The organism is Sellimonas catena, assembly GCF_027924685.1.
Lineage (GTDB): Bacteria > Bacillota > Clostridia > Lachnospirales > Lachnospiraceae > Sellimonas > Sellimonas catena.
Window position 1 is genome coordinate 112797 of record NZ_BSBO01000001.1, and the last position, 57671, is coordinate 170467.

Below are 57671 nucleotides of genomic sequence, written 5' to 3' on the forward strand. Positions count from 1 at the left end.
AAGCATTCATAGTGCTATATTAGCTCCACAGGAATACGGCAGAGTTCCTTTCCAAGACGGAAAGCTCTGCCGCATAACCTCTATAGCCAATTTGATTATTAAACAGTGCTCGCTCGATTCTATTTATCCTCGATACCCCGAATCGTTACTCCCGCATATGCAGGAAGGGAATAATAACCTGCCCGGATGCATACTCCGGACCACAACCCGGAAACTCTCGTTTCCAGGCTCCAGCGGTTCATAGGTTTACCAGTTACAGACTTCTCAGGATCTGCAAGTGTATCGCATCTCATACATATCATCGCATCACCAGCCTGCCAGCTGGCTTCGGTCAGTGCTTTTTCGCAGCATTACGGACTGAACTAAAAATCTTTGTTTTGTCTTATAATCCTATAGCGGCATCTTCCTCGTGCTCTTTGCATGAAATGTCACGTCAGTTATTATTGGATATTCAGTTATCATGGTTCATTTTAGGAAGTCCTTTAACTTCCTCTAATTACTAAAGTCAAATGACTTTGGCAGATGCAAAAGATTTTGAAAAATTTTTTAAAAAAATTTATTCATATACATTTCACGCATCTTATTAAGAGTGGATTTCAGCTTGTATGACAGCATCTGTCTGGAAATCCCCATAATCTCCGCCATCTGTGTCTGTGTCTTGTTTTCAAAGAAAATACCATAAATAATCATGGTTTCCTCTGAGTTCAGTTGATTGATCACTGTGTGAATATCCTGCTGTTCCATTTTTGTCAGTACACAGTGCTCCACATCACAGTTCAGATCTGGAAAATCCTCAATCATGAAGCCTTCTCCATCAATGGACTGACCGCTGTAAGGTACTTCTCTCAGCATCTTATCCACAACCTCACCCAGTTCATTCTTAATCTCAACTTTTTTTGCCTTGCTGCTTCTGTAAAAATTATTCATCGCATACGCAACTTCTTTTGTAATCTCGATCATTTCTCCATCAATATTTGCGTAATACTTTCCTTCGTAAAAATATGGGTGTTCAATATACATATCCGTTCCTCCTGAATTTGAAATCTTGTTGCTCGTTTCAAATTCGGAAGGAGGACCTTTGTTTAGGATCATGCCTGCTCCGCCTTCATCCTGCCGGGACACATCCGCAGTTATTGGCTGATAAATTCAGGCACGAAAAAAAGCCCCAGTAGTTTTTCTTAACTACTGAGGCTTCTGTCTCTTTCTTGTATTCAGTTATCTATGCCCTCTTTCATCAGCATAATCATTGTATCAGGATAAAGTTCACAAAGTATCCGCAATACGTTCCCATAAGTTCATGTCATAACAGAAATCGTACATATTTCGGTGTTAAAAGTTCACCCTGCTATTCTTTTACTTCTTTTCCATCTATATAGAGTTCAAATATATCAGGATTATTGACAACATCATAATCCTTTCCATATTCTACAGGTCTGTATTCGACTGTCATCACCGACGCTCCGTCTTCAATATCCTCTTTCCATAGATATATATTCATACCAAGGCTCGTCGCATATCCTCTGTCCGTAGAAAACTTTATCGAATAAAAGAACTTTTCTTTAATACTAATCCTATCCGATACCAGTCTTTTCCCTTTCTTGCAAGCAGTAATCCCAGCCCAAACTTCTGGTACATAATCTGCACAATCAGAGATACTTCATAAATTCGTTACTATTTTTCAATTATAATACTCTGATAAAAATATCGAGGACCTCATTTTCAGAGGCCCTCTTAATACAAACTTTCCATGAACATCTCGAGCTTAAATCCAGAAGCAGTTATCCTGATATGTACATTAACAGATCCTGTGTATAATATTGTTAACTTCCTGATGAATTAACTCTCGACTGTACGAGAACCTTATAATAATGGATTTGTGACTGTTTTATAAGTTAACTCTCGAGAGTTAATTAATTCTCGTGTCGTTAACGATATAACACGCACAAACCGCATAAATAAGCCATTTATTTGGAACGAGAGTTAATTTTACAGGAAGTTAAGAAATATACTATAAATGAGCAAATTTGAAAAATTGCACAAAATTATCCTGCTAACTTCATAAATGCCTTAAAATCATTACTTCCTTTTGCAAGTTGGAAGAGATACTGATACTTTTCTGTCTGAATAATGCTTCCAATCCGGTGGTAGCCTTTTTCAAAAGAACAGAATTCACCAGTCCCTGTCACACACATAAAATGTGCCATTGACATAAGAAGCCAGTATCTTCGGACTCCCTGTGCAGAACGTATCTGATAGCTGTCCAGTGCCAGTTTATTCTTACACTGGCGAAAAAATACCTCTATCGGTCACCGGCAGACATAATAAGACAGTGTTTCGTCCAATGATAATGAAACGTCTGTACTGAGAAAAGCACGCAGTGCTTTTGGATTTCCAAATGCTTTTTCCGGATAACTTAAAAGAACTACGGCATTTTCAATACCGTTGAGTTTTCCCTCATAACAATACACGTAATATTTTTGTTTTTTCACTGTCACAAGGCGAAAATTGGAACGTGTGGACGTTAAAAAAGCAGCAAACTCATTAAGTTTCTTTTTGAATCCAAATGGATAAAGCATCCGGTTTGTTTTCAGTGCACCTATGGTATGAAATCCTCCGGCTGCGAAAGTGTTGATTATTTTTTCAGAAGTATACCAGCAGGAAAGCATAACAGCAACTGCCTGGTGTCCGTAATCCTGTTTCCCCTTTAAATGGGATTGGTGAAAGTACGCGTCTTCAATTGGATGCAGAGCCTGTGACGAAGGCTTTGTTTTTGAAGCTGTCGTATCATCTACAATACAGAAAAAAGGCTTTCCGGTGCGAGCTGCTTCTGAATAAATAATCTCTATAACAGAACGTTTTAACGTATCTGAAAGTGAGGAATCATCCCATTTTCCTGAATTAAGGAAATGTGCGATCGTAGTCCTGTGACAGGAACTGTTTTTAGCAAAGTCCGTGGTTTTCCCATGGTATCCTAAAAGAAATATGCTGATCAGAATGCTCATAAGATGATTTATCACTCGATTGGAATAAAATTTGTATAAGTTTAATTTCTTAAGCTGGTTGTATATGAATGTAGAATGATGTATAGTATTTGCGAGAGACACCTTCTTTCGTAAATGTTGCAAATGTTTGTTTAGGTACTTTCATTATACAACACACGGAATCAAGGTGTCTCTCTTTTATGCAAAATCACGAACTTGCTCATTTATAGTTAATTATCTGCCTACAATTCTATCAAAAAAAGTAAAAAATACTTAAATTCGGAACAGATTACATTAATGGCTCAATATATCCTAGCTTTATTGCTTTGTTATAAGCTTCAACTGTATTAGATACTTCAAGTTTATCATAAATATTTTGAATATGGTTATATAATGTACGTTCACTTATAAAAAGATTCTTTGCTATTTTCTTCTTTATATCCCCCTTACAAATTGCTCGTAATATTTCAATTTCCCTCTCTGTTAATACCTCAACATCTGGAATTTTATTATAATATGTTTTATTACAAAGAACTCTCTTTAATCTTTCTACTAATTCCTCCATAGAAACAGACTTATTTATAAAATCCGCAGCTCCTTTGTCAAATGCCATCTTTTTGTATATAGGCATATCATACGAAGAAAGTATAACTACTTTTGAATCTGGATTAATTGATAATATATCTGCCAATATTTCAAATCCATTCTTTTCAGAACTATTCTTTAAATTTATGTCCAATAGAATAATATCAAATTCTTTTTCTCGAAACGTACGGAAAAAATCATTCTCCCTTTCAACATAGTAGCAAAGTGATACAAATTGACTCTCTATCAGTAATTTCTTTAAACTCTCTCCAAATAATCTATGATCATCAAATAGTAAAATTTTCACTAATCTACCTCCAGCTCGACACTAGACCATAAAATGCCATTTGAATAATTATATGTCAATTTCCCATTGTTTGCCTCTACAAGCACCCTCAAAAGTAGCACACCACCTTTAGACTTGAAAATATTTTCATAATCTATTGCACTCGCCCCATCACTCTTGCAGTTAATTATTAACACCATATTTTCGTCCAATTTTATTTCGTATTTGATATAAGTCGCATTGGAATGCTTAAAAATATTGTTAATCAATTCCTTACTAATCTGTAACAGCATTTCTAAATGCACTTTATTTTTTAGATATTTTTCTGCTTTTTCATTTATATCAATTTTTAATTGAACTTTCTTATTTGGATATATGGCTTGTATAGAATTTAACATATTTTCTAAATTAATATAGGCACCATATTCCAGAAAAATTTTTGCCGAATAAAAATTCATCATTTTCCTTGCACGATCTTCCAGATTTAATAAAACCTTTTTCGATAGCACAATATCCGGTTGTTCTAATGCTAATAAATTGTAAGATGCTCTGATATCCTGGACAATATCATCGTGAAGTATTCTTGAAAAATTCTCTCTTTCAGTATTTATATACTTTGTTAAGAAAAAAAAGGAACTTATTTCTCTATAAAATTCTTGCCTATCCTCTATATGTATCATAGTTAATATTTCAAACAATAGCATAAAAACCTGGAAAATCATATTAAGGCAAAATGAATCCCAATCAAAAATATAAGATATATATACTACTAGTGGTATCCATAAGGTTAAAATATATTTTGACTTCTTTGCAGAAGTCGGAAGTATATGTACATATTTGAAATTTATCCATTTATACTTAACAAAAATATCTACCGCCATGCCCAATACTATCATAAACGAAGAAAAAAGGACAAACCGATTAATGTAAAAAAGCAATCCCAAAAAATAAGAAATAAGAACAGTTATTTCTTCCTTATATCTTTTCCTGGCTAATAAATTCCTTGCCTTATACAATAAAAATAATACAAATGCGATTTCAAAAATTATAATACCTGTTCTATGTATCATGGAACTACAGAATAATATAGGAACTGTATAATCAATACTATCCACTATATCTGTTTTTTTTTGTGATGTCATAATATATACATATAATGCACTAATAAAACAAACTAACAATATCATAGATAATGCATTTATCTCTACAGCATCATTTGTAATCAAATTAAATTTATAAAAAAAACTCCACATAACAATTATAGCTATATGGAGCAGAATATATATGCTGTACTTACTCTTCATACTCTTTTTCACCCACATCACTGAAACATCATTTACCGTATCTAGTAGTATGCCATTACAATTCTCTCTTTAGTGGCCATTCGCAGAACAAATACACTAACACACAAACTTATTACATACTTTATTATAACAGTTAAAATAAAATTATTGCTCCAGGAATAAAACATACTCTCAATAATTAAAATAAAAAAATAAAATACTGATATACGCAAAGAAATTCCCTTATATTTATTCATATCTCTTATAACCAAAATAACTGCATTAATAATTATACTGCTTAATAAGGTAAATGTAAAGAAATCAAGTATTTGGGCAACATCAGGTGATCCTATTTTGTATATAGTAATACCTAACAGTGGCATAAGAAGTAAGAGAGTTGATATCCACAAAGAAACTGTATGATTAATAAGGATAGATTGAAGCCTAGTCCCATTTGCAATCAACCACTCTATTCTTCTTGTGATTTTTTCCATTTGTAGTAAATCTTTACTTAATTCACAGGCAAATATAATATATAAAAAAATATACCCCTTCCAAAGCATATCAATATAAGTATATGAGCCAATTATTTTTTCCTGCCCTTTACTAAATAAGGTTAATATACCAAAAATAATTGCTACTAGACTCATAAAAACAAAATTACCTGTTAAAATTTTTTTCACATGAATCCTAATAATAGTCAAATCCATTGTCCAACACTCCTTACAACACTTTCATTGTCTAATTTAGAAATCTTTCTGAAAGAAATAACAGCTAAAATTGTCGCACCAATTATATTCAGAATAATAATAAAAATATACATACTAATATTTAAACCTGATACAAATTCAACAATTTCATTCGCACACATAGCACTAATATAAATCAGAAAAAAATTTCCAAAAAAGACCATATTTTTAAATAACTTATATTTTTCTACAGAAAATGTAATTGTATTGAAAAATAGAACTTCAGTGTAACTCATTATTACTGTCGATATAAAAAAGGCTATAATACCAAAAAATGAAATTTTAAAATCTATGAGATAATAACCTAATACAAATATAATAAAAGGAATTATAATTGATGCTTTTAAAATTTGTATTGTGTAGGCCTTAATAATAAACTTTAAATCAATCCCTGATGCTAAAAAAAACTCCATCCGTTTACTCATTTTATCTTTCACTGTCAAATCTATTATTATAGAATTTGCCTGAAGAAGAGTACATCCTAAAAGAACTACAAAAAAAACTAAAATAAGATAATCTGTTCCTTTTGAATAAAATTGATCCTGTTGAAATACAACCAACATCAGTGTCCCAAGCACTCCTACTCCTAACATATTAAAAATTGTAGATTTACTCTTAAATATAATATAAAAAACAGCTTTTTTAATATTATTCATAATCTCCACCTTCTTTTATAAATAACTCTTCCAGTGTTGTCCCTTTTATGTTATCTATATCCTCATTGAAAACAACCTTACCATTTTCAATCATAGTGACATAATCTGCACTTTTCTCAATTTCACTTAAATCATGAGATGTAATCAATATTGTTTTTCCTTCTTCCTTTAGTTTCTGGATAATCTTTCTTATTTCAACACGAGACAACGGATCTACCCCTGATGTTGGCTCATCAAGGTAAATAATCTCACTGTTGATTAGTATAACGATTAGAATTGACAATTTTCTTTTCATTCCTTTTGAATACGTACTAACACGTTTCAATAAATGTTCTGTAATATTTAATGAATCACTATATTTCTTATAGTCCTTTACGTAGTATCCAAAATACAACCCAAAGATTTTCAAGTTCTCCAAACCTGTTTTATCCTCATATAAATAATCATTCTCAAGCAACATTGCATGTTTACCCGATACAGATATTTTTCCTTCATCTGGTTCGTATAATCCGGTGAGTAAACGCAATAGTGTAGTTTTTCCTGCTCCATTTGCTCCTATCAAGGCATGGACAGAATTTTTCTTGACAGTAAAATTAAAATTTTGAAATAATTTCTTACCATCAAACGCTTTTGAAAGATTGTAAATAGAAATAATATTTGTCATTATATTAACAGCCTCCTAAACTCATTTGGTATATATTGGGAATACCATGCACAATTTTCAAAGCCTTTTTCTTTAGCAGCTACTAACCCACGTATTATGCAATAACTACAAAAGTACTTTTTTTCACACCCTGAGCATTCTTTACTTGTATAATCTGGAGCTTGTATACCACGAATCATATTCATTAATTGATAATTATTTGAAAACAACTGTCCGATATCCTCTTTAAATACATTTCCCAAAGATTTAATCACTGTCTGGTTATCCATTGCACAAAATTTGATTTCTCCCTCTGGCGTTATTGAAGGATTCGATGTAAATGCTCCACAATTCTTTGCGTTGCTATTTCCGTCTTTAATTTTATATAAAAACCCTTTTCCATATCGGGTATTAATGTTTTCTATTACTTTACCAACCCTTTCATGTTGTTCTAATGTCTTTAAAAGCAAATTATTTTTATCCTCTAAATCAGCTCTTCCCATAGGAGTAATTGCTGATATACCATAAGTTTCGATACCTGCTTCTTTTACCCATCCTGCAATATTTTCAATTTGGTCAATGTTTTGCGGTGTTACCATTGTAACAACTCTCATCAGTATTCCTGAATTATTAATTCTCATAATTGTGTCTTTAACACGGTGAGTAATATTGGGTATTTGTGTTCCCATAAACCAATTTATATAATCATCATTATCTCCGTGTAAATCGATTTGTACAACTGTCTGCTCCTTATGTTCTGCAATCAGTGCGAACAATTCTTTATTCCAAAATAAACCATTCGATAGTATACTTACTAATGAATAGTCAAGATTATACGCTTCATTCAGGATTTCTAAAAACCTCGGATGACACGTGACTTCTCCACCTGTAAATTCTACTACTCTTGTCCCTGCTTTACGTGCATCCTTAAGTAACTTCTTTATTTCCTCTGTATTATCTTTAAATGCATTCGTTGCACAATATTCTCCATAACAGTGCAAACACTTTGCATTACACCTATGTGTAATTTCTACAGAAATAGCTGATGGATACTGTGTTTTTCCATTTCCAAGTATTGGTATTTCTATTGGATTTGTTTTTTTTAAATACTCCACAGAAATTCCTGGATTTTTCTCCAATTCATTCAAAAAATTATTTAATTTATACTTAGCCTGTTCTTTCTTCTCTAAATGACAACTGATCATCATGTCAACTAGATCATCAAATGTTTTTGTCCCATTTAGGTTACGTATAATTTCTAAAGCATCTTTGTTAATGCGATACAATGATTCACCCATCTTTTCATAACGGTTATTTATTACAAGAATATAAGAATCTCTTTGTCTTTCTATTGCTTTTACGTTAATTAATCTCAGATACATACCTTCTCCTTATTGTTGTTTAACCTACAATATAATCAATCTTATTTCTATTATCATCTGTAATTATTTTATAGAAAGAACAGGAAGTGAGAATTATTACTATCTAGCGGTAAAATCTCACTTCCAGTCTTCTGCTTGTTATGATTTATTACTCAGAAAAATCCAACAAAGCCTGCTGCACCCGCTGCAGCAATTGCGGATGGTCCACAGAACATACACCCTGTACATCCTGCACATAATTTACATCCGTTTCCCATTGGTGAAATACTAGGATTCATGGCATTTCCTCCTTATGTATATTCTCGACTTTGTTATCGAGTGACTAAATTATATATTAGCTTTACGACATTTACATGAGTAATTACTGCAATGTTCTTAGATTATGTCGATTATGCCATTAAGCTTAATCATTAAAAGCTTTATTTACTACTATAAATATAATATTCCTATTTCCATTTATTCCCCTCTAAATTCAAGATCATATCTTTGGAATGCGATTTCGAAATCTTTACGTCTTCTTCTTGCAACATTTATTTCTTATCCATTTATATTTATTGTTCCTTTTTTATAAGAATCAACATTCATTAAATTTACAATGCCGCTCTTACTAATTCTTATAAATAAATTTCTATCCAACATGTCTTCCAGTTGCACGAGTGAACAATCTCTTCGCATTGTTTTGCTTCCTAATTTCTATTCACATCAATTCTGAGAAAGCACTTTTTCTTTGTGTTCCAATTTCTTAAAAAGAAGCTGCCAGAAAATCATATCTTCTGGCAGCTTCTTTGAAATTCAGTATTTGTTAATGTGCAACACTCATGCTCTCATCAATCCATTTCTGTACGACATCGACGCCAATCTTAACGGCTTTAGCAATCTTGTCAGCAGGTAAACCCATCTCTGCAAGGGCAATCGTTGTCTCTTTTGCTTTTTGCATTTCACCGCTTTCAATACCTTCACTGTAAATCTGTTCCATCTCACGGCACATGAATTCCACCCCTTTCTGTGTTTCCTTCAATTCGTATACTCTGTCAGCAAGTATCTTACTGTGCATATCTTCTGCATTCTTACAGTGAAGATCATGCATCAGTCTGCCTAATTCTGTATCCTCTTGTTTCTTAGAATTTACATAGATAATATGAGCTTCATCCTTAAAATTCTCACTGACTTCTTCGATTTTCCTGTCTATATGATAAATCGGAAGTCCGTATCCAAGTGCATCGTCTCTGGTGATAAAAATCACGTAGCTTTCCGGAAGGTCATCAAAATCCTGTCCTGGATTTAATGTGTTCATATCCATCAGACCACTATGATACCTTGCTCTTTTGGGAGATGCCCCTTCGTTGTCCTGTTGGATTTCTACATCCATCTGCTTGCCTTCAGAATCTCTGGCAACACAGTCCAGAATAGCTGAACGCCCCTGCAAATTCTTATAGTCTTTCTGCAGAACTTGATCAATCACTTTCAGATCCTTTTTATTCATAATTACCTGCAGAACATATTCTGTACATTCCCGTTTCTTGAATACATTCCGCATAAACACATCGCTCATGATGGTAAGGTCTTTTAAGATACCCTTGTATCTTTCGTAACGTGTTTCCAATTCTTCTGTTTTCACGATTTCTTCTTTCGCCACGTCCATTCTCGCCTCCATTCTTTGCTATGTCAGGATAGGTTCCTAAATGTCTCCTATCCCAATTTCATCTTAACATCAAAATCAGCTTTTCACAAGCCACTATTTTATCCTACACCACTTGAAAACAATAATTTCCAATCAGTTTCATCCAACTATTATATTTATTCTTTTCACACACCTTTCGGCAAATTTCATTTTCCATCAATACACAGAACATCTTATCATAATCAAATGCCCAAACAGCACCATTCACATGGTTTTCCACTGCTTTCTGATCTATGCTTTTCAAGCGTGTGACCATTTTCTCAATTTCTCCATTTCCCAAGTTACCGATATTTTTGCAGATAAACCGAAAGAAATTCAACGTTGCATATTCGTCATGCCAATGGAACTCTTCTGGATTGTTTTTAATTTTACTGACTCGCTGCTGTTCTTTGATTATCTGAGCAGCTACACCTTTCATTGAATCTTCGTATCTCATATTATTCACCTACTCTTCCTCAACGCCCAGTGACGGTTTAAATCTTTTATCCTTTGCCTGCGGTACCACGATCTCATAAAAATAAAATCCTAAATACCCAAGTGCCTGCTTCTTCATTTTATAAAAAGAAGTCCTGCCTATTCCTAACTCCTGTTGTACTTCCACATCTGTCTTATTATAATGACTGCAAAAACAGGAATGAAGGATTTCACTGAGCATCACACCATTCGGTGCATAGAACTTCACCAAAGTCATTCCCCGATAGATCATGTCCGACAATCCATAAATAATCATCAGATTATTCATCTCCCGGTGCATCTTTGGCACATTCAGCTGGTTGTTATAAATGCTCAGATAACTCAATGCATATGCCATATCTTCATTGATTTTCTCCTGGCATTCCATATCCAGTTCTTCTAACACAATCTGATTTTCCAAAATCAATTTCTGATAGCTTGTCATCAATTCTTTAATATCAGTATAATGTCTTTCGATTGTAACTTCCAGATAATCCTGTGCATGACTTGCCATCTGGAAGGTAATTTCTTTCATTGATTTAATTGCATAATCTCTGTCTGTCATCAGTTTCAAAATCTCCTTATCATCATCACACTAACTGGCGGTCTTTCAGACCAGTTCGCTTTCCCCATGATTTTGATGGGAAGCAATTACTTACTACAACTTGCAGAAGCGGATATCCAAAAGGCATTGTGGGAGCTGCCTTTGCTGACCGGAATCCATCTTCTTATGTAAAACCTGCAGGAATATAAAGGGAAAGTGACTATCCCTGCCGGTTAATAATCCAAATAATATCGTCTATACCAATCTCTCCTTATGCTGTTTTTCTCTCCATAAACCATTTATCCACTTCGTAAAACAAGTGGCTTTCCTGCCCTTGTATCATACAGGTGTACATCATTCCTACACCGCCTGCCTTTCTGCTGGCGCATCGCTCGATTTTCAAAATTCTGTCAATGCTATACTTTCTTCCATCCTCCCATGTAAAAAATATGGGAACCAGCTGTCCGTCTTTCCGAAACTCTGCCACTACATCTACATATACTTTGTTCATGCCGACACCTCACTATAAAATCTCAATTGCTCTTGGCGATGCCGGGATTCTGCGGATATATCCATTTAACTCCAACTGCTTGATTCTGGAAAATGCTGATGATGTTGATTTCACCCCGATCAATTTTCCAAATTCCCGTACTGTCGGCGGATATCCATGCTCCTTCGTATAATCCAAAAGACACTGATAACTTTCTTTCTGTTTTCTGGTTAATGTTTTTTTCAAATCTATCCCTCCAATTACCCATGAAAAAAACTGTGTGGATGGATCGTGTGCGTACCAGCGTCTAAGTGGGATAAGACTTTATCTTGATACATTGCCGCTCGCTGTATACTGAAATAACCAAACCGTCGTCTGATCTCATCTACAGTACGATCCAGCTTCTCTAACTTTTCCTTTTTCTCCTGATTTCCAAATAAATCCAACTGCACGGGAATATCATCTAACACAAGATCCGCAGCTCGGATTCCCAGGCTTCTAATGGGATGTTCCCATTTATAATTATCTTTAAATAGCTGAAATGCTGCAGTTACAATCTCGTTTGTAATATTCGTTGGCTGTCGTAAATGTATCTGTCTGGAAAAACTATACAATCCATTATCTCGAACTGTAATTTCTACTGTTTTGCATTTAAATCCATGTTTCCGCAATCGTGCAGCTACACTTTCTGCCAATGCTATTTGAATGATCCAGACATCCAGATCATTTTCCAGATCTCTCGGTGTTGTAGTGCTATTACCTATCGACTTTACTGGTGCTTCATATCCTTCCTTGCAAACCGGATCTTCATCCCAACCATTTGCGAAAGCCCATAATACATTTCCTATTTTTCCCAAATGGCTCTCTAACAACTTTTCGTCTGATTCCGCAAGTTGCCCAATTGTCCGGATTCCAAGTTTTTGCAATTTCTTATTTGTCTGTCTTCCGACATAAAGCAAATCTGTCGCTGGAAGCTGCCATATCCTGTCTTTATAATTTTCTCGATTAAACTCTGTGATTGCATCCGGCTTTTTATAATCTGAACCAAGTTTCGCATAAATCTTATTCCAGGAAATTCCAATACTTACCGTTACACCCAGTTCGTATTTAATCCGATGGCTGATTTCTCTTGCAATCGTCATTCCGCTTCCTTTCAGATTTCTGCTGTCCGATACATCCAGCCAGGCTTCATCAATTCCATATGGCTCGATCTTGTCCGTATACTCCGAATAGATTTCTCTTGCCATCTGTGAAAATCTCAAATACAAATCCATCCGTGGTGGTACAAATATGATTTCCGGACAAATCTGTTTTGCCTGCCATAATGCCATTCCGGTCTTTACACCTTTTTGCTTTGCAATATAATTTGCTGTCAGCACAATCCCATGTCTGGCTTCCGGATCGCCACCGACTGCCAGCGGCATTCCGGTAAATTCCGGATGATGCAGCATTTCCACACTGGCATAAAAACAGTTCATATCACTATGCAGGATCACACGCTCACTCAAACTTTTCACCTCCCAGCTGTTTTCTTCAACATGATGTCTTATCAATTTTTGTATGTTTAGTATATATCGACATTCCGGAGATAGTCAAGTAACATCTTGGTTGTATTTTCTCCATTTTGGAGATTATTGTTGATTTTATTTCTAACATACGGTATAATGCATATAGAAAATTCAAATAGAAATGAGGCGAACAAATGCGTGATTTCGGGGAAATATTAGCAGAAAATAGAAAAAAGAAAGGATACTCTCAATCAGATCTGGTAGACCTGCTTTCTCAGGAAGGTATTCAGGTCACTACAAAAGCAATCTCCAAATGGGAGACCAATGCACGAGAACCAGCTTTACATGTTTTCCTGACACTTTGCCAGTTACTTGATATCGAAGATATATATGAATCCTTCTTTGGAGAAAACCCATATAACATTATGAGTGGATTGAATGAAGAAGGCAGAAATAAATTGATTGAATTTGCTGATATTTTGAAAGCTTCTAAAAAGTTTTCTCCACTGTCTGCAAAAATTATCCCATTCCATCATCCTGTAGAAATTACATGGGAACCAGTTTCTGCTGGTACTGGAAATTACCTGGAGGATTCTGTAAAAGAAACCTATGATGTAGGACACCTTGCTCCTGAGCAGACTGACTTTGGTGTACGGATTTCCGGTGACAGTATGGAGCCAGTTTATCATTCAGATGATGTTGCATGGATTCAGAAAAAAGATTCTCTTGCTAATGGTGAAATTGGAATCTTCTATCTCAACGGCAATATTTACATCAAGGAATTACACGATGAGCCAGATGGTGTTTATCTGATCTCTTTAAATCAAAAATATCGTCCTATCCAGGTTTTGGAATCTGACTCTTTTAAAGTTTTTGGAAAAGTAATCGGGAAATGCAAAGGTGCAGAAATTCCGGGATTTCATTAGATTTCAACAGCAGGTTCATGATCCTGCTGATAACAATAAGCAAAGGAAGTGATTGAATGGCAATCAATAATACATTAAAAGATATTCGTGAAGAACGGAATCTCATTCAAGCAGATTTGGCTGAAGCCATAGGTTCCTGCAGCCAGACTATAGGCCGCATCGAACGTGGAGAACGTAATCCCTCTCTTGAGATTGCAATCCGGCTGGCCCATTACCTGAAAGTGCCTGTAGAAGATATTTTTCAAGTTGAAGACTGAAGCATAACAGCCGAAAAACCGAGGAGTAAAATCCCCGGTTTTCCTTTTGCTCAAAAATCACTGTAAACCACTTACATTTTCTTCTTTTCCGCCTGCTCCGTCAATCAGGTCATAACTCATATCTAAAAAGTCCAGTACCTTTGCTTCGCTGACCGAACCATCCAGTAAAATCGTGATCCAGTGCTGTTTATTCATATGATACCCAGGTAAAAATCCATAAGTCTGAATAATCATATTTGTCATGTCCGGATCACACTTTACGTCAATGATATCAACCAACTCTCTTCCTTCTAATCCCAGTTTCGATTTTTCAACCGTCATGATCACTGCATACCATTTTCCATTTTTATGTCGGAGTACTGCACTGTCCGGTAGTTTACTCCATAGATATTCCGGAAGTGTGCCATACTGTTTCTGCACATATTCAAATATTTCTTCTTTCTTCACAATCCATTCAACTCCTGATTCTTCTGATATCCTGTCCATAATCTTACCACATTTTTGTTCCCTATACTACCTGTCAAATTCTTTTGCATTTTCCCGGTTCTCCTGACTTTAACTAATAGAGGGATAAAACAGCAAGGACAGGAAGTGTATATACACTTCCGCAAAACGAGCAATTTAGGGAACCCTGCCCTAAATTAAAAACCCAGGAGTCACTACTTCGAAGAACCAAAGAAAGGAGAATCTGCCTATGGCAAAGAGAAAAAGAAATATGCAAATTTTATTTTGTGTTTCCCCGGAAGAAAAAAAGCTTATCCGTAGAAAGATGATTGAATCAAAAACAAAAAATATGGGTGCTTATCTTCGTAAAATGGCAATCGACGGTTACATCGTCAACACCGATACTACTCCACTGAAGAAACAGTATGAGGAAATGCATAAGATTGGTGTGAATATTAATCAGATTGCGAAAAAAGTAAACAGCACCGGAGATCTATATCCGGAAGAAATGCAAGAATTGAAAGAGATGGTGAAAGAATTATGGCGTATCTTAAGATCTTCCCAATTAAAGTAACAGACAAGAAAGCTCTGGACTACATCACGAATCCAGATAAAACAGATGAAAAACTGTTAGTTTCCAGTTTTGGCTGTTCCCCGGAAACTGCAGATCTTGAATTTTCTATGACAAGAGAAATGGCAAAAAAGAATGGAATGGACAAAGGTGATAACCTGGCATTTCATCTGATCCAGTCATTTAAACCTGGAGAAGTTGATGCCGAAACTGCCCATCGCTTAGGGCAACAATTTGCAAACGAAGTCCTGAAAGGAAAATATGAATACGTGATCAGCACCCATGTTGATAAAAATCATATTCATAACCATATCATCTTCAACGCTGCAAGCTTTGTTGATCATCACAAGTACGTCTCTAATAAGCGGAGCTACCATAAACTCTGCAGAATCAGTAATCGTATCTGCCATGAAAATGGACTTGCCACCAGTATGCCATCCGGAGAAAAAGGAAAAAGCTATAAAGAGAACATGGAATATCATCGTGGCACCAGTTGGAAAGCCAAACTACGTGTTGCAGTTGATAAGGCAATCTGGACTTCCATCAACTATGAGGAATTTCTACAAAAAATGCAGTTAGCCGGATACGAAGTCCGCCAAGGAAAGCATCTATCCTTCCGTGCACCGGAGCAGAAAAACTTCACTTATATGAAATCTCTCGGAAGCTATTATTCGGAAGAAAATGTTCGTATCCGCTTGGCTAAAAATCGTAGCAAAGTGAAAACTCCAAAGCATCTGTCCAGAGAAGCTCGCCTGTATATCAATATTTCCACTTATGTTACGACCGGCAATCGAGAAGGATTTGAACGATGGGCAAAGCTCAATAATCTGAAAGAGGCAGCCCGCACCTTTAACTATCTTTCCGAAAACAACCTGTTGAATTATGAGGATTTCAAGCAGCATGTATCTGACATTGAAGTTTCTGTGAAAGTTGCCGACCAAAAAATAGCACAAATCAACAGTGATCTGAACACGCAGAAAGTCATTCAGAAACACTGCGATTCTTACCGGCTCTGCCGAAAAGTGATTGAGGATTGCAAATCTGCTAAAAATCCAAAAGATTACCGTACCAAGCATCAGGCAGAATATCAGCTCCACGATTCACTAAAAAAAGAGCTTCAGGATCTCGGCGTTACCAAAATCCCAAGCTCTGACAAAATCCAGAAGCGGATTGAAAATCTTGAATCTGAACAGGATGCTACTGTCCGGGAAAAACAGGAATTGCAGAAAAAGCAGAAAACCCTAGAGATCATTCAGCAAAATTTCACTGCACTGCTCGATGCTCCTGAGATCAGTTCTGACTTACTTCAGGCAAAACGGGAATCTGTTTCTGTCACAAGAGATAAATGAAATTGCACTGACAACCCAATTATTCTCTTCCAAATCATCCCAAGGTTTCAGCCCATTTCCTCCCAGCTGACACCATACGGTGCACCTCAGGAGGTATGACCGGCAATAAAGAAAAATCTGTCATCTTGCAAGATTTCTTCTTTAGCCAGATTATCTCTTGTTTCTTTTTTCTGTCTTGCTCGCCTCTGCTGCTTCTTTTGTTTCGCAACAGCTGCTTTTTCTTCCAGCGTTTTCTTATGTTTTTTCCATAAGTTTTTCTAGTGTACGATGTTTTTCTGTCATTCATATTCTACTTGTGCATTGTCTTTGTGTCGAAAAAAACGCTTTCAAACTTCCAGCATATTTCTATTCTATTATCAGAATAAACTTTCATTTTGTCAATCAGCTTCTCCTTTATTTCCTCTATAAGCTCCATCTGATCAGCAAAGCATCGTAACTGGCTGATATTCTTTTCTGCCTGCTGGTCATTCTCTTACTGAATGCTCTGCCTGCTTTGAAGTTCTTTTAACCTTTTCTCCAGTCGGGCTGTTTCTTCATCGTACTTCTTCTTTTCAACAAAAAATCCTCTCTGGATAATTTATCGTCTGTGTACTGTTCATAAAGCAGCATCCATGTCTTTTTCATGGTTGCTATCGTCTTTGTCAGAGTTTTTATCTCAGCAGCTTAGGAATAAGGAATCGTCTTGTTTCTTACACTTTTGGACAGTTCCGTTTCTTTTACCAACAACGACTGATTGTAACCGCACAGCAATCTAATATTTCTGTAAATGCCTCCTGCGAATACCCTGCCTTCTCCCTCTCACGTCTTAATCTCTCTCCAATTTCAATTTTTCTTCTTTCCATAATCATTCCTTTCCGGAGAATGACCATAAAAAGATTTCCATGAGAAAAGACGCAAAGGAAAACCCATAGAATACTCTCTATCGGTCATTCCACTGCGTCTTAGGTGTTAAGTAATTTACCGCCTTTACATGTAGGCAATATGTAATTGTTTTCCTCTCTGCACATCAGATTTATATAAATAAATCAAATGCTTACCATTCCATACCTTATCTTTTCCACGACGGATTTACCTTTTTACACATACTTTACTTTTATCAATCAAAATATCTAAAAATTACCCGAAAAAGAAAAGGTTCATCTGCGCTTTTTACCCAGTTTTTTAATAAGTCATTTAACACTATCAGCTATGCTTTTGCACCTTCCAGCTAACCGCTTCTTTCCTGCTGCAAATGAAGCTGCTGTAGATACCATTTTTCTGAAGCAGTACATCATGGGTTCCCTGCTCTGCAATTCTTCCTTTTTCGATTACAAGAATCTGGTCTGCCTTACGCACAGTCTTTAATCTGTGGGCAATCATTATAATGGTCTTTTCCTTTGTCAGCTCCTCTACTGCATTCATCAAATCCGCCTCATTCTCCGGGGCTACATTGGCAGTTGCTTCATCATTTATGGATATGTCCGCATCAAGGACATCCATGATCTTTTGATATGTAATGATGCTCGGCCGTTTAATATCCGCTTCGATCTTATTCAGATGTGAACGGCTGATTCATACTCTTTCTGCCAGTTCTTCCCGGGATATTCCACGTTCAGTACGCAATATTCTAATTGTCTCGCCTATATCGCGTTCTCCAATGTACATCTCATTACCTCCTGGTGTGCTTTATTATATAGATCAAAAATACATCTGCATAGTGACCACTGGTGACATTTTTTTTATTTATTTCCCGTTCAGATTTTATACTATTTTCTGACATATATATTTCGTCATAGTTTTACTTTTATCGTTACACTACACCAAAAACTATCATCAGCACATAAGCATAAAATCCATAAAAAAAGAAGGAGCTTACTCCTTCTTTAGCTCTTTAGTAATACGTTTATATAATTTAATCGATTCAATTCACATTCTAAATCGTATGTTTTATGACAATTTATGTAGTAGCTGTAACATCTTTTCTTCCAACTCATCTATGTTTATTGGTTTTTCAATGTAATCATCTGCTTTCATATTCAGTACATGCAGTTTATCTCGTATTTCACATCCTTCCAGAATAACCAACAATGGAGCCTGAGTCTTACAGCGTATATCAAAAATCATCTTAAAATCCCCATGTCGGATTCGCACTTTATCATAATTTATAATTATAATATCATATCGAATATCCGTTATATATGACAGTTCTTCACTAATATCATGGGTTTCAATAATTTTATCTATTTTTATAATCTGATCTATCATGCGATAAATATCGTCTTCCGTACTACTTTCACTTATGAGCAATATTTTCATAGATTTACAATACCCCCATATACATTTTATGAATATAACAAAACTGTTAGCGTAAAGTTTTCCTCATCTATATCAAAGTTCAATAAACCATTGTATTTATTCACTGATTTTTCAATTAAAGCTAACCCCAATCCATACCGAGTCAAATCGGATTTCATACTTATCAGATGACCATGCCTGTCTTTTTTTACCTTCCCATCAAATGAATTTGATATTTTTATAAATAGATTTTCTTTTCGATAAATAATCTTAATATGAATATATCGCCTAGATACACACTTCAAAGCTCCCTCAATTGCATTATCTAAAGCGTTTCCAAGAATAATAAAGATATCACCATCCGAGAAAGGAAATTTATAAGGAACTTCAATTTTTACAGTACACTCAATGCCTTGTTTTACAGCAATTTCGCATTTATTATTTACAATGTAATCAAGCAAAACATTCCCAGAATTGGCAGGTCCATCCTTTTCTATTTTTTTGTTCTGCATAATACCATCAATAAACTCATTTAATTGAGAAAGTTCTCTTTGATAAACCAATTCTTTTATGAAAGAAAGCTGATGATAAAATTTATCTCTAACCATTTTATCATTTAACATGGCAGTTTCTTTTACATATATTTGCTCCTGAAATAAGGAAATTTGTTTTTCGTATATTGCATTTTCTCTTCTTATTTCTGTTTGTTCCAATAGCTTTATATATATATCATAAACCAATAGGTTCAACGCAAGGATTAAAGTAGAAGAAACCGTCGAAAAAGCAATCAATTCCAGTCTATCAATTCTACTCGTTATAAGAAATATATTATATACAACAACAGTGCTTATTACCGGCAAAACTGTAAGCATAAAGCAATACTTGCTTGGCATATCACATTCTATACTTGGATCAATAACTAATGGAATTATTTTTACGAGTGCTAACATTATAATTTTGCAAATTATAGAACAAAGCAATTCAAAATTTGCATAATCATTTCCTTTAACAATACTCATAATTGTATATCCCAAAAGCATTTCTATTGCAATCCATATAAAGTGATACAGAAATACCATAGCTATTTTTTTATGCAGCTTCCCGTCATAGGCTATTAAGCAAATTACCAGTACACCCGCTGCACTCAGAAATAATTTAGGCAGTGTAATATTATTATTATTTTCACAATACAAGCTTAACAAAAAATAAAATATCCACAAAAAAATTGTTTTATTTTTAATTGTCCTCCTTATAAACAAAGCATCCAAAAAAGATTTGATTATCAAACAAGACATGAAAGAAGTGAATATTTGAATCAAAATATTTATGCCTGCCATTATACATCACCATCCCAAAGTAGTTTACTATATCTTGCTCGAACATCTTTTTTATATGTATCACTAATATTTAAAATTCTTCCATCTTTTGTTTCAACCTCTGTATATCCAACCTTTCTAATTTGTTGAAAATTGACCAAATACGATTTATGAATTCTAATAAACGGAATACTATAATTGACTGAAATTTCTTTTTCGACATCATCTAGTTTTTTATAAAACTTGTACAGTTTACCTTTTAATACAATATGTACTCTACTTCCACAGCTTTCAAAATAAATAACATCTCTAAGTATAACTGTCAAAATGTCCTTATTAAATCTGAAACAGTAAATGCCATTTGCACTCCTTATTCGGTCTATCGCCAAGTCAAGAAACATATAAAACCGTTTATCATTAATTGGCTTCGACATAAATCTAAAAGGTTCAACTTCGAACAATTCTTTCAAATAATTATCATAATTTGACACATAAATGAGCAGTACCGTAGTATCAATACTTCTGATATATTTTGCAGTAGCAATTCCATTCATCTGCCTCATTTCAATATCTAAATAAATCAGATCATATTTTTTACCCTTTAGTATACTGCTCTTTAAGCCACTTCCATCATTAAAAAGATCAACGGTAAAATCTAAATCTCTTTCATCCTGGTATTTCATAAGCAGTTTATTAATACTCTTAGTTATCTCTAGATCATCATCACAAACAGCTATATTAATCACTGAAATACCTCCTGCTATTGCTCCAATAATTTCATATTTTTATTTTTGCCGATAATTTGTACTATATGAAATACCCCCATCGTAAGGGATACAATAAAAGCCAAACGGTTAGCATCCAATATAACACCCAAAGCAGAAGTGAAAACAAGAAATAGAAGCACATATACAAGCCTTCGATAAAATATGCAACGCTCATCACTGGATATCCTTCTATTTTTATCATCTATGGGGCCAACAATAAAAATTAGAATTCCCATAACAACACATAAAGCAAATGAAAAAATAGACGGTATAACAGCATATTTTGCGATAAGTAAAACCATACTCAAAACCATACCGGATAACACTGTACAACTCCAAAATCTTTCCAAATGCACTCCACCTGCAAATGCTCTTAGCAATGAAAAAAAAGTCAAAAACAGAATTCCATATCTAAACATTCCAAGCAAGAACGATATACATAACGCAATAACAGTGTTAATCGCCACTTCAATAGCCATAAGTAATCCAAATTTACATACTTCATAATCTAGATTTTCACTACTGCTCTCGCTAATCATAAACTTAGTTAGTAAATCGGCTATTTTTTCCATTCTCTTCCTCTTCTTTATGTTCTTTCATCTTACGAGCATTTTCCGGAAATGGCGGCTGATGAAACAGGAAGAAACATATTCCTTCGTTTAATACGTCTACGGTAAAATCTGCAACATTTTCCAAATAACCTGCAACTGTTTTTTTTAACATAACACAACCTCCAAAAATGTATTTTTTACAGTACGGATTATACTACAAAAAAAGGAAAATGGAGGATACTCGTAAAAAATCCTGAGCAACTCGTAAAAAATCAGTTCTGGTAGAGTAAGACGGACAGGCAAAAAATATTTTCATTCATAGTTATTTCCATTAATCCATTATATTTCAGCGCAGTTTCTTCAATGAGACCAATTCCCATCCCATGGTTACTTTTATCTGTTTTGCTTGTACGCAAGCGTTTACCATTGTTGTCGAATTTAATTAATTCTGGATTAAAAGTGTTTTTTACCTTTAATAAAAAATTTCCTTGTTTAACTCCCATACTTATTTCAATCTTCTTAGCTCCTTCAATATCTTTTGTCCCATCAATTGCATTATCTAATGCATTTCCAACTATAATACATAAGTCGGCATCATCAAATGGAAGTTTCGTCGGAATTTCAATATGATATTCAACAGCAATTTCATATTTACGCGCAACATCAAATTTATCTGCCAATAGTCCATCAATAAGTGCATTTCCACTTATAGTGGTTACCTGCAGAACACCTTTTTCATCAGTAAGTTGATGAATATAATCTCGTAATCTGACGTATTCTTTAGAAAGAGCTAATTTTTCTATTGCTATTAAATGGTTTTTTATATCATGTCGAAAACGGCGCAACTTTTCATTATGTTCCTCACGCTCTTCCATTTCCCTTTTATATATATCTATACTTTGTTTATAAATATCGTTTTTACGCTTGATTTCCGCATCTGCAGCAATCTTGTCAAACATCTTAAAACATATAACATTTAAAAGCAGGATAATAATTGAAGACATGGTTGAACCCAAAAGTTTTGTTTCATTCAGACTTAATAGATAAAGATTATATACAATATATAGGCTCCCTGCTGTCATACTTACATTAGCAAGCCAATTCATATAATCCAATCTTTTTATTCCAGACACGCGAAATAGTTTCACTATTCTGACTATGATCAGAATAATTAGTTTTGAACATGTAGACCCAAAAAGAGAAAACTGTTGGAGCTGTGAAGAATTCAAGAATGCTCTAATCCCCAAAGCAACTATCAACTCCGAAGCCGCCCCAATACATATAATAAAGAGAACCGTAAGCGTAATATACTTTATATCTTCACGATATAATACAGCGCAAAATATTATTAGAATAATAAAACTATATAACATACTAATTACGCCTACAAATTTAAAATTCATACTTATCGCTGTATCTAATAAAAAATAAAGCATCCAAATAGTGTACTGTTTTACTTTTCCCTCATACCTATTCGTCATGAAAAGATCAAAAAAATCTTTCAATATCAATGTAAAAATGGCCGGAACCAAAATAGCAACGACTAGCCTAACCTCACTCATTCAGTGTACCCCCCAAAATATCCAAATACCTTTTCCGAATAATATTTTGTCTATCCTGACTAATCTGTAAAACTGTTCCATCCGACAATATTAGTTTTGAAAAAGTAATTTTATCAACAAAGTGAAAATTCACATAAAACGACTTGTGAATACGCAAAAAAGGAATCTTGTTCTGGACCAAACGTCGTTCAACCTCATCCAGTTTCCCATAATACCGATAAGTGCTCTCCTCCGTATGTATATTAACAATCCTTCCTGCACTTTCAAAATACATAATTTTTCTTATCAGAACCTTTCCAACCGTTTTATTATATTTATACTCAAAGTATGCGTCCTCCTCAATGATTCTCTCATATGCGAAATCAATAACCTCTTCAAATTCTGTCTCTTTAATTGGTTTTTTAATAAAACGAAATGGCTCAACTTCAAACAATTGCATAAAATACGTCTCATAACTTGAAACATAGATCAGAAGTACATCCCTATCTAATCTCCGGATGCTTTTTGCTGCTTCAATGCCATTTTTACCAGACATCTCTATATCTAAATAGATAATGTCAAAGCGATCTCCTTTTTCATATATCCTTTCCAAAGAAGCTCCATCATAAAAAATTTCTATGTAACGATCAATCATCTTTTTATCCAAATAACGATTGAGCATCTCTTCTATTTGAGTAACTAAAATTTTATCATCATCACATATAGCTATTCGCAGCATTATTCAGCCTCCTCATTTGCTTGTACCTCCAAAAGCCTCCGCATGATCAGATTTAAAGTCTCTTTGTTTTCAGAATTTAAATCCTGATAGTCCACAAAAAAATCATAAAATTCCTCAATAGTCTTATCTATTTCTATCTGATGTTCCAATTTATGCTTTTTATCCGACAAGCAAAACAAATACTCTAATGTAACGTTGAAAAAATCTGCCATGATGAGCGCTAAATCCAGTTTTGGAACTCCAATCTCTCTTTCAATCTTACTAATAGTTTGTTGCGTAGAACCAACTTTCAGCGCTAATCCGGTTTGCGTTAGATGTTTTGCATCTCTTAGTTCTTTAACTCTATTTTTCATCGCATTCTCCTCGCTCTTTACATTTATTTTATCTAAAAAGGCTCCGAGTAATACCAATAATAGAGTTTATAGATACTTTATTTGTGGTATTTTGTTTCTCTATTTTTGTCGATAATGATAAAATTTTTTAAATATCAAAATAAAAAACGCAGAAAAATTTCATTTTCTTGAAATTTTCTGCGTTTTTTACACCAAATATTTCTTAATTTAGGTATTCAATAACTCTATTTATCCCAAATAATCAATCGTGCAATATAGTTTTGGGATTCGCTTCATATTGACTACGATATTCTGTCGGAGAAATCTTCATTATTTCTCGAAAAGCGGTAGCAAATTTACTTTGATTTATGTATCCCACTTGTTGTGCTATATCTGCTACCGTATCCTGTGTCTGTCTTAACAGAACTGCTGCCTGCTTTATTCTATACGTTTTCATGTAGGTAGCAATAGGCATACCATAAATTCCTTTAAAAGTTTCTTTAAGCGTGGATGTATTAATTAAATATTCTTTCGATAATTCTTCAATGGTTGGTCTCTCTTTAAGATTAGCAGTCAGTTTCTTATGTATTTTCTTTACCACTTCCACTTGTGGTGGCATATATTGAGCACGCTGATTTTCGGATCTAACATCAACCATACACAAAAATAGTAATAATTCCTGTATTTTTAACTTGAAATATGCCATTTGAATTCCTTCCGGAACTCTATATAATTCTGAAAAAATATGTTCAATCTCATCCTTGGCCGGCATAATAAAACTTGTGTCCTTTCCACAAAACTTCTCTTTAAAGCCAATAAAATCGATCTCTGTGTCTTTTAACGAATCTGGTGGATTTTCAGAAATTATATCAAGATCAATAACTACTGAAACGCCCCTATAGTGTTTTAAAGGAAAACTCATTACTGGTGCACAATTTTCCATCATATGTATAGATAGATCACCCTCACCTAAATACAAATAAGCTCCATTTTTAAGTTGAGATCCTTCCCTACCCTCACGGCAATGATTTATCTCCATAACATTCCCTGATGTATTATTCTTCCAGCTAAACTCTGTGGTTTCAAACTCATTATAAATCAACTCTATTCCCGGAAATACATTATATACTGTCATCAATCCCAAGCCATCGGAACAGTCAAATTTTAGTAAGCGTCCGAATCCATTTTCCTTTTGAATTACGGATGCATTTTTCATCACTTTCATTTTTATATTAGAATCCATACATTCTCCCACAGATTTGAAATTATTAACTCTTAAATACATTTTACTCTTTAAAGATTCATTTGTACATAAAGATTTAACATGGAATCATGCTACTCAAAATCATACATGACTCCATGTTATTTCTTGTACAACTAACACCAATCAAATATTACAAACATTTGTTGTTTTTGCTCACACAACTACCACAACTTCCATTACAGCATCCGCCATTTTTCTTTTTCATCCTGATTTCATAAATCGCCCATCCAGCATATGCCAAAATTGCGACTGCTAAAATAATAGTGACCATTTTCTTCCCACCTTTCATACTATACAATCCTCCCAATATGATAAATAATAAAAGTCATTCCCCATGCAACAGCAAGCTGAAATACTGCTGAAAAACACATCCACTTCCAACTTCTTGCTTCTCTCTTGATTGTTGCCATTGCTGCTGCACATGGTATATAGAGCAGACAAAAAATCATCAAGCAGAATGCATTTAACTGCCCGAAGCCTGCGGTACCGAGAATCCCTACCAAAGTGTTCATACCAGCTTCTGAAGTAATATTGGGAATACCAAATAAAACTGCACAACTGGATACCACAACTTCTTTTGCAGAAATACCTGCGATTAAAGCCACTGCAATCTGCCAGTAACCAAGCCCAATCGGTTCAAAGAAAGGTACTAGCCAATGTCCAAGAACAGCTCCAAAACTGTCAACCATTTCCGTTGTGTAACCATGTGGTCCAAAGTTCAAGAGTATCCACATAGCAATAGACGCAACAAAAATCGTAGTACCCGCTTTTGTAAGATAATCTTTTACTTTTTCCCATACGTATATTGCCACGGTTCGGGAACTAGGGATTTTATATTCCGGTAATTCAATCAACAGGTAATTTTCTGATTTTCTCTTGTCAATCAGATGAATGACTGCTGCTACCAGAATAGCAACCACCAGGCCAATCAGATACATGGAGTATGCAACTATCATTGCACGTTCTTTAAAGAACATTTCCGCAAACAGTATATAAATTGGTAAACGTGCGCTACAGCTCATAAACGGAGTAATCAGCATTACTTTAAAGCGATCATGCTTATTCTCTAAAGTTCTGGAAGCCATAATTGCGGGAACCGTACACCCAAACCCTAAAATCATAGGTATGAAAGCTCTACCAGATAGTCCGAGTTTACTCATGATTCCTTCCATGACATAAGCAACACGAGCCATATATCCGCTATCTTCCAGAAAAGCTAGAGCTAAAAAAAGAATGAAGATATTCGGCAGGAAAGTCAAAATGCCTCCCACCCCAGCAATGATTCCGTCCACAATCAGAGAACATAGCACTTCATTCACTCCTGTAGCGACCAGCATATCACTAACCAAGGCAGAAAAACTTTCAATTCCTACCTCTAAATATCCCTTAATCCAGTCCCCAATAGTAAAAGTCAAGAAGAATACTACTGCCATAATGCCAAGGAAAATCGGGATGCCCCAAACTCGGTGCGTCAGTGCCCTGTCTGCTTTCTCCGTCAGAGCGTCCTGCCGATCTTTATTAACCAGTACTTCTTTTATAATCTCCTGAATGAAATCATACTTCTCGTTAATGATATCCGATTCATAATTACGATCAATCACTGTTGGAAGATTGACGGAATAGCGTTTCGTAATCTCCTGATCCTGCTCCAACAGCTTGATTGCGTGCCAACGATAATTGGTTAAATCTGGATATTTCCGTTTCAGTTCCTCAATGATAAGGTCAATCTTATCTTCAATGTTATCACTGTATACCATTGCATATTCTGCATGATGGTTATGTCTGTGTTTTGATATATATTTATGATGATGAATCAAGCATTCAGGGTCTTTACAGTCTTTATGATGTGCCGCAGCATGAAGTAACACATCCAACCCTGTCCGCTTTCTGGCAGAAACCGGAATCACAGGGATACCTAACAATTCCGGCAGCCTGTGCGTATCAATCTCCATACCACGTTTTTCCACAATATCCATCATGTTCAGTGCCAACACAACTGGCTTCCCCAACTCCAAAAGTTGTAAAGTTAAGTATAGATTCCGTTCCAATGCTGAAGCATCCGCAACGTCAATAATCACATCGACTTCATCACTTAGTATGAACTGTCGAGACACCTGTTCCTCCATAGTGTAAGAAGTCAGGCTGTATGTACCGGGGAGATCAACCAAGCGGATATTTAAGTCATGATCCTTGATTGCTCCCTCCACCTTTTCAACGGTAACACCTGGCCAATTTGCTACTTTTAAATTTGCACCGGTATATGCATTGAAAAGTGTAGTTTTCCCACAGTTTGGATTTCCGATGAAGCCTATTGTCAAATTCTCACTCATCGAAATTTACCCCACTAATACTTTTTTTGTGATATTGCGCCCAAGGGCGAAACGCGTTCCTCGAACTTTTACAATCAGGACACCATGGTTTTTGCTATTTAAGACAGTGACAGGAGTACCACAGGTCATTCCTAATGCTTCAAGGCGCTTTCCTATATTGGTAGGCAATTCAATATCAGTAACTTTATAATTGTTATCTATCTTCCCATCACAAAGATACATATACTTCCCTCCTATCGTTTTGCCATTACAGTTGACGGCATTTTACGAAACTCAGAGATCATCATGGAAATAGTAATCACTACAAGGATTGCATCCGTCAAGGCAATTGCCAACCAGACACCACGAATTCCCATACCACCAATCATCGGCAGAAGCACACAAAGCGGAATAAACAGAATAATCTGACGGAACAGAACCAGCCATGTCGCCTTATTCGCCTTACCCAGAGACTGGAACAGTGTCACAGCGATCATGAAACTTCCCTGCAAAACATATGTACTGAACATAATACGGAAATTTGTAGCACCCGAAGCTGCTACGCCCGGTGTTGTAATAAACATGGACAATACTTTGGCCGGGAACAGTTCCGCCGGAATGTAGAATATCAAAGATAATACTGTCGCAGCAATTACAAAAACCTTTGTCAGTGTCTTTACCCTGTCATAATCCTTTGCACCGTAATTCGTGCCTGCCGCCGGCTGAAAACCTTGGCTAATTCCCCAAAGTGGAACAAAGGAGAAATTCCAGAACCGAAGTGCTGCACCCAAAAGAATTTGTGAAGTTTCTCCACCATAATTAGCTGCAACTCGATAAATAACCGTCTGCTGTACCAAAGTCAAAATCTGCATCAGCAGCGCCGATACACCTACAGAAAGAACCTGCGGAAGCAGCTCTCCATCAATACGGATACGTCCAATCTTTACATTTGGACTTTTTTTCCTGAAATACCAAAGCGTAATAACTGCCTGAACAAATTGAGAAAGAATTGTTGCAAAAGCTGCCGCTTCAATTCCCATACCATAAGGTTTCAAAATAGTAATAAATATTGGATCAAGGATAATATTTAAAATGGCACCGCTGGCAATAATACTCATTGCCTTTTTAAGCTGCCCTTCTCCACGAATGACCATGTTAGCACTCTGAAAGAAGTTTACAAATAAGGAACCTGCAAAGACAATACGCAAGTATTTTTCCGCATAATTTAAAATGTTATCACTAGCTCCAGCCAAAGAAAGAAGTTGTCTGGTAAACACCATACCTATTATTGTATAAATAACAGACAGCAAAATAACCATTGCTACCAGATTTCCCATAATCTTTTTGATTGTCCCTTCATCTTTCTTTCCAATCGCCCTGGATAACACAGAAGCAGATCCAACTCCTAACATTGCCGCAGAACCCGCATTGATGAGTGTAAAAGGATAAGACACCGATACGGCGCCCATCTGAGCCGCCCCTACCATCTGTCCTATAAAAATTGAATCCATCATATTATAAAGCCCGACAACAACCATACCTAAGATTGCTGGTATGCTTAATTCTAACATGAGAGAAAATGGATTTTTGGTCAATAACTTTGTTCTTGTATCAATTGCTTTTTCCATTGTTGATTCCTCCAAAAAATAAATTAGCTTAGTCTAACCATTTTTATTATAGCGAATCATATCGCGTTTTGTCCGCTCTGTTTAGCAGGGTTTCAGCTCCATTTAGAAATCATTTGTTTGTTCTATATAAAACGCGCTGCCGTCCCTACTTCCCAAAACATTCATTTCCTGTCAATCGGATCTATTTCAAGAATCCGTTTACAATGCATTCTTCCGCCTCTTTTTCCGTTAATCCCAAAGTCATGAGTTTTATTAACTGCTCACCGGCGATTTTGCCAATTGCTGCTTCATGAATAAGCATTGCATCCATATGCCTAGCATCCAATTTCGGGATAGAAAGTACCCTTGCTTGATCCATAATGATTGCATCACATTCTGCATGTCCGTTACATATATTCGCACCTATAATATTGGCCTCGAAGCTCTGATTAGAATAATCTTTAGCAACAGAACGGGAAATGACATCAGCATTGGAAAATTCCCCTTTTAATTCCACTTCATAAATACTGGTTGCTTTCTGTTTTCCATGTGTCATAAGCCGTTCCTTAATTACCAGCTTTGCACCTTTCGAAAGCACTGCTTTTGAAGTACGAATCGTAGAATCCACTCCTTTAATCTGTACCATTTCCATCTCCACATAGCTTCCTTCTTCCTGATATACCTCTGTAACAGGATTCAGAATACGCTTTCCATATCCCTCCCCAGTTCCATAATGTTTTTCTACGTATTTAACTTTAGCATTCCTTCCCACAAAAAAGCGATGAATTCCATCGTGTTGGGAATCTAACGCACCACTGTTATGAATGCCACATCCGGCAACAATTACCACATCACAATCGTTACCAATATAAAAGTCATTATAGACCACTTCCTTAAAGCCACTTTTGCTTAGTATTACGGGAATATGTACACTTTCCTTCTTGGTTCCCGGCTTAATTCTTATATCAATTCCACTCTTTCCTTCTTTGGAAACAATATTAATACTGGCTGTTGTATTTCTTGCTGTCATTTGACCATTGGCACGGATATTATAAGCTCCCGCAGGAATTTCATGAAGATCTGCAACCTCTTCTAATAATCTCTTCTGAATCTTATCCATTATCTCCTGCCTCCTTCATAAAACTTTTTACACATATCCACCGCAGAAACAGTCCCTAAAAGTTCTGGTAGAACCTCATCCCTGCTTCCTTTTCTGATAATTTTTCCTTCTGAAATGACTACGATATCATCAGCAATTTTTAAAATTCTCTCCTGATGGGAAATTATAATAATTATTCTTCCTTTATTCCTCTCACGCATTCGTTCAAATACCTGGATTAAGTTTTGAAAACTCCACAAATCAATTCCTGCCTCTGGTTCATCAAAAATAGAGAGCTTGGTTCCTCTGGCAAGTACCATGGCAATTTCAATCCGTTTTAATTCTCCTCCTGAAAGACTCGCATTTAACTCACGATGTATATAATCCTTTGCACATAACCCTACTTCAGATAAATATTCGCAGGCATCTCCAAATGACAAGTTTCTGCCAGAAGCCATTCGGAGCAAATCCAACACTCGAATCCCTTTGAACCTGACGGGTTGTTGGAATGCAAAACTAATTCCATTTTTAGCACGTTCTGAAATACTCATGTCGGTAATATCATGCCCTTCCATAAAAATAGAGCCGGATGCCGGACTCTCAATACCTGCAATCAGCTTTGCCAATGTAGATTTACCTCCTCCATTTGGCCCAGTAACTACTACAAACTTTCCATCATCTACCGTAAGATTAATATTACTCAAAATTTTCTTTGTACCTTTTTCCTCCTTCACATCAAAGGATAATCGCTCTAACTTTAGCATATTTATATTCTCCTAACTTTTTAACCATTTCGTTTGGATATGGTTCTATTAACTTCTTTTTCTAGTTTCATACAATACTATCTATGTTCAAGCAAACAAGCCAATATCAAATCTTTTTCAATAATTCATAAACAGCTCGTTTTACAATCATATTCTGCTTCCATGATGACCGTTTCCCCAGGCACACTTTTCTCTCATAGGAAAAATATGCTCATCATAATGTAGACAAATTTTTCCTATGAGACCAAAAGCTTCCTGGAGTTCATTCAGCCTTATGCTAATTAGACATTTTTTCCAATAAACTTAATGCTTCTTCCAATTTAGGATTTGGCTTGTCTGTCTGTAATGCTTCTGCAACACAACTCCGTATATGTGCCTGCATAATTTCTTGATTTGCGCTTTTTAATAGCGCTTGCGTAGCCAATAGCTGATTAGATATATCTACACAATATCTATTTTCATCAACCATTTTTAATATGCCGTCTAATTGTCCACGGGCAACCTTCAGTTTATGAGATACATCCGTTTTTTTAGCCTTCACTTTATAATTCCTCCTTACGTACAGCAGGAAATGTTTCATAGATACCTGAAATATACCTATTTTTATACTTAATCAACTATCACTGTATTTTTTTTACTTCATATCCAGCCTCTTCAACTGCATCAGATAAAATTACATCAGATACTTCAACTCCCAACGTAACTTCTGCCGTCTTTTTTTCAAGGCTCACATCAACATTTGTTACACCGCTCACAGCCATAAGCGCATTTTTAACATGCATCACACAATTTCCACATACCATTCCTTCAATATTAATCGTTTTTTTCATTTTATTTTTTCTCCTTTTCTTTATAAATCAGTATCTGTCATATGTTTTGATTTAAAAAATCTTAACCTTAATGCATTAGTCACAACAAAAACAGAACTAAAGCTCATTGCAAATGCTCCGATCATAGGGTTTAATTTCAAGCCAAAACCTGAATAAAACAATCCTGCTGCAATCGGAATTCCAATCGTGTTATAAAAGAACGCCCAAAATAAATTTTGTTTAATATTTCGGATTACCGATTTACTTAATTGAATGGCGGTTACAACATCCAAAAGGTCACTTTTCATCAACACGATATCAGCCGATTCAATCGCAACATCTGTACCTGCGCCAATTGCAATTCCAATGTCCGCTCTTGCCAATGCAGGTGCATCATTAATGCCATCTCCTACCATTGCCACTTTTTTTCCGGAGCCTTGTAATTGACGCACTTCGCGTTCCTTATCTTGAGGCAATACTTCTGCAACTATTCGGTCTACTCCTACCTGCTTTTGAATTGCTGTTGCTGTTTTTGTATTATCACCGGTCAACATCACAGTCTCAATTCCCATATTTCTAAGTTCTTCAATCGCCTGTCGGCTTGTGGGCTTAACCACATCGGCTACACCGATAATGCCAATCAACTCTTGATCTTTCGCAAAAAATAACGGTGTCATTCCCTGCTCGGCCATTTCTCCGCCAATTTTTTGAAGCGCACCACCAGCAACATGACTAGCACCAAGTAACCGTGTATTGCCTGCAAGACAAATCGAGCCATTAATAATTCCGGTAATTCCCTGTCCTGGAATCTGTTTAAACTCACTTACACCCAGATAATTTAAATTTCTTTTGTCAGCTTCTGCAACAATCGCATCTGCCAACGGATGTTCTGAAAGCTTTTCCAAAGATGCTGCTATTTGGATTAACTCTCTCTCTGTTACTCCATTTGAACAGATAATATTTGTTACGGTAGGCTTTCCCTGAGTAATTGTTCCTGTTTTATCAAGTACAACCGTATCCACACTATGTGCCGTTTCAAGTGCTTCTGCAGATTTCAGCAAAATTCCATTTGTCGCGCCTTTACCTGTTCCCACCATGATTGCAGTAGGAGTTGCAAGTCCTAATGCGCAAGGGCACGAAATAACTAAAACAGAAATTCCAATAGATAAAGCAAATTCAAAACTTTGTCCGGCTATCAGCCATACTACTACTGCCAATAACGCTATTGTAATCACAACCGGCACAAAAATTCCACTTACTTTGTCAGCCATTTTTGCAATTGGAGCTTTGGAACTTGTCGCTTCATCAACAAGCTTTACAATCTGTGCTAAAGTCGTATCATCCCCAACTTTAGTGGCTTTCATTTTGAAATAGCCCGCTTTGTTAATAGTAGCGCCAATTACTTTATCATCTACGTGTTTTTCTACTGGAATACTCTCTCCTGTCAATGCTGATTCGTCAATTGAAGCCGTTCCCTCGATTATTTCACCATCAACCGGAATCGCCTCTCCACTTTTAACAATTAATATATCGCCTTGATTTACTTCTTCTACTGGTATTTGCAATTCAATACCATTTCTAAGAATTGTAGCTGTCTTAGGCGCCAAATTCATTAGTTTTGTTATCGCATCCGAAGTCTTTCCTTTTGCACGTGCTTCAAAAAACTTCCCAAGAGTAATGAGTGCTAGAATCATTCCTGCAGACTCAAAGTACAAATCCATCATAAAGTTATGTACCATTTGCATATCACTATGCCCGAATCCATATCCGATCTTATATATGGCATATATTCCATATACAATTGCAGCACTGGACCCTATAGCAATAAGTGAATCCATATTAGGTGCTCCTTGGAATAACGTTTTAAAACCGACTTTATAATATCGGAAATTCACATATACAATTGGAAGCAGTAACAAAAACTGAGTAAAAGCAAAAATCATTGCATTTTTCATTCCTGTAAGGATTGGGGGCAAAGGCCACCCCATCATATGTCCCATTGAAATGTAGAAAAGTAAACCTCCAAACACCAATGAAATAACTAAACGTTTTTTCATTTTTTGATATTCAATTTTTGCTGTGTCATCTCCGACATTTTTTTCAGTCTTCTTAGATTTACCTGACGCCTGCGGAAAAGCCCCATATCCTGCCTTCTCCACAGCTTTTACGATTTCATCCGCACTTAAAACGGTTTCATCATAAGAGGCAACCATACTGTTTTTTAACAAGTTTACTGCAACCTCCTGTATACCCGGAAGTTTTGAAACACTCTTTTCAACACGGGCAGAGCAGGCCGAACAAGTCATGCCTGTTATATCGAACTGTTCCTTTTGCAACTTTATCCCTTCTTTCTCAATATATTGCCCCCCTCCCCTGTAGGGTACTCATAATTTATAAATAATGAGGTCCAAAGCATTGGGGAAAATGCTAAAAACCTCTTGCGAAAAATAATAGTGTACACCCGGCCATTCTCATGACCGATTCATATTATACCTGTATCTTTCTTATTTTGTCCGCTCCACAAAGTAGGTTTTTGACTCCAAAAGGAATTTCCCATTTTTTTCAATCCATTCCGTAGGTTTTTGGCTCCAAAAGGATGTATCCGCTCCAAAACTATTGACTACTAAAAAAATCATTCATATACTAATCACATGAACGATTAAACAATCGTTTAATCATTCATTAGTCTAACCAAAAAAAATATATTTAGAAAGGGGATCTTTATAATGAAAAAGACCATTAAACTTATTGACCTGGATTGCGGACACTGCGCAACCAAAATTGAAAATGCTGTAAAAAAAATTGACGGAGTAACTAATGTATCTGTAAGCTTCATCAAACAGAAAATGGATCTCGAAGCTCCCGATGATAAATTCGATGCCATTTTTGCAGAAGCCAAAAATCTTATCAAGAAAATCGAACCGGACGTAACAGTTAAATTGTAAATCGGTTCAATGGAGAACAAACAAATGAACATTATAAATACAGTAAAAAATGCAGCTTTCAATACCGCTTTGACATCCACACTGCATTATTTGGAGAAAGACCCTGAAATTAATATTCCAAAAGCTATGGATCTCATTGATAAAGTAGTGCCGGATGGGTGGTATGAGAGTCAAAGAGCAGCGTTTCGTAAAGCAATAACGGAAAAAAACAATTGGTACCAACTTATTTTAAAAACTTACCAGTTGGATGAAGGCGTCAGAAAAACTTTCTTTCGGAATTTCATCATGAATTCAGCTTTAAAAGGTAGCGCCATACAGGAGGAAATTGCCCAGCGTGAAAATTGTAATGTACCGTGGGCAATTCTCTTAGACCCAACATCTGCGTGCAATCTGCATTGTACCGGATGTTGGGCTGCAGAGTACGGTCATAAGCTCAGCCTTAGCCTAGACACTATTGATAATATCATTCAGCAAGGTAAGGAACTCGGTACATATATGTATATATATACCGGCGGTGAACCTATGGTTCGCAAAAAAGATTTAATAACATTATGCGAACGCCATCCAGATTGCGAATTTCTCTCGTTCACAAACGGAACTTTGATTGATGAAGAATTCTGTAAAGAAATGATCAGGGTAAAAAACTTTGTTCCGGCAATTAGCTTAGAAGGATTTGAGGGGGCCAACGATGGCCGAAGAGGTAAAGGTGTATTCACCAAAGTACAAAATGCTATGAAATTGCTGAAAAAGCATAATTTACCTTTTGGAATCTCAACTTGTTATACCAGTGCAAACTACCAAGATATTACCAGCGAAGCCTTTTTTGATATGCTGATTGATGCAGGCGCAATGTTTGTATGGTTTTTCCATTACATGCCAGTTGGTAATGATGCAGTACCTGCACTTCTGCCAACACCGGAACAGCGAAAACTTATTTATGAGCGTATTCGGCGTTTTAGAGAAACTAAACCTATATTCAGTATGGATTTTCAGAATGATGCTGAATATGTAGGTGGATGTATTGCAGGTGGACGAAGATATCTCCATATTAACGCTGCAGGAGATGTGGAACCTTGCGTATTCATTCACTATTCAAATGTAAATATTCATGAATGCAGCTTATTAGATGCCTTGAAAAGTCCTCTATTTATGGCATATCACAATGGTCAGCCATTTAACCAAAATATGCTCCGGCCATGCCCTATGTTGGAAAATCCTGAATATCTACGAAAAATGGTTAAACAGTCAGGCGCAGAATCAACTGACCTGCAATCTCCTGAGTCTGTAGATCATCTATGTGATAAATGCAAACTTTATGCTGAAAATTGGGAAAAAACGGCAAATGAGCTATGGTATGAAAATGAACGTCAGACTAAATCATAGCTGATATTTTTTATTGAAAGGAGTGGAAATGAATGACTAAACGGCAAAAAAAATTACTTACCCGAATTATCATTGCGGCTGTCATATATATTGCAGGCATATTTCTTCCACTTGAAGGAATTCCTCAATTAACACTATATTTGTTATGCTATGCCGTTATTGGTTGGGATATAGTATGGAAAGCCATTACAAATATTACACATGGACAGATTTTTGATGAAAACTTTTTAATGACGATTGCAACTGTCGGCGCTCTTGTTCTCGGAGAATACTCAGAAGGTGTTGCGGTTATGCTATTTTATCAAATTGGTGAATGGTTTCAATCCTATGCCGTAAGTAAATCCCGAAAATCTATTACAAATCTTATGGATATAAGACCTGACTATGCAAATGTAGAGCGAAACGGAGAGCTGCAACAAGTGGACCCAGAAGAGGTCAAAGTAGGCGACATTATCATCGTCCGACCTGGCGAGAGAATTCCTTTAGACGGAACAATACTTAAAGGAACATCTACTTTAGACACTTCTGCTCTTACAGGTGAATCTATGCCACGTGACGTAGAAGCCGGAATGGATGTTATCAGCGGTTGCATCAATCAAACTGGTATTCTGCATATCAGAACCACAAAAGAATTTGGAGAATCAACCGTATCCAAAATACTTGACTTAGTGGAAAATGCCAGTGATAAAAAAGCTAAAACGGAGAACTTTATAACAAGATTTGCGAAGTATTATACACCTGCTGTTGTTATTGGTGCTCTTGCTTTAGCAATCTTACCTCCCTTAATAACCGGTCAGCCATTTATGGCATGGATATATCGTGCATTAACATTTTTGGTTATTTCCTGCCCGTGTGCATTAGTTATTTCAATTCCACTCAGCTTTTTTGGCGGTATCGGTGGTGCCTCTAAGAGTGGTGTCTTGGTAAAGGGAAGCAATTACTTGGAAATACTAGCCAACACAGAAATCGTAGTATTTGATAAGACGGGCACATTAACAAAAGGATCTTTTGCCGTAACAGAACTTCGTACAGAAGGTGTTTCTAAAGATCAATTACTTGAGATTGCCGCATATGCGGAAGATTACTCGAACCATCCAATATCACAATCCATTAAGAAGGCTTACAACAAAGTGATCGATTCATCCAGAATTCAAGATGTTCAGGAAATTGCCGGACATGGTGTTCATGCTATTATTGATGGTCAATCAGTATTTGCTGGTAATACAAAATTAATGGAACTTGAAGGAATTACTATTCCTTATACTTCAGATGTCGGCACGCTGATTTACATTGCCGTTGATAATAAGTATTGGGGACATATCGTTATCGAGGATGAAATCAAGCCTGATGCGGCGGAAGCAATAACTTCACTGAAAAGCTGTGGAGTTCGTCAAACAATCATGCTGACAGGCGACTCTGACGCAGTTGGTCAAAAAGTTGCATCAAAACTTGGACTTGATCATGCATATACTGAATTGCTACCTGCTGACAAAGTAGAACGCGTAGAACGTCTTTTGTCAGGCAAAAATGATAAAACCAGTCTGGCATTTGTTGGAGACGGAATTAATGATGCCCCTGTTCTGGCAAGAGCCGATGTAGGAATTGCTATGGGCGGCCTTGGTTCCGATGCCGCTATTGAGGCTGCTGATGTAGTATTAATGACCGATGAACCATCAAAAATTGCTACTGTAATAAAGATTGCCCGAAAAACACTTCGTATAGCTCATGAGAATATTGTTTTTGCTTTAGCAGTAAAATTTCTCGTATTGTTTTTAGGTGCTATCGGTTATGCTTCTATGTGGGCTGCTGTTTTCGCTGATGTAGGTGTATCTGTTATTGCCATTCTTAATGCCATACGCGCTATGAATGTCAAAAAATATAATTAGAGAATTAAAACTAAACAATTCTCTATAATGCCAACTACCTATAAGAAAACAATGTTTAAACAATGCGCTGCATTTCAATACGACTATTGAAATGCAGCGCATTTACACTACTCTATGGGACAAGACATTTCAAACATGGCATCTATAGCTTCATGAAGGAAATGCGCCTGATTTGTACTTGATATTTTATAGTACACTTCCTTTCCTTCACGCCTGCTTTCAATCAGTTTATTATCCTTTAGTGTCCTTAGGTGGTGGGACACAGCAGGTTTGCTCATATTCAACGCTGCCGCAATATTAGTAACGCATTCCTCGCAATGACAAAGAAGCCATAATATTCGTAACCGGCTCCCATCACCAAGCTGCTGAAAAAGAATAGACACTTCTTGAAAACTTTCAGTAGTTGGCATATTCTCTAACACACGATCAATACTTTGACCGTGATTATGAGGTAAGTTGTAATGTGACATTATATCTCCTCCTACTATCAATCTTATGATAGTTCTTGACTTAAAGATTGTCAATATATATAGGGGAAAGAGGTGATTATTTGAAAATAGAAAATAATATTCCATCCAGCATCGAAATAGAACAACTCACTAAATTATACCGAGCTATGGGCGATCTAACCAGAATGAAAATACTATGGTTTTTAATGGAGGGCGAACTTTGTGTAAGTGAATTGGCATATAAAATGGATTTTAATGAATCAGCCATTTCACATCAATTAAAGTCACTACGTTCCGCCCATTTGGTTAAATCAAGAAGATCTGGAAAGAATATATTTTATCGATTAAGCGACGATCATGTGAAATGGATTCTAGCGCAAACACTAGAGCATATATCAGAAAAAGAGTGAATGCTCTCTAATAAAGCATATTGGGAGATATAAGGGCTGCTATAAAACGCAGCCCTTCATTTTCTTAATCGGTCTCGATATAATCTCTATTCTTTATTTGCAACAGATTGTTCGGATCATGCATCCATTCCATCAAAATATTAACAAGCACTAATCTGATTAGGCAATTTAAACACCTCAATTGATCTTGAAATACTGAACTCTCAGCATCTTCAGTAGCTCCACCATATTCCCCCTTCCGCATAGGAAATAATTCTCTCAAAATTTCTCTGGCCTCTTTAAGAATACCATGAATTACTTTATGCCTTATATGCGTCAACTTATCAAAAATATCTTTTTCTGACAGATCTTTATTGATGAATGGTTGTAATCCTAAATATGTTATAATATCCTTTTTTAAAAATTGTGGCAGCTTTCTACTACACTCTTCACGAATAAAATTCCCTTTACCTCTTTTTTCTTTATCGGTCAAAATCAAAATTTCGATTAATGCATAAAACGTTAATACTGCACTAAAATTAAAATTGTAAGAATTCTCCAAACATTGTATTGCAAGATTTAATATGTGCCAAGTATCTTCGATGCACATACTCTTTGTATAGGTTTCGAGCCCCTTTACATATGTTGTTAGAGATGTCTCATCCATAGGAAGATTCAACCAAGAAAAATAATGATACAGTAATGTATCAAAACTATCTTCATTGCATCGATCTATTCGATTGCCATATATTGAGGTTAATTCCGATTTTTCAAATAATTCTGGTAACACGTATAGATATTTGTCTCCACATTTATAAAGACGTAAAACTCCTTTCATATTTATGTCCTTTTTATTATTCCCGTCTATAACTTTTTGAACACTTGAAGGTAATTCACTATATTCCGCAAGTACTAACGCCAATCGATCCGATAATATTTTCATATCAATTTCCCACTTACGATAACAATTAATAAATTAAAAATATTATAACATTTTTTCCAAAAAAAGAACAGCATTGAATTACCACCAAGTGCATATATTCAATGCTGTTCTTACCTAAATCAAATTATAATAATTATTCTGCAATATCAGCTAAGCGAATCCCATTTCTCTCCGGAGTTACTATTAATTGAGGACTGCCGATTTTTTCTGATAAGTCTTTCCAGATTTCACTTATAGTCAACATCTGCTGCGCCATTATATTCTTTTGAGAATTATCTGTAATAGCTCTTGCAAAATCATTTAATGCGCATACGATTCCCTCAGGCCACAATTCTTTATATACTTCTGCATATGTTGTATTTCTAACTCCGTCCGCAACTTCACTTACTGGAAGCTCTACGTAACTATTATTTCCATACATATCCAAAACACCCTCTGCATGTGGCACATACATTTGAGGATTCCAAATAACGAGGCCATTTGAATTATCCAAGCATAAACTTCCTTCTGTCGTTCCTAATACAATTCTATGTAATAGAAACCCATTATTGTCCGGGTCCTTCGGGTCAAGCTGATTCTGAATCTTTACAATAGCGGGAATCCCTCTGATTTCTCCACTAAGAACTTTAAACGGAAATTTGCTATTTACTGAATCGATTGTCTGCAATTTCCATGTATGGAATCCACTTAATGCTTTTCCAAGAATACTGATCATCGGGAATAATACCTGAGTACTACAAGTCGCATCAATATATGTCGGTCTGCTCTTTTTAAGTAATTTATTTGACTTGACGATGAATTCCTGTACATTCTTCACATTGGGATAAAAACTATTAACCTGATATACACAGTTATTCTCCTTTGCTACTTTAAGAAGTTTCACAATATCATTATAATGCACCGGATGCTCCTGTATTACATGTATTCCCTTTTCAAGTAACGCACCGGCAATCTCTGTCCCTTTTCCTCCAACTGCAGTAGAACGAATGACAACACAAGCCATATCAAAATCTTTTTTGCTTACCTCATTAAGATCTGTAATCAATGGAACTCCATATTTTTCTGCTTCTTGCTTTGATTGTGTGCTTCCATGAGAAAAAATACCTGCAATCTTAAATTTGTCGCCACATCGCTCCAGCCCTTTTAAATATACTCTACCGAAGTTAGTTCCGCATACAAGCACTTTTAATGGTTTCTCATATGTATTCATACCCGTTCTCCTTTCCCATCCAACAAATTCGCCATTCCTTCAACATTAGGTGTCATTAAACAGCTTAAATGATTTCCTCCTATTGGCAGAACCTCTAAATTTCCAAGTGCACATTTACTAAGAAATGCCTCTGTTCCCGGTTTCATTACAGGAACAAATGGAGAATGGTCATCCATACAACTCAATGCCTGTAAATCTCCCGCGAACGGTTTCGGTGTATAACCAATCGCACACCGATAATTCCTCTTGTAAATTTCAAAAAGTTCATCAAATCGGTTCATATCCTCACTGGATAGCTGCATACTATTTTCTGGAATTGCATTTTTTAAGTTCTCCATACGCTCTCTTTTTGAAAGTGTTTTTTGTTTTTTATAGCAAGCTGCCAGTTCCGGCAACTCTCCTGTCAGACCTAATATTGCATCCTCTTCAATAAAACCATTGTTATGATCCTTCAATAATTCAAGTGCCATCTGTACTAATTCATCACGCTTAACATGACCTGCTTTTGATACATCCGCACCGACCATTAATCCATAGCTTCGTTCCATCAACAAGTCGCCCTCCATTTCGAGAACAATCGGAATTGTATCAATCGTTACTACCGGTAAAACCTCTGCGCCTGCTTCTAAAAGAGCTCTTGCAGCTTCAATTGCAACTAATCCACCCATACAGTATCCAATTAACTTAAATTTTCTATAACCACTATTCAAAAGTAAATCTGCATAGCGTCTTCCAATTGTTACAATATGATCTTTTTCTTCAGAATCCAGGTATTCCTTATCCTCTGTATAGTTAAATGCTGCAATGCCTTCTGTTCGCTCCGGATTATTCACAAGAATTTGGAATAAAGTATTAAATTGCTGAAGGAAGCCAATTCCACCCGGGAAGAAAACTTTCATCACTTCTCCACCTTCTGGAATATCTGCGATGATATTCAATGGTGTTTCAGATATTTCGTTTTCCTCATGCGAAGTACCTATTTGAACAGAATTTAAAAATTGTGCAAAATCCATAATAGTTGGATTTTGAAGCATTCCAATCATTAATCTATCCCATTCTACATCCTTGGCCACATTAATAGCTTCCTTTGTTTTTGACACAGCCTGAGCAACTAATAATGAATCGCCACCAATGTCATAGAAATTATCTGTTCGATTTACTCTATCAATCTTTAATAGAGTTTTCCATAATTCAGCTATCTCTTTCTCCAATCCTTCATGTGGCGGCATTTCACATTTACCAGTATTTTGGAAGTATGTCTCTGCTAATTTTTTCAAAGCTTTCCTTTCAACTTTTCCATTTGCAGACAACGGAATTTTCTCGTTTACTTCAAATCTTGATGGAACCATATATTCCGGCACCTGTGTTTTAATATATTCAGTAAGTTCCGAAACTTCAATATTCCCCTCAACAAAAGCGACGATCTTATAATCTTGCGGACGTTTACCAACAATCACGGCAACAGCCGTCTTCACTAATGTATTACTTAATAATGCACTCTCAATCTCACTCAATTCGATCCTATGTCCATGAATTTTTACCTGGGTATCTTCCCTCCCCATAAATTCAATTGTTCCATCTGGCCAATATCGACCAATATCTCCAGTTTTATATATTCTTTCCTGTAACTGTTCATCATACATAAAGTGTGCATTCGTTTCTTCCGGTTTATTCAAATACTCAAGAGCAAGACCCTTACCACCGATATATAAATCTCCAGGTACCCAATCCGGGCATTGTTCCATTTTTTCATTCAACACATAGAATTTCTGATTTGCAAGCGGCTTTCCATAAGGTATACTTACTGCGCCATCCGGTACTTCCTCTATTTCATGATAAATTGACCAAATTGCAGCTTCTGTAGCACCACCCAGACTAACAACTTTAGCTTTTTTACAAGATGTATGAATCTGATCCGGAAGGGTTACAGGAATCCAGTCTCCTGATAACAGAACCACCTTTAATGGGAAATCGCCTGAAACACCTCTGCTTTCCAATACAGAGACTAACATCTGCATTTGAGCCGGAACCGAGTTCCATACAGTAATTTCATTCTTTTTAATAGTTTCAACCCAGTAATATGGATCTTTTTGCTTTTCAGGATCAGGAAGTACCAACGCTGCTCCCGCATTAAATGCACCAAAAATGTCATAAACAGAAAGATCAAATGCTAAATTGGCCAAACCAAACATTCTGTCAGCACTGTTAATATCAAATCTGGAATTAATATCCTCAATTGTATTAACTGCTGCTTTATGACTAATGACAACCCCCTTGGGGTCACCGGTGGTCCCTGATGTATGTATAATATAGGCCGGATTTTCCAATGGAATTTCAACTATAGTAAGTGCTTGTTCCGTTCTGTTAATATCTTCTGCTGCCAAAACGACAATGTGCTCTTTCCACTCAAGCGATTGATACTTTTTATTCGTAATCAAATATTTTGTTCCGGACTTTTCCAAAATTTTATTCTGCCTTGCAATTGGCTGTGACACATCAAAGGGTAAATAGACTCCTCCAGAAAATAAAACAGCCAATACTGCTGCAATCTGCCACATCCCTTTATCAGCAGATATTGCAACAAAATCCCCTTTACGGAATCCAGACTTACACAGTTCATTTTGAATTCCGGCAACATATGATCCTAATTCTTTATAAGAAAATGTTCCCTCGGCTGCAATCAACGCAATCTCATCCGGACAATTCTGTAAACAGTTGTAAAATCCCTCATGAAGCATTTTATCAGGCAGGTCTTTTTCTGTTTTATTTACGGATTTTCTTACTTTTCCGGTCTTCAAAGGTAATTCTACCGGATGTACCTGTTCCCATACCTTCAAATTTGTACATAACCGTTCAATAAGCAGGGAAAAAGCTTCGAAAGCATCATTAACAAATCCTTCAGGAAATACACCATCCCTTACATCCCAATTGATTAAAACTCCACCATTATCTTCTGACACCTGACAGTCTATCCATACTTGAGGCGTTTGACTTATTTTATAAGTAATACGGGAATTTCTCATAAACTCCCAGTTTTCCTGCTGTTCGGAATCAGCCGCTCCCACTGTGCTTGTGTATACAACCGGAATAATAGCTTTCTTTTCGCTTTGCCTGTTAATTTCCCGCAATACATCAATACCGGTAAATGCGCTGTGACTAATATCTTCCCATAACTGATTTTGAATTTTGCGTGTCCTTTCAACAAAATTACTTGGATATTCGGGACTGATTTCCAAAATATCTACCTCAGTAAAGTCTCCCACGATTTCATTAATTTGAGAATGTATTGACGGTCTGTTTAATATGGTAATGTCTATACAGAAATCTTTTCTTTTTGACCAACGTCCAATAATCTCTGCATATGCGGATAAAACTACTCCCGAGGGAGTAAGCCTCTGCATTCTCGCCTTTTCACATAATTTGCTCCAATTTTCCGGCGTAATGAAATGTCTGTATTGTGTAAAAGTAACTTTTTCACATTTCGATTCTGGTAAAATCGGCAGTTCCGGTGCATCTGGGAAGTTCTGCAACCGCTTTTTCCAATACTCACAATCCCGATCTTTTTTCGTACGCACTTCTTCATCATTTTCATGTTCTTTTTGATATACCAGTACATCCCTGAATGATACCTGCAGAGGTTTCAGATTTTTTCCATCTTCGTAATAGAATGCATCCAAATCATTCAATATAGTCTTCATACTAATAAAATCAGATAACAGCATATCAATAGAAAAATGAAGAATACTCTTATCAATCGTGTCTGTCAGATACAGATCAAAAAGTGGCCAACAGTCCGCCTGATACTGCTTATGCGCCAACTCAGCCCTGATTTCATTAAGTTTTGAATCCGTAGTTTCGGCTCCAGCTTCCTTCATATTAAAATAGGTAAGTTTCGGCAAGTCAACATGCTCCAAAATCTTCTGTGTACCATTTTGAAGAAAAACAGCACGTAACATATCATGCCGCATAATCACTTTATGCCAAGCACTCTCCAACCTTTCTGCATCCATATGAGGCATTGACAATTCAAAATATGCATGGCATCCAACACCGCCATATTCATAATTATGATTTCTGCCAAGTAAATAGGCAGACTGAATACCTGTAAGAGGAAACGGTTCATATCGTTTGGATAAGTCCGCTTTGAGCGCGGACTTATCCTTTCTCTCATAATATTCAATCAATTTTTCTTTCACATTTCGCAGTTTTACTTTATCTTCAGCATTTAATGTTCCTGACGGCGCTTTAAATTTTAACTGACCATTTTCAACCCAGAATTTCACACCCCGGTCTTCATATGCTTTAATTAAATCCTCCATCATTATAAAACTCCTTCTTCGTATTCTGTATTTTCTTCTACGTCTAATAAAGAAACCAACTTTTCAATCTGTTCTGCGAGAAGTGCAACAGTTGGTAACGCAAATAACGTTTGAATAGCCAAGTCATTCGGCAGGCCTTCTGTCGCATTTAATTCAGAAATAATCTTCACTGCCTTCAAAGAATCTCCCCCGCACATAAAGAAATCATCATCTCGTGAAATTTCCTTAGTTCCTAAAACTCTTTCCCATATAGCAGCAATCTTCACTTCTAATTCTCCCTGCGGTGCTTCCTTTTTCTTTTCTTCCGAGATCTGTCCCTGATAGCCTCCAAGAATTTTTCTTAAAGCTTTTCTATCAACCTTACCATTAACACTCAAAGGCAACTGCTCCATCACAAGTATTTTTCCCGGAACCATATATTCAGGAAGTTTCTTGCCTAAGTATTCGTGAAGAATCTTTTCCACGTTCTTATTATCGCAACAATCAGAATCCTCATTCAAAACAACTGCCGCTGCCAATCCGCTTTTATCTTCTTCTACAACCACAACAGCACTCTTGATAAGCTCATGTGTTAATAAAACATTTTCTGCTTCTCCCAGTTCAATACGATGTCCTCTAACCTTAACTTGAGTGTCTTCTCTTCCTAAGAATTCAATGTTTCCATCAGGCCAGTAACGTCCTAAATCACCGGTATAATACAATCTCTCATGAGTAACTGGATGATTGATGAATCTTTCCTCCGTTCTTTTACGGTCCTTCCAATAACCACGAGCCAATCCTTCGCCGGCAATAAACAATCTGCCTGCCACCCAGTTCGGGCAGTCATTCATTTCCTGATCCAGAACATAAAATTTCTGATTAGTTAATGGCTTTCCATAAGGAATACTTGTCCAACCATCCTTTACGGATTCAACTTCATAGTAATTAGACCAAATAGATGCTTCAGTTGCTCCACCCATACTTATCATTCTTACAGATTCTGAATGCATTTTTATCATTTCTGGCAATTCCATAGGAATCCAGTCTCCGCTCATAATAACTACCCGCAATGGTAATTTTGTATCCGGTTTTGTTGAAAGAAATTCCATGAACATCTGCATGAATGCCGGTACGCTGTTCCAAACAGTGATTTTATTTTCCTGCATGATTTCCAACCAGTGCTGCGGTTCTTTTACCTGTTTTGCATCAGGAATTACCACTGTACCTCCTGCAATCAAAAGTCCAAAAATATCATAGACTGACAAATCAAAATTCAGATTTGATAGTGCAATACATTTATCATCCTTCCCAACTGCGAAGCGTTCATTTACATCTATAATTGTATTAACGGCAGCCCGATGTTCGATCATTACACCTTTCGGCATTCCTGTTGAACCTGATGTATAAATTACATAAGCCAAATCATTACCCGTTGCAATACTCTCAAAATCTGTAGTATCTATGCTCTCTACATCCACACCATCAACACAGATTATTGTTGTATCTTCCGGCCAGTTTACCTCTCTGTTTACTTTTTCCTGTGTCAATACTACCTTGACAGATGCATTTTTCAAAAGAAGATGTACTCTTTCCTCCGGGAATGAAGGATCAATTGGTAAGTATGCTGCTCCTGCCTTTAATATGGAGATTGCCGCTACAATTTGTTCCCAGCCTTTTTCCATCACAATAGCCACCAAAGAGTTTCTTTCCACATTTTCACGCTGTAAAATATGTCCGATCCCGGTAGAATACCGTTCCAGTTCACCATAGGATAATTTTCTTTCATTATTAATAATCGCAATCCGCTCTGGATTCTCTTTCATGCTTTTTTCAACTAAAGAGATTAATGTTTCATCCGGAATCTTACCATTTACGGAATTTGCCAATTCCCTATTTTCCATATTTGGAATTTGAACAAGAGAATTTGATTCACGATTCCATGCTTCCTGTTCTGTAGAAAGCACTTCTAAAAGTGAAATATATGCCGCAAACATTTCATCTAACACACCTGCCGGGAAAATATCCTGTACGGCATCCCAAGTCAAAACAAGGCGCTCATTTTGTTCTGTTACCTGATGGTCAATCCATACCTGTGGTGTTTGTGAAAGGCCATAAACCATTTCGCCAAAATATTCTTCTTGTTCATTGCTGCCACCCTGTTTAATTCCAAGCCCGCTTGTAAATACGATAGGCATGATGGCCGCGTTGCGTATTTCCTGCTTTTTGCTAATTTCCCGTTCCAACTCCACGCCACTGTAATATGGATGTGCCAGATCAGACCATAGCTGTTGCTGCAGATTCTTACACCGTTCTAAGAATGATTTCCCTGCTGTATTATCTATTGATAACAATGTAAGCGAAGTAAAGTCTCCAACCACATCCATGATTTGATTATGAATAGGCAACCGATTAAATCTCGTCAAATTAATTGTAAATTTTTGAGATTTGCTCCATCTTCCAAGCACTTCGGCATAAGCTGTCATCAATACTCCGGAGGCTGTCAGGCCATTCTGAGAAGCCATATTTTTAATCGCTGACCATTGGCTACCAGTCAATTTTGACTCATAACGAATAAATTTCTGTACTGCCGTATTCCCATTTTCTTTTATAACTGGCAATTCGGGAGCCGGGAAAATATCTGGAAGTCTCTTCTGCCAATATTCTTCATCTCTCTTATAAAACTCAGTTTTCTTAATATCTTCATATGCCAGAACATAATCTCTAAAAGATAAATCAAGCGGTTCAACTTCCTTTTCCGGATTGTCATATAACATTTTCCATTCCCGTAAAATCAGGAACATACTCCAGCCATCAAAAATAATGTTGTCAAAACTAATATGTAAGCGTACATTTCCTCCCGGAAGTTTTGAAAATCTTACATCAAATAACGGCCACTTAGAAGTATCAAAAATCTGATATGCCATCTCTTTCCTGATTGATTCGAGTTTCTCGTCTACAGTCTCTTCCTGTGAGGCCAAATCATATACTTTTATTTCATACTCTGGAACATTACTCAATATTTTCTGATTCTGACCGTCATTCAAAAATACTGCTCGCATCATTCCATGGCGCAAAATCAATCTTCTCCATTTTTCTTCCGCCAAATCCGTATCTAATCCACCACAATCCATTTCAAAATAGCAATGCGTTGATACATCTCCTAAAGCAAATCCACCGTTTCTTCCCAGCCAGTATGACTGCTGAACATCCGTCAATGGGAACGGTTCTCCCCATTCCTTTGGTTTCGGAGAAACCATTTCAAGTTTTTCTGCATTCATATTTTTTACTTCACAATCTTCTAACATGGATGCAATACTTATTGCCTGTTCTGCAAAAATTGGATTTGAGAAAATCTTTTCCAGCGATAAGTTAATGTTGAACTTTTTGTTAATTTCTGCATTTAACTGCGTAGCAAGAAGAGAGTCTCCTCCCAATTCAAAGTAATTGTCATTCCTGCTAATATTTTCAGTATGTAATACTGTTTTCCAAATTGCAGCCAATTCTTTTTCTACAGCAGTTTCCGGTTCCTGAAATTGATCCTTTGCATTTTCTCTCGTCTCACCGACTGGAACAGGGAGGGCCTTTCTATCAACTTTACCATTTGCAGATAATGGAAATTTATCTATTTCCATAAATGCTGTAGGAATCATATACGATGGGATCATGTTCTCTAAATATGCTTTCAATTTTGTAGAATTAAAAGCATATGTTTCTGGTTGAGCCAACGCTACAATAACTCCCTGATTATAAATCGGTAAATCAAGCTGATCATTTGGGGCTGTATTAACCTTTGCAAATCCGCATTTAAGAACCGCATCACTCCATTGGTCTTTTGTTAATAATGGTTTTCCAGTGCCTTTCCTCTCATCTGTAACAGTTGAAAAACCTTTTTCTAATATTCCGGTACTTACATGTTGTAAAATTGTATTCTCTGTAGTTTCAAGAAGAATTAACAATCCGCCTGCTCGCAGATATTCGCCTGCATATTTTAAGGATGCTTTAATATCTCTGCAACGATGCAATGTACTTACTGCAAGAACTACATCAAAATAATGCATTGCAAGTCCTTGTGTATTAGGAGCTGAATTTATATCCAGATTCTCATAATGTACTCTGGAATTATTTTTGAATTTTTCTTTTGCTTGGTTAAGATAATAAGAAGATGCGTCTGTACACACATATTCATATTCTATACCATCCATACAATCCAATAATTCCGAAGTCAGCCCCAAATTTCTTGCACCTAATTCCATAATTCTAACGGTCTGACCAGCAGTACCCTCTTTTTTCTGAAAGGACAATATATTTTTTATTGTCCGCTTGCATTCAATAGCTCCAGGCAGTGTTGCCATATAGGCATCTGGAGATATATAATCTTCTTTTGCAAGAAGCTGTGGCGTATCCATATTTCCTGTCATAATCGCATGGCAGTATTTTTTGAACTGTTCTAAATACTTCAACGCATCGTCGATTTCATGTTTCCACTCCGGATATTTTTCAATAAACGCAACTCTATCCATTTCTTTTGGACTAGAACAATTTACAAAATAATCTTCTTCCGCGAGTATTCGCCCAATTTTTACCAATTCATTTACCCATTGCTGAATTAACTCCTGATAGGATAAATCTATTCCCGCACTCATAAGCAGCGCCGAAAGTTTATATTTTGTTCCAGGTTCCACCCAAATACCTAATGTACGCATAAGAGAATACATATACTCTCTGCTGACTTCATCAAGGCAGTTTGCAAGTGTCAAATATTCCTGCACGTTATTTTCTGCAGTTACTTCTGCCACACCTTCTTTTAAATCAGCCCAAAGTCTATCCCATTTATACATCAAATCAGTATCCGACACTTTATTGACATCAAAAAGACTTTCCGGGTACCCGTTTTCTGGAATAATATATCCTGCCAAGTATTTATTCCCCTGAACATCACCAACAGCTGCTGCTACCGATTTCTTAACACCAGGGTATTTATTCATCGCAGCTTCAATTTCTCCCAATTCAATCCTGTGTCCACGAATTTTTACCTGAAAATCTTTTCTTCCAAGAAATTCAATATTTCCATCAGCCCAATAACGCCCAAGATCTCCAGTCTTATACCAGCGATTTTCATTCCAATTAACGAAACTTTTATCTGTAATTTCGGAGTCCCCGATATATCCTTTTGCTACACCGGTACCTCCAATCCATAATTCTCCTGGTACCCATGTTGGGCAATCTCTTCCTTTTGAATCCACTACTCTGTAATACTGATTTTTCAACGGTTTTCCATATGGTATAGAACTCCATTCCTCTGGTACTGGCAATTCTACATCAAAAAAATTGGACCAAATTGAAGCTTCCGTGGCTCCACCCATAGATAAAAGATGAGAATTTTTTGCAACGTGATTTAATCTTTCTGGAATATCCATGCCAATCCAGTCACCAGAAAGCATAGCCAATCTTAATGAAGGAATTTCTTTTCCCTTTCCTTCCGCTACGATTAACAGCATATTCAATAAAGTCGGAACAGAATTCCACAATGTCACACTATGGCGCTCAGCAATATCCAACCATACTTCTGCATCTCTACTATTACTGTCTTTAATTAAAATCAATGTACCACCCGCACTCAAGATTCCAAAAATGTCATATACTGATAAGTCAAAATCATAGGATGAAACAGCAATGATTTTATCGTCAGCAGATACCCTGTACTGTTTATTAATTGTCTCAATTGTATTGACAGCAGCAAAGTGAGCAATTTCCACTCCTTTAGGTTCTCCTGTAGAGCCAGAAGTAAAAATTACATAAGCAGTATTACTATCCGGATAATTTTCAATAGTATTTAGCGGTTCATATGCATCTGCCTCCATAACATCCAACACCGTAACAGTTTCTGGCCACTCCAGTTCCTTTTTCAGTCTTGTATCTGTAATAGCAAACTTTATATCTGACTTACTATAAATCCTTTCCCGTCTGCTCAAAGGCTGATTAACATTGATAGGTATATATCCAGCTCCTGCAGCCAAAATACCCAAAATAGAAATAATCTGTTTGATGCCCTGGCTCTTAGCGCCGGGATTGTCATTCCCATATCCTTCCAGAAGGTTTACGACACCCCACACGCCAAGACCTGCACCGATTGCGACTACAAGAGTTTTTAAAGTTGTAATTGCACTGCTAAAAAACGCCATATACATTCACCAAAACTGACTTTTTTCAGGTGTTTACGGGAATGAAAAAACACCGACTAAAAAGCCGGCGCACCTAATGTCAGTTATTCCTTTCCTCATTATTTTTCGTTCATTCCCAAGGTTACTCCGACAGTTCTACATGAATTACTTCCACCTCTTCTTCAGATTTCGGTGTGTACTGCGGATTTAACTCTTTCTCAACTTTGTATCGGTTCTTCTCGTTTTCATCTGCAAGAAGCCGATAGTTTTTGTGTTTCGTGATATCATATTTGTCCGAGAAAAATGGTCTGGCACCACGGATCTGCAGGATACATTTTCCTCCATCCATGACTGCAATCTCATCTTCTGTCATCAGCTGTTTGCCTGTTTTCTGGTAATTCAATCCAAAAGACTTCTGATTACTCCTCGTCTCCGAAGTGTTATACAGGTCAATGGTTTCCTTACCCAGAAGCTCACTCATTTCCTTTAATGTGGTCTTCTCTTTCCCACCAAGGAATAAAGTCGTATCACAGTTGCCCAGAATGGTATCTGCACTATCCTTATACATTGCCTTTAACTGACTCTGTGACTGCAAAATAATAGAAGCAGAGATTTCCCTGCTTCGGATAGTTGCGATCAGCTTGTCAAACTGAGGAATTTGTCCGATGTTGGCAAACTCATCAGCGATGACACGCACATGCACCGGAAGTCTTCCACCATATTCATCATCTGCCTTATCGCAAAGCAGATTGAAAAGCTGTGACTGTAACATGGCAATCACAAAGTTAAAGGTTGTATCTGTGTCGGACATAATCAAGAACAAGGCTGTTTTCCTATCCCCGATCTTATCCAGTTCCATTTCATCGTAAGACATGATCTCACGAAGTTCTGCGATATCAAATGGGGCAAGTCTGGCTCCACAGGATATCAAAATCGACTTCGCCGTTTTGCCGGCGGCCATTTTGTATTTTTTATACTGTCTGACCGCAAAGTGCTGCGGATCTCTTTCTTCCAGTTCCTGGAACATCATATCCACTGGATTCTGGTAAGTTTCATCCTCTTCACGGGTTTCGCTTTCATTCAAAAGATCCAGAAGAGTATTCAGATTCTTTTCCTCTTCATCACCTTCATACCAGATAAAAGCAATCAGTGCTGTATACAGCAATTTCTCTGCTTTCACCCAAAAATCTTCGGAAGCTTTTTCCCCTTCGCCTTTGGTATTTACAATGATTGTTGTCACCAGCTTCAGGATATCTTTTTCAGACCGTATATAAGCAAATGGATTGTAATGAAGCGATTTGGAAAAGTTGATAGTATTCAGAACCTTAATCACATATGGTTCGTGTACCACTTTTCCTGATTTATCTTTCATAATACTTCCATTCTTATCTTTCTTAGGTGGTCCCTTTGCTAACATCTTCCCGCACTCCTCGATCAGAGTGCCTTTCGGATCTGTAATGACCATGGAACAGTTCATCTGCATGACTGACGGCTTAACGAAAAATCGAGTTTTTCCGGAACCACTGCCGCCAATGACCACTATATTTTTATTTCTTGCATACTTTGGCTGTTTAGGTCTACTTTCCATAGTCAATGCTTCTGTTGCTGTCAATGGAATATTCATCCAGGGATCTTCCGACATATAAGGCTTGATATCCTCTGCGGTTCCCCATCTGGCTGAACCATACTCGATGCCTTTCCGTAATTTCTTTGCGTCTGCCTGTTTCTGCCAGACCAACACTTTCAGAACGGCTGCAACAACAATACCTGCTAGCAGATCTTTCCAGTTATTGCTTAACACAAAACCAGCAAAAATCCGGTCTGCGTGTTCCATTGCATATAATAGTTTGTTCCCCATATCTCCTCCCGGACTGTTCCGGTAAAGAAAAAATGCCCGGTCAGCATAGAAAGCAGCCAGAGCATAAGGGATATTTGTAAGAACCAGTTTCTTTTTATCCAGGGCGGACAGCTTACCCCCGATTTTATTCTTCCACTTCTGCATCAGAGTTTTACCGCTTTTCTTTTTCATCGGCTCTGCTCCTGATGCCGGTTCTTTACTTTGTCCTTCGTCTTCTTTGGCATCATTGCCCGGTAAGCTGCAAGACGCTTATGAATGGAAGGCTTATTCGCTTTTTGAATCTGTTTCTGGGAAAACTCACGGAAAGCAGCATTTAGGGCATCCTGATCACGTCCCTTGAAAAATACCAGATAAACCGGAGGCTCTTTGCTCTTGTCTTTTTTCAAAGCATAATTGATCCCGTATTTTCTGGCATACCGTTCAAAGGACTTGATATTTTTGTCCGTGATCTCGATATTGACCATCCCGGCATTCTGTTTTGCCAGCTCTTTTACCGTGACCTTTCCCTGTTTCGGCTGATTTTTCTGTGCTTTCTTCTCTACTGATTTCTGCTTTTGATGACGCAGATACGCAGCAAGAACCTTTTTCAACAGGTCCGCCGTAATTTTAGTAGCCCGAATACAGAACGTGACCGTTTTCTGAGTTACCTCTTCCTGCATGACTTTTCCCTCCTTTCAGCGATTTAACTGCTGTCCAGATCTGTAATCATGGCAATCACCCCCCTTCAATGAAAAAGGACAGATTAACCGGTAATCAGGTACTGCACCTGTACGAGTTTTTCTGTCCCTTCTTCTTTTCTCTTGTCTTCCCCACCACAATAGATTGGAACACACATTTCAAGTATTCTGCTGTAAATGCGCTGATGGGCAGTATCCAAATCTGTAGATTTCATTTCATTCAGTCCCAGATTCGTTGTTACGATCAGCGGAAGCATTTTACAATAACGGCTGTCTATCACATTATAGACCTGCTCCAAAGCAAACTCAGAATTTCGTTCTATTCCTAAATCATCAATAATCAGCAATGGATAATCCACAAGATTTTGTATGATCTGGTTCTTATTTGCCTGATAGCTGGTCATTTCATTTAAGATCCTGGAAAAATTTGTCATCATGACACGTTCTCCCTGTTCCAAAAGTGCATTTGCTATACAGCCTGCAAAAAAACTCTTCCCGGTTCCAACTGGTCCCATCAGAAGCAGTCCTACATTTTTTCTCTTCATATCTGTCCAGTTTTCTACATACTGCCTGGCGATTAGTATCTTCTGGTTGCTTCCATTGTCATTTTCAAATTTCCATTCCCAGAATCTTTTTTCCCGAAGTCCGATGGATTTTCTCTGATAAAGCTGCCGCTGTGCTTCTTCCCGCTGCATCTTCTCATCAAGTTCCTGCCTGGCTTTTACCTCGCATTCACACAAACAGGACACTACATGCTCAAATCCCATCAGACTAACTTTCATCTGTTTTCTTTTTCCACAGATGCCACAATGAAGACATCCCTCTTCATCCAGATAATCTGCTGTTACTTTATTTTCCATCACAGGCTTTCTCCTTCCTGAAATTCATATTTGTCAATTCCTGCCCTGGCGCCATCCCGTTCTGCCCAAAGACAGATTGTTGCAAAATGATTCTGATACTCTTTTCCACTGGATTTCATATAAACAGAAAGATGATCAATCCGTTTCTGATAATCCCATGGAAATATTGTCATCAACTCCTGCAGTTCAGCTTCCGACAGAACAACATTTTTAAATCTACCATACTGACTGAATTTTTCTTCCAGAGCGGGAGTATTGCCCTTACTCTTATCAGTATGATTCTTTTCAGTCTTATTTATCTTAGTATTACTTCCATCCAGATTCTTGCGTTCCGGACTTCTATTTTTTTGCGTTCCGGACTTCCAGTTTCTTGCAATCCGGATTTCCAATTCCTTGCAGTCCGGATTTCCAGTTTCTGGCGTTCCAGAAGCAAAGTATCTTACGGGCTTTCCTCTAATCCGTTTCACAAAATTTTTCACGTATATGACAGAGGGACGATTATTCCCCTGCCGATACCGTTCAATCAATCCAATCCCATGCACACTGTCAAGCTCATAAAGAAGCTTTGTCACTGTCGTATGCGACATTCGCAATAGTTCCTGCAATTCTGCGATCGTGTAAATGATATAGACATAACCATCACTATCAATCCATCCATTTTTCTTGGATAGGCTGATTCGATCAAGCAGAATTCCGTAAAGGAGCTTTGCGTCTGTAGACAGGCTTGCAAACTCTTTTTCTGTGAACAGAGCTTTTGGTATCCGAAAGAAAGAAAACTGGTCAGATTCTTCTGCTCTGAAATATTCAAAATCTGCCATAATATTTTCCTACTCTTCTACATCAAAATCACAATTTGCAGCACTGCCTGTACCATGACATAATTCATCAAGCACATAATTGAATGCATTCATCGCTTCTTCCAAATAGATTTTCCTAGCCTCTTTATCACACGCATACATATCGGCAATAAATCCTTCATCATTTCCTATTGCGTGTACCAGAGTCTCCAGAACTTTCATAAATTTCTTTTTTGAACACTTTTTATTCTGCCTGTTCACATATTGCTGAATATCCAGTACTCTATCAGCATTTTCCTCATTCTCTTCAAGAATTCCAAACGCCAGATCCATGCCAAATTCATAGCCATCACAGGAAATCTGATCAACATCAAGCTGTCCCAGCTCATCTCGATAATTTCTTTCTTCCATTGAAGTCAGTGGTGTCTCATATTCATCCAGATATCCCATATCTGCAATTGTTTCCAGAATATCTCTGGATGCTTTCACCATTTTGTCCATAATGATTTCTCTTTCTTCCATCGGCATATTTGCCATAATGCTGTCTAATGTCATCATTGATTCTTCCTCCATCTCATTTTCATAAATATCGTTGATATAAAAGTGGTTTGCCTTTCCATTGTTCGGAATGATACGCACCAGATTTCCAACATCCACCAGTTCCTGTACTGCCTGATCTACCCCATATCTAGTTGTATTCAGGTCTTTCTTCATTTCACTTTTTGGATAGATTACATACAAATCCCCCTTACCATCTACCCAATCATTCTGCACCGCAAATTTCAAACGATCCAGAAATAAGCTGTATAAAATCTTTGCTGTATTTGACAGATTTTTGTATTTTTCCATTTGGAACAGCACCTTCGGCACCTGCAGACAATCTACCGGCATATACTCCATCTTACTCATTGATTGTTTCCTCCTTCTGTTTGTACAGCACTTCAGCTGAATTGATATTGATTTCCAACATCCCTACAAATACCTGATAGTACAGAAGGCATATCTGTTCATCCTCTCTTGCCAGATACAATCCTTCCAGTTCATCGGACGGATGTTTCATTCCATATACTGCCTGACAGATATCATGGATTTTCTCACATTCCACACTTCTAAGATGCTGCTCCAAGGTGTGGTTAAATCTCTGCCAGTCCTCCAGTTTCTGATTTACTGACATCATGCACTGGAACAGTTCCGCTGCTTCACATGCTGCTGACAGCACTACATTTTTGTTATTGATACTTCCATCGGCATTTTTCATATGCCCTACCATATACGCCTGATCTACTGAAACCATCTTTTATCCTCCTCTATCTAAACGGCATTTCTTCTTCCATGCCCTCTGGGATCTCTAAGAACCCTTCCGCATCTTCTGGAAACGGTGGTCTGTCAACCATTTTTGCACCTGCGAATTCAATCCGGTTTGCATACACTTCGGTGGTATAGATTTTTTTCCCGGTATCCTTATCTTCATAATTACCTGTGACAATCTCGCCTTCCACCATGACCTTCGTGCCCTGCATCAGATAATCTCTGGCAAATTCTGCTTTCTTTGCAAAAGCCTTTACCGGAATGAAACTGACTTCATCGGAATAATTTCTTCTGACTGCCAGAACAAACTTGGCAATCTTATGAAGTCCTTTTTCATTCTCCACTTC

At 36.7% G+C, this 57671-nt stretch carries 56 protein-coding genes and 5 pseudogenes (1 of these 61 only partly in view); 8 read left to right on the forward strand and 53 right to left on the reverse strand.

Annotation, left to right across the window (positions count from 1 at the left end; translation table 11 throughout):
• Positions 1-119: 119 nt before the first annotated feature.
• From Selli1_RS00585 to dinB, 19 genes are all read right to left on the reverse strand, one after another.
• Positions 120-293, reverse strand: coding sequence for a hypothetical protein (locus Selli1_RS00585; protein ID WP_281872023.1), 174 nt, complete (start codon positions 291-293; stop codon positions 120-122).
• 253 nt (positions 294-546) lie between these two features.
• Positions 547-1020 (reverse strand): sigma factor-like helix-turn-helix DNA-binding protein, encoded by a 474-nt coding sequence (locus Selli1_RS00590; RefSeq protein WP_281872024.1) that lies wholly within the window; start codon positions 1018-1020, stop codon positions 547-549.
• A 325-nt stretch (positions 1021-1345) separates the two neighbouring features.
• Positions 1346-1498 (reverse strand): hypothetical protein, encoded by a 153-nt coding sequence (locus tag Selli1_RS00595; protein ID WP_015529888.1) that lies wholly within the window; start codon positions 1496-1498, stop codon positions 1346-1348.
• Between the two features lie 544 nt (positions 1499-2042).
• Entirely contained in the window at positions 2043-2210 is a 168-nt protein-coding gene (locus Selli1_RS00600) for a hypothetical protein (protein WP_015529887.1), read from the reverse strand.
• A 96-nt stretch (positions 2211-2306) separates the two neighbouring features.
• On the reverse strand, positions 2307-3002 hold the full coding sequence (locus Selli1_RS00605; protein WP_281872025.1) for a hypothetical protein: 696 nt from the start codon (positions 3000-3002) through the stop codon (positions 2307-2309).
• A gap of 268 nt (positions 3003-3270) precedes the next feature.
• Positions 3271-3873 carry a response regulator transcription factor gene (locus tag Selli1_RS00610; protein WP_281872026.1) on the reverse strand — a complete coding sequence of 201 codons (603 nt, stop codon included), beginning with the start codon at positions 3871-3873 and terminating at the stop codon, positions 3271-3273.
• Complete coding sequence (locus Selli1_RS00615) at positions 3873-5156, reverse strand: sensor histidine kinase (RefSeq protein WP_281872027.1); 1284 nt, start codon at positions 5154-5156, stop codon at positions 3873-3875. The genes Selli1_RS00610 and Selli1_RS00615 overlap by 1 nt, the downstream gene beginning before the upstream one ends.
• A gap of 41 nt (positions 5157-5197) precedes the next feature.
• The gene (locus Selli1_RS00620) at positions 5198-5845 is read right to left on the reverse strand and encodes a hypothetical protein (protein WP_015529882.1); all 648 of its coding nucleotides are present in this window, start codon (positions 5843-5845) and stop codon (positions 5198-5200) included.
• Positions 5836-6540, reverse strand: coding sequence for a hypothetical protein (locus Selli1_RS00625; protein WP_015529881.1), 705 nt, complete (start codon positions 6538-6540; stop codon positions 5836-5838). Before Selli1_RS00625 ends, Selli1_RS00620 begins: the two co-directional genes overlap by 10 nt.
• A complete protein-coding gene (locus Selli1_RS00630; protein ID WP_015529880.1) occupies positions 6533-7204 on the reverse strand; it encodes an ABC transporter ATP-binding protein in 672 nt (223 codons plus the stop codon). The genes Selli1_RS00625 and Selli1_RS00630 overlap by 8 nt, the downstream gene beginning before the upstream one ends.
• Positions 7204-8565 carry a radical SAM protein gene (locus Selli1_RS00635; RefSeq protein ID WP_055039881.1) on the reverse strand — a complete coding sequence of 454 codons (1362 nt, stop codon included), beginning with the start codon at positions 8563-8565 and terminating at the stop codon, positions 7204-7206. The genes Selli1_RS00630 and Selli1_RS00635 overlap by 1 nt, the downstream gene beginning before the upstream one ends.
• Before the next feature lie 152 nt (positions 8566-8717).
• Entirely contained in the window at positions 8718-8843 is a 126-nt protein-coding gene (locus tag Selli1_RS00640) for a hypothetical protein (protein WP_015529879.1), read from the reverse strand.
• A 259-nt stretch (positions 8844-9102) separates the two neighbouring features.
• A complete protein-coding gene (locus tag Selli1_RS18625; protein ID WP_015529878.1) occupies positions 9103-9240 on the reverse strand; it encodes a LytTR family transcriptional regulator DNA-binding domain-containing protein in 138 nt (45 codons plus the stop codon).
• Positions 9241-9367: 127 nt separating this feature from the next.
• Positions 9368-10207: a PD-(D/E)XK nuclease family transposase gene (locus Selli1_RS00645; RefSeq protein WP_015529876.1), complete on the reverse strand. Its 840-nt coding sequence runs from the start codon at positions 10205-10207 to the stop codon at positions 9368-9370.
• A gap of 103 nt (positions 10208-10310) precedes the next feature.
• Positions 10311-10682, reverse strand: a complete 372-nt coding sequence (locus Selli1_RS00650) for a hypothetical protein (protein WP_044921552.1) — start codon at positions 10680-10682, stop codon at positions 10311-10313.
• A 9-nt stretch (positions 10683-10691) separates the two neighbouring features.
• Entirely contained in the window at positions 10692-11264 is a 573-nt protein-coding gene (locus Selli1_RS00655) for an ArpU family phage packaging/lysis transcriptional regulator (protein ID WP_008688147.1), read from the reverse strand.
• A gap of 250 nt (positions 11265-11514) precedes the next feature.
• Positions 11515-11754 carry a hypothetical protein gene (locus Selli1_RS00660; RefSeq protein WP_005344271.1) on the reverse strand — a complete coding sequence of 80 codons (240 nt, stop codon included), beginning with the start codon at positions 11752-11754 and terminating at the stop codon, positions 11515-11517.
• Positions 11755-11766: 12 nt separating this feature from the next.
• Positions 11767-11979 carry a LexA family protein gene (locus Selli1_RS00665; RefSeq protein WP_055039882.1) on the reverse strand — a complete coding sequence of 71 codons (213 nt, stop codon included), beginning with the start codon at positions 11977-11979 and terminating at the stop codon, positions 11767-11769.
• A 14-nt stretch (positions 11980-11993) separates the two neighbouring features.
• The gene (gene dinB, locus Selli1_RS00670; RefSeq protein WP_281872028.1) at positions 11994-13241 is read right to left on the reverse strand and encodes a DNA polymerase IV; all 1248 of its coding nucleotides are present in this window, start codon (positions 13239-13241) and stop codon (positions 11994-11996) included.
• A gap of 194 nt (positions 13242-13435) precedes the next feature.
• On the opposite strand from dinB, the gene Selli1_RS00675 reads away from it, so the two are divergent.
• Together Selli1_RS00675 and Selli1_RS00680 are read left to right on the forward strand one after the other, a co-directional pair.
• Positions 13436-14167: a helix-turn-helix domain-containing protein gene (locus tag Selli1_RS00675; protein WP_281872029.1), complete on the forward strand. Its 732-nt coding sequence runs from the start codon at positions 13436-13438 to the stop codon at positions 14165-14167.
• Between the two features lie 56 nt (positions 14168-14223).
• Positions 14224-14424 (forward strand): helix-turn-helix transcriptional regulator, encoded by a 201-nt coding sequence (locus Selli1_RS00680; protein ID WP_005344265.1) that lies wholly within the window; start codon positions 14224-14226, stop codon positions 14422-14424.
• Positions 14425-14481: 57 nt separating this feature from the next.
• Here the strand turns inward: Selli1_RS00680 and Selli1_RS00685 are convergent, their stop codons facing one another.
• Positions 14482-14871 (reverse strand): MmcQ/YjbR family DNA-binding protein, encoded by a 390-nt coding sequence (locus Selli1_RS00685; RefSeq protein WP_055039885.1) that lies wholly within the window; start codon positions 14869-14871, stop codon positions 14482-14484.
• A gap of 247 nt (positions 14872-15118) precedes the next feature.
• Between Selli1_RS00685 and Selli1_RS00690 the strand changes: the two genes are divergently transcribed.
• Together Selli1_RS00690 and Selli1_RS00695 are read left to right on the forward strand one after the other, a co-directional pair.
• Positions 15119-15442: a MobC family plasmid mobilization relaxosome protein gene (locus Selli1_RS00690; RefSeq protein WP_015528500.1), complete on the forward strand. Its 324-nt coding sequence runs from the start codon at positions 15119-15121 to the stop codon at positions 15440-15442.
• The gene (locus tag Selli1_RS00695) at positions 15409-16788 is read left to right on the forward strand and encodes a relaxase/mobilization nuclease domain-containing protein (RefSeq protein WP_015528499.1); all 1380 of its coding nucleotides are present in this window, start codon (positions 15409-15411) and stop codon (positions 16786-16788) included. The genes Selli1_RS00690 and Selli1_RS00695 overlap by 34 nt, the downstream gene beginning before the upstream one ends.
• A 1182-nt stretch (positions 16789-17970) precedes the next feature.
• Here the strand turns inward: Selli1_RS00695 and Selli1_RS00700 are convergent.
• From Selli1_RS00700 to Selli1_RS00785, 18 genes and pseudogenes are all read right to left on the reverse strand, one after another.
• Positions 17971-18255, reverse strand: a pseudogene (locus tag Selli1_RS00700) (ABC transporter ATP-binding protein); the annotation flags it as partial.
• Between the two features lie 459 nt (positions 18256-18714).
• Complete coding sequence (locus tag Selli1_RS00705; RefSeq protein WP_015528493.1) at positions 18715-19083, reverse strand: response regulator; 369 nt, start codon at positions 19081-19083, stop codon at positions 18715-18717.
• Between the two features lie 26 nt (positions 19084-19109).
• The gene (locus Selli1_RS00710; protein ID WP_055039886.1) at positions 19110-20399 is read right to left on the reverse strand and encodes a sensor histidine kinase; all 1290 of its coding nucleotides are present in this window, start codon (positions 20397-20399) and stop codon (positions 19110-19112) included.
• A complete protein-coding gene (locus Selli1_RS00715; protein WP_055039887.1) occupies positions 20399-21124 on the reverse strand; it encodes a LytR/AlgR family response regulator transcription factor in 726 nt (241 codons plus the stop codon). The genes Selli1_RS00710 and Selli1_RS00715 overlap by 1 nt, the downstream gene beginning before the upstream one ends.
• Before the next feature lie 14 nt (positions 21125-21138).
• Positions 21139-21717, reverse strand: coding sequence for an accessory gene regulator ArgB-like protein (locus Selli1_RS00720; RefSeq protein ID WP_015528492.1), 579 nt, complete (start codon positions 21715-21717; stop codon positions 21139-21141).
• Positions 21689-21868: a cyclic lactone autoinducer peptide gene (locus tag Selli1_RS00725; protein ID WP_015528491.1), complete on the reverse strand. Its 180-nt coding sequence runs from the start codon at positions 21866-21868 to the stop codon at positions 21689-21691. Before Selli1_RS00725 ends, Selli1_RS00720 begins: the two co-directional genes overlap by 29 nt.
• 100 nt (positions 21869-21968) lie before the next feature.
• A complete protein-coding gene (locus Selli1_RS00730) occupies positions 21969-23258 on the reverse strand; it encodes an ATP-binding protein (RefSeq protein WP_109273678.1) in 1290 nt (429 codons plus the stop codon).
• Positions 23251-23976, reverse strand: coding sequence for a LytR/AlgR family response regulator transcription factor (locus Selli1_RS00735; protein WP_109273677.1), 726 nt, complete (start codon positions 23974-23976; stop codon positions 23251-23253). Before Selli1_RS00735 ends, Selli1_RS00730 begins: the two co-directional genes overlap by 8 nt.
• Positions 23976-24329 (reverse strand): helix-turn-helix transcriptional regulator, encoded by a 354-nt coding sequence (locus Selli1_RS00740; protein WP_055039890.1) that lies wholly within the window; start codon positions 24327-24329, stop codon positions 23976-23978. Before Selli1_RS00740 ends, Selli1_RS00735 begins: the two co-directional genes overlap by 1 nt.
• Positions 24330-24570: 241 nt before the next feature.
• A complete protein-coding gene (locus Selli1_RS00745) occupies positions 24571-25551 on the reverse strand; it encodes a helix-turn-helix domain-containing protein (RefSeq protein WP_015528488.1) in 981 nt (326 codons plus the stop codon).
• Positions 25552-25702: 151 nt separating this feature from the next.
• Entirely contained in the window at positions 25703-25861 is a 159-nt protein-coding gene (locus tag Selli1_RS00750) for a FeoB-associated Cys-rich membrane protein (protein ID WP_015528487.1), read from the reverse strand.
• Between the two features lies 1 nt (position 25862).
• Positions 25863-27902, reverse strand: a complete 2040-nt coding sequence (gene feoB, locus Selli1_RS00755; protein WP_015528486.1) for a ferrous iron transport protein B — start codon at positions 27900-27902, stop codon at positions 25863-25865.
• 6 nt (positions 27903-27908) lie between these two features.
• The gene (locus Selli1_RS00760) at positions 27909-28124 is read right to left on the reverse strand and encodes a FeoA family protein (RefSeq protein ID WP_015528485.1); all 216 of its coding nucleotides are present in this window, start codon (positions 28122-28124) and stop codon (positions 27909-27911) included.
• Between the two features lie 11 nt (positions 28125-28135).
• A complete protein-coding gene (locus tag Selli1_RS00765) occupies positions 28136-29509 on the reverse strand; it encodes an MATE family efflux transporter (protein WP_015528484.1) in 1374 nt (457 codons plus the stop codon).
• Between the two features lie 181 nt (positions 29510-29690).
• On the reverse strand, positions 29691-30611 hold the full coding sequence (locus tag Selli1_RS00770) for a SufB/SufD family protein (protein WP_281872124.1): 921 nt from the start codon (positions 30609-30611) through the stop codon (positions 29691-29693).
• On the reverse strand, positions 30608-31351 hold the full coding sequence (locus Selli1_RS00775; RefSeq protein WP_015528482.1) for an ABC transporter ATP-binding protein: 744 nt from the start codon (positions 31349-31351) through the stop codon (positions 30608-30610). The genes Selli1_RS00770 and Selli1_RS00775 overlap by 4 nt, the downstream gene beginning before the upstream one ends.
• Before the next feature lie 277 nt (positions 31352-31628).
• A complete protein-coding gene (locus Selli1_RS00780; protein WP_055039891.1) occupies positions 31629-31892 on the reverse strand; it encodes a metal-sensing transcriptional repressor in 264 nt (87 codons plus the stop codon).
• A gap of 79 nt (positions 31893-31971) precedes the next feature.
• Positions 31972-34466, reverse strand: a pseudogene (locus Selli1_RS00785) (heavy metal translocating P-type ATPase).
• Positions 34467-34886: 420 nt separating this feature from the next.
• On the opposite strand from Selli1_RS00785, the gene Selli1_RS00790 reads away from it, so the two are divergent.
• The 3 genes from Selli1_RS00790 to Selli1_RS00800 are packed head-to-tail and all read left to right on the forward strand — an operon-like array spanning position 34887 to position 38374.
• Positions 34887-35105 carry a heavy-metal-associated domain-containing protein gene (locus Selli1_RS00790; RefSeq protein WP_015528480.1) on the forward strand — a complete coding sequence of 73 codons (219 nt, stop codon included), beginning with the start codon at positions 34887-34889 and terminating at the stop codon, positions 35103-35105.
• 24 nt (positions 35106-35129) lie between these two features.
• Positions 35130-36488: a radical SAM/SPASM domain-containing protein gene (locus Selli1_RS00795; protein ID WP_109273673.1), complete on the forward strand. Its 1359-nt coding sequence runs from the start codon at positions 35130-35132 to the stop codon at positions 36486-36488.
• Positions 36489-36520: 32 nt separating this feature from the next.
• On the forward strand, positions 36521-38374 hold the full coding sequence (locus tag Selli1_RS00800; RefSeq protein WP_055039892.1) for a heavy metal translocating P-type ATPase: 1854 nt from the start codon (positions 36521-36523) through the stop codon (positions 38372-38374).
• A gap of 107 nt (positions 38375-38481) precedes the next feature.
• On the opposite strand, the gene Selli1_RS00805 is transcribed toward Selli1_RS00800, so the two are convergent.
• Entirely contained in the window at positions 38482-38844 is a 363-nt protein-coding gene (locus Selli1_RS00805) for an ArsR/SmtB family transcription factor (protein ID WP_015528478.1), read from the reverse strand.
• A gap of 80 nt (positions 38845-38924) precedes the next feature.
• On the opposite strand from Selli1_RS00805, the gene Selli1_RS00810 reads away from it, so the two are divergent.
• Complete coding sequence (locus Selli1_RS00810) at positions 38925-39233, forward strand: ArsR/SmtB family transcription factor (RefSeq protein WP_055039893.1); 309 nt, start codon at positions 38925-38927, stop codon at positions 39231-39233.
• A gap of 64 nt (positions 39234-39297) precedes the next feature.
• Here the strand turns inward: Selli1_RS00810 and Selli1_RS00815 are convergent, their stop codons facing one another.
• The 14 genes and pseudogenes from Selli1_RS00815 to Selli1_RS00865 form a co-directional block, all read right to left on the reverse strand.
• On the reverse strand, positions 39298-40155 hold the full coding sequence (locus Selli1_RS00815; RefSeq protein WP_281872040.1) for a hypothetical protein: 858 nt from the start codon (positions 40153-40155) through the stop codon (positions 39298-39300).
• 133 nt (positions 40156-40288) lie between these two features.
• On the reverse strand, positions 40289-41365 hold the full coding sequence (locus Selli1_RS00820) for a Gfo/Idh/MocA family oxidoreductase (protein WP_015528476.1): 1077 nt from the start codon (positions 41363-41365) through the stop codon (positions 40289-40291).
• The gene (locus Selli1_RS00825) at positions 41362-45687 is read right to left on the reverse strand and encodes a non-ribosomal peptide synthetase (RefSeq protein WP_281872041.1); all 4326 of its coding nucleotides are present in this window, start codon (positions 45685-45687) and stop codon (positions 41362-41364) included. Before Selli1_RS00825 ends, Selli1_RS00820 begins: the two co-directional genes overlap by 4 nt.
• Positions 45687-46076 (reverse strand): phosphopantetheine-binding protein, encoded by a 390-nt coding sequence (locus tag Selli1_RS18630; RefSeq protein ID WP_405595594.1) that lies wholly within the window; start codon positions 46074-46076, stop codon positions 45687-45689. The genes Selli1_RS00825 and Selli1_RS18630 overlap by 1 nt, the downstream gene beginning before the upstream one ends.
• Positions 46056-47564: pseudogene (locus Selli1_RS18635) on the reverse strand (amino acid adenylation domain-containing protein); the annotation flags it as partial. The gene Selli1_RS18630 and the pseudogene Selli1_RS18635, both read right to left, overlap by 21 nt.
• Positions 47565-47618: 54 nt before the next feature.
• A pseudogene (locus Selli1_RS00830) lies at positions 47619-50501 on the reverse strand (condensation domain-containing protein); the annotation flags it as partial.
• 48 nt (positions 50502-50549) lie between these two features.
• A pseudogene (locus Selli1_RS18745) lies at positions 50550-51845 on the reverse strand (amino acid adenylation domain-containing protein); the annotation flags it as partial.
• A 121-nt stretch (positions 51846-51966) separates the two neighbouring features.
• Positions 51967-53853 (reverse strand): VirD4-like conjugal transfer protein, CD1115 family, encoded by a 1887-nt coding sequence (locus Selli1_RS00835; RefSeq protein ID WP_281872045.1) that lies wholly within the window; start codon positions 53851-53853, stop codon positions 51967-51969.
• The gene (locus tag Selli1_RS00840; RefSeq protein ID WP_117579922.1) at positions 53850-54341 is read right to left on the reverse strand and encodes a PcfB family protein; all 492 of its coding nucleotides are present in this window, start codon (positions 54339-54341) and stop codon (positions 53850-53852) included. Before Selli1_RS00840 ends, Selli1_RS00835 begins: the two co-directional genes overlap by 4 nt.
• 83 nt (positions 54342-54424) lie before the next feature.
• A complete protein-coding gene (locus Selli1_RS00845) occupies positions 54425-55219 on the reverse strand; it encodes an ATP-binding protein (protein WP_281872048.1) in 795 nt (264 codons plus the stop codon).
• Positions 55219-56037, reverse strand: coding sequence for a replication initiator protein A (locus tag Selli1_RS00850; protein ID WP_281872050.1), 819 nt, complete (start codon positions 56035-56037; stop codon positions 55219-55221). Before Selli1_RS00850 ends, Selli1_RS00845 begins: the two co-directional genes overlap by 1 nt.
• 9 nt (positions 56038-56046) lie before the next feature.
• Positions 56047-56925, reverse strand: coding sequence for a replication initiator protein A (locus Selli1_RS00855; RefSeq protein ID WP_117579928.1), 879 nt, complete (start codon positions 56923-56925; stop codon positions 56047-56049).
• Positions 56918-57310: a hypothetical protein gene (locus tag Selli1_RS00860; protein ID WP_055060295.1), complete on the reverse strand. Its 393-nt coding sequence runs from the start codon at positions 57308-57310 to the stop codon at positions 56918-56920. The genes Selli1_RS00855 and Selli1_RS00860 overlap by 8 nt, the downstream gene beginning before the upstream one ends.
• Positions 57311-57323: 13 nt before the next feature.
• Positions 57324-57671, reverse strand: partial view of a single-stranded DNA-binding protein gene (locus tag Selli1_RS00865; protein WP_117470892.1) — the 3' portion only. The gene runs 51 nt beyond the window's last position; 348 of the gene's 399 nt are visible here — the last part of the coding sequence; its start codon lies beyond the right edge, outside the window; its stop codon occupies positions 57324-57326.

Coding starts and splice junctions, on each gene's coding strand:
- Selli1_RS00690 (WP_015528500.1), top strand. CDS start 15,119: ATGGCAAAGAGAAAAAGAAATATGCAAATTTTATTTTGTGTTTCCCCG.
- Selli1_RS00845 (WP_281872048.1), bottom strand. CDS start 55,219: ATGGAAAATAAAGTAACAGCAGATTATCTGGATGAAGAGGGATGTCTT.
- Selli1_RS00600 (WP_015529887.1), bottom strand. CDS start 2,210: ATGTCAATGGCACATTTTATGTGTGTGACAGGGACTGGTGAATTCTGT.
- Selli1_RS00725 (WP_015528491.1), bottom strand. CDS start 21,868: ATGTTAAAAAAAACAGTTGCAGGTTATTTGGAAAATGTTGCAGATTTT.
- Selli1_RS00645 (WP_015529876.1), bottom strand. CDS start 10,207: ATGGACGTGGCGAAAGAAGAAATCGTGAAAACAGAAGAATTGGAAACA.
- feoB (WP_015528486.1), bottom strand. CDS start 27,902: ATGAGTGAGAATTTGACAATAGGCTTCATCGGAAATCCAAACTGTGGG.
- Selli1_RS00790 (WP_015528480.1), top strand. CDS start 34,887: ATGAAAAAGACCATTAAACTTATTGACCTGGATTGCGGACACTGCGCA.
- Selli1_RS00650 (WP_044921552.1), bottom strand. CDS start 10,682: ATGAGATACGAAGATTCAATGAAAGGTGTAGCTGCTCAGATAATCAAA.
- Selli1_RS00630 (WP_015529880.1), bottom strand. CDS start 7,204: ATGACAAATATTATTTCTATTTACAATCTTTCAAAAGCGTTTGATGGT.
- Selli1_RS00835 (WP_281872045.1), bottom strand. CDS start 53,853: ATGAAAAAGAAAAGCGGTAAAACTCTGATGCAGAAGTGGAAGAATAAA.
- Selli1_RS00825 (WP_281872041.1), bottom strand. CDS start 45,687: ATGATGGAGGATTTAATTAAAGCATATGAAGACCGGGGTGTGAAATTC.
- Selli1_RS00695 (WP_015528499.1), top strand. CDS start 15,409: ATGGCGTATCTTAAGATCTTCCCAATTAAAGTAACAGACAAGAAAGCT.
- Selli1_RS00635 (WP_055039881.1), bottom strand. CDS start 8,565: ATGTATCTGAGATTAATTAACGTAAAAGCAATAGAAAGACAAAGAGAT.
- Selli1_RS00730 (WP_109273678.1), bottom strand. CDS start 23,258: ATGAGTGAGGTTAGGCTAGTCGTTGCTATTTTGGTTCCGGCCATTTTT.
- Selli1_RS00705 (WP_015528493.1), bottom strand. CDS start 19,083: ATGAAAATATTGCTCATAAGTGAAAGTAGTACGGAAGACGATATTTAT.
- Selli1_RS00815 (WP_281872040.1), bottom strand. CDS start 40,155: ATGAAAATATTATCGGATCGATTGGCGTTAGTACTTGCGGAATATAGT.
- Selli1_RS00615 (WP_281872027.1), bottom strand. CDS start 5,156: ATGAAGAGTAAGTACAGCATATATATTCTGCTCCATATAGCTATAATT.
- Selli1_RS00740 (WP_055039890.1), bottom strand. CDS start 24,329: ATGAAAAATAGAGTTAAAGAACTAAGAGATGCAAAACATCTAACGCAA.
- Selli1_RS00720 (WP_015528492.1), bottom strand. CDS start 21,717: ATGGAAAAAATAGCCGATTTACTAACTAAGTTTATGATTAGCGAGAGC.
- Selli1_RS00805 (WP_015528478.1), bottom strand. CDS start 38,844: ATGTCACATTACAACTTACCTCATAATCACGGTCAAAGTATTGATCGT.
- Selli1_RS00800 (WP_055039892.1), top strand. CDS start 36,521: ATGACTAAACGGCAAAAAAAATTACTTACCCGAATTATCATTGCGGCT.
- Selli1_RS00675 (WP_281872029.1), top strand. CDS start 13,436: ATGCGTGATTTCGGGGAAATATTAGCAGAAAATAGAAAAAAGAAAGGA.
- Selli1_RS00735 (WP_109273677.1), bottom strand. CDS start 23,976: ATGCTGCGAATAGCTATATGTGATGATGATAAAATTTTAGTTACTCAA.
- Selli1_RS00760 (WP_015528485.1), bottom strand. CDS start 28,124: ATGTATCTTTGTGATGGGAAGATAGATAACAATTATAAAGTTACTGAT.
- Selli1_RS00820 (WP_015528476.1), bottom strand. CDS start 41,365: ATGAATACATATGAGAAACCATTAAAAGTGCTTGTATGCGGAACTAAC.
- Selli1_RS00585 (WP_281872023.1), bottom strand. CDS start 293: ATGAGATGCGATACACTTGCAGATCCTGAGAAGTCTGTAACTGGTAAA.
- Selli1_RS00590 (WP_281872024.1), bottom strand. CDS start 1,020: ATGTATATTGAACACCCATATTTTTACGAAGGAAAGTATTACGCAAAT.
- Selli1_RS00850 (WP_281872050.1), bottom strand. CDS start 56,037: ATGGCAGATTTTGAATATTTCAGAGCAGAAGAATCTGACCAGTTTTCT.
- Selli1_RS00620 (WP_015529882.1), bottom strand. CDS start 5,845: ATGGATTTGACTATTATTAGGATTCATGTGAAAAAAATTTTAACAGGT.
- Selli1_RS00765 (WP_015528484.1), bottom strand. CDS start 29,509: ATGGAAAAAGCAATTGATACAAGAACAAAGTTATTGACCAAAAATCCA.
- Selli1_RS00775 (WP_015528482.1), bottom strand. CDS start 31,351: ATGCTAAAGTTAGAGCGATTATCCTTTGATGTGAAGGAGGAAAAAGGT.
- Selli1_RS00855 (WP_117579928.1), bottom strand. CDS start 56,925: ATGAGTAAGATGGAGTATATGCCGGTAGATTGTCTGCAGGTGCCGAAG.
- Selli1_RS00595 (WP_015529888.1), bottom strand. CDS start 1,498: ATGAATATATATCTATGGAAAGAGGATATTGAAGACGGAGCGTCGGTG.
- Selli1_RS00680 (WP_005344265.1), top strand. CDS start 14,224: ATGGCAATCAATAATACATTAAAAGATATTCGTGAAGAACGGAATCTC.
- Selli1_RS00660 (WP_005344271.1), bottom strand. CDS start 11,754: ATGAACAAAGTATATGTAGATGTAGTGGCAGAGTTTCGGAAAGACGGA.
- Selli1_RS00840 (WP_117579922.1), bottom strand. CDS start 54,341: ATGCAGGAAGAGGTAACTCAGAAAACGGTCACGTTCTGTATTCGGGCT.
- Selli1_RS00640 (WP_015529879.1), bottom strand. CDS start 8,843: ATGAATCCTAGTATTTCACCAATGGGAAACGGATGTAAATTATGTGCA.
- Selli1_RS00605 (WP_281872025.1), bottom strand. CDS start 3,002: ATGAGCATTCTGATCAGCATATTTCTTTTAGGATACCATGGGAAAACC.
- Selli1_RS00655 (WP_008688147.1), bottom strand. CDS start 11,264: ATGACAGACAGAGATTATGCAATTAAATCAATGAAAGAAATTACCTTC.
- Selli1_RS00625 (WP_015529881.1), bottom strand. CDS start 6,540: ATGAATAATATTAAAAAAGCTGTTTTTTATATTATATTTAAGAGTAAA.
- Selli1_RS00750 (WP_015528487.1), bottom strand. CDS start 25,861: ATGAAAGGTGGGAAGAAAATGGTCACTATTATTTTAGCAGTCGCAATT.
- Selli1_RS18630 (WP_405595594.1), bottom strand. CDS start 46,076: ATGGAGCAGTTGCCTTTGAGTGTTAATGGTAAGGTTGATAGAAAAGCT.
- Selli1_RS00710 (WP_055039886.1), bottom strand. CDS start 20,399: ATGGCAGGCATAAATATTTTGATTCAAATATTCACTTCTTTCATGTCT.
- Selli1_RS00795 (WP_109273673.1), top strand. CDS start 35,130: ATGAACATTATAAATACAGTAAAAAATGCAGCTTTCAATACCGCTTTG.
- Selli1_RS00745 (WP_015528488.1), bottom strand. CDS start 25,551: ATGGATTCTAATATAAAAATGAAAGTGATGAAAAATGCATCCGTAATT.
- Selli1_RS00860 (WP_055060295.1), bottom strand. CDS start 57,310: ATGGTTTCAGTAGATCAGGCGTATATGGTAGGGCATATGAAAAATGCC.
- Selli1_RS18625 (WP_015529878.1), bottom strand. CDS start 9,240: ATGCGAAGAGATTGTTCACTCGTGCAACTGGAAGACATGTTGGATAGA.